Origin of the sequence: Halalkalibacillus halophilus DSM 18494 (assembly GCF_000423105.1) — a bacterium.
Taxonomy (GTDB): domain Bacteria; phylum Bacillota; class Bacilli; order Bacillales; family Alkalibacillaceae; genus Halalkalibacillus; species Halalkalibacillus halophilus.
Window position 1 is genome coordinate 1 of record NZ_AUHI01000018.1, and the last position, 49,618, is coordinate 49,618.

Consider the following 49,618-nt stretch of genomic DNA (forward strand, 5'->3'; position numbering starts at 1 on the left):
ATGAAGCCCCCCTCGAGATGAGATTTCCCATTGCTTCAAGCAAGTAAGATCCCTCAGAGACGATGAGGTAGATAGGTTCGAGGTGGAAGCGTGGTGACACGTGGAGCTGACGAATACTAATCGATCGAGGACTTAACTTCGATCGAACGTGAAACGTTTCGACGCTTGGTTACAAACTCTTATCTAGTTTTGAAGGTACATTCCTTCTAAAAAAGCAACACGATCCGGTAGCAATGGCAGAGAGGCCACACCTGTTCCCATGCCGAACACAGTAGTTAAGCTCTCTAGCGCCGATGGTAGTTGGGGTTCTTCCCCTGTGAGAGTAGGACGCTGCCGGGCAAATTTTAATAGTACGAAGCCAAGAAGTAGTCCTTCTTGGCTTTTTTTTCATAAGTTGAAAAATAGGGAGAAAACCTCCCTAAGTAGTTTTAAATGATTTAATAACAATATAAAAAGAAAAAATAGTTCACTTCATATATAATAAGCTTACACATATAAATGTAATGATGTGTTTTAAATAGGGAGATGAAGAAAGATGGAGGTTATCACCCAATATCTTGGAGAAAACTTCGATGTAATGGTATTTAGAGTGCTTCTCGCTACTGTTTTATGTGGCTTGATCGGCTTTGAAAGAGAGCTTAAACAACACTCTGCAGGTTTTCGGACACATATATTAGTTGGCGTAGGGGCTTGTATTATGATGCTCCTCTCTATTTATGGGTTTGAACCTTATATAACACAATATGATACGATTCAATTTGACCCTGCACGTATCCCTTCGTATGTAATTAGTGGGATTGGTTTCTTAGGTGCTGGAACTATTATGGTGCATGGTATGACAATTCGTGGATTAACAACAGCGGCTTCTATTTGGACAGTCGCAGGCTTAGGACTTGTAGTTGGTGCGGGAATGTACCCGCTTGCTATTTTTGCAACTATAGTTGTTTTGTTAAGTCTCATTTTCCTAAATAGTTTTGAGAATTTCTTTCGGAAGAATAAATCAGATAGTTACTTTCAAATCATCATCTTAAAAGATGTACATTTAAGAGATGTGTTGGAAATATTTGATCAATTTGAATTAATGATACGTAAAATGGAAATCGAGAGTGAAAGTAGTGACTCCAGAAAGATTTTGATCGAATTAGAGAAGAATCAGGAGTTTGATAGAAATGAAATCATTGATCAAGTAAGTAAAATTGAGCATGTAAGATATGTGTACGAAAATAATAAATAGCTTTAGGGTTGATACCTCCACTTTTGTAGTGGGGGTTTTCTTTGTATTATTTTCCATTTTGCAGGCTATTTTTAACTTAAAAAGGGTATATTGATTACTGAAAAAACTTTAATCAAAATGTTTGCAACTAACAATATTATGGGTATAATAAAATTATAGTCAAAGATAGTCAAAGTCAAAACTAATCTTCTAAAACGCTGTTTAGAAAAGGGGGGATGGAGTTGCGAAATATTTCAGATGTGATTGAAGCTTATTTAAAAGAAGTAATTCAATCAAGTAATAGTGATGTGGTAGAACTGAAAAGAAGTGAAATTGCTGATCAGTTTGAGTGTGTGCCTTCGCAAATTAATTATGTAATCAACACACGCTTCACCTTGGAAAAGGGATATTTAGTAGAAAGTAAGCGTGGAGGAGGCGGCTACATTCGAATCATCCGACTTCGTCCCAAGTCAAAGCACGAACTTCTAAATGAAATGCATCTCATTTGTAATAAACCAATTACACAACAGGTTAGTTTTGATTTATTAGATCGTTTAAGGCAGGAAGATTTAATTTCGGATAGAGAATTGCATTTGATGACTAAATTAATGCACCGAGATTTACTTACTCTCCCAGTCCCTGATCGAGATATAATACGTTCGAGAATGTTTCAAGAGTTGATTACGACTATTAAAATGCATGATCGTTAGGAGGGATCTTATATGATGTGTCAAAAGTGTCAGGAGCATGAAGCTGCTGTTCATTATAAACAAGTTGTAAATGGTGAAAAGCAGGAAACACATTTATGTGAAGGTTGCGCACAAGAAGAAGGTTATATGAATTTCTCTGATAATGGCCTTTCTATTCATCAATTTTTAACGAGCATGTTTCCATTCGACCAATCAATTAGTCAAAAACAGCAAGTTAGACGTACGGAAGATGCCGTTTGTAATAAATGCGGTTTATCTTATCAAGCTTTTAGGCGAAAAGGTAAGTTCGGCTGTAGTAATTGCTATGAAACGTTTCATCCTTATTTAGATCCTATTTTGAAGCGTGTGCATAGTGGAAATACAACACATGTTGGTAAAATACCTAAAAAAATAGGTGGAAATTTGCATAAACAACGGGAACTGGATCAGCTCCGAAAGCAATTAGAACAGCTGGTGCAAAATGAGAATTTTGAGGAAGCAGCACCTGTCCGGGACCAAATTAATAAATTGAAGCAAGAATTAGAAGAAGAACGTGAGGGTGGTGATCAATAATGTCATTACAGGACTTTATTAACGAAGCAATCAGCCCTTGGATGAATACAGAAGGTTCCGACAGCGATATTGTTTTAAGTAGTCGAATTCGATTAGCAAGAAATTTTGATTATGCTGCATTTCCAACTAGCGGCGAACAAGAATCATTAATTAAAGTATTAGAGCATATGGAAAAAGAGTATAGTAATCAATCTTACAATCAATTTAAACAGTTTCATTTAGTGAAAATGGCAGAGTTAGAACCGGTTCAAAAGCGTGTGTTGGTAGAGAAACATCTCATTAGCCCACATTTAGCCGAAAACAATCATACGGGAGCAGCACTTATTTCTGAAAATGAGCAAGCCTCGATTATGATTAATGAAGAAGATCACTTGAGATTGCAACTTTACTATCCAGGTTTTGAGTTAACCAAGGCATTAGAAACAGCATCTCAAATTGATGATTGGCTAGAAGAGCGAACGCAGTATGCCTTTGATGAACAGAGAGGTTATCTCACGAGTTGCCCGACAAATGTGGGAACAGGACTTCGGGCATCGGTAATGATGCACTTGCCAGCACTAACCATGACGAATAAGATGAATCAAATTGTACCAGAAATTAATAAATTAGGCTTAGTGGTTAGAGGGATTTATGGTGAAGGTAGTGAAGCATTAGGCCAACTTTTCCAAGTATCTAATCAGATTACTCTAGGAAAGTCAGAAGAAGAGATCGTAGAGGACTTAAAAAGTGTCGTTCAACAATTGATAGAAAGCGAGCGACGTGCAAGGGAGTGGCTATTGCAACAATCGGGTATACAGTTGGAGGATCGAATCTTTAGATCTTATGGTGTGTTAGCCCATAGTAGAATTATTGAATCGAAGGAAGCTTCTAAATGTTTATCAGATGTCCGGCTAGGTATTGATCTAGGCTACATTAAGAATGTATCTAAAAATATTTTGAATGAATTAATGGTCTTAACACAGCCAGGATTTTTGCAACACTATGCACAAAAAGCATTGAATCCAAAAGAGCGCGATGCATTCCGAGCACACTTGATACGTGAACGTTTGCAATTAGAACAATATTAATATACCAAGGAGGTAATGGAAGATGATGTTTGGAAGATTTACAGAAAGAGCACAAAAAGTATTAGCATTATCACAAGAAGAGGCTCTACGTTTAGGGCATAACAATATAGGAACAGAGCATATCTTATTAGGTTTAATTAAAGAAGGGGACGGCATCGCTGCTAAATCATTAAAGGCTTTAAATGTGACAGCGGAGCAGATCCAATCAGAGGTGGAGCAATTGATTGGTACTGGTCAAAATTCCGCTCAAACGATTCACTATACACCTCGTGCGAAAAAAGTTATTGAGCTATCTATGGATGAAGCACGAAAGCTGAATCATTCTTACGTAGGAACAGAGCATATTTTACTTGGGTTGATTCGTGAAGGTGAAGGTGTGGCAGCGAGAGTCTTTAATAATTTAGGTGTGAGTTTAAATAAAGCGCGCCAGCAAGTGCTACAATTATTAGGTAGCAATGAATCTACTTCGAACCAAAAGCAACCAAAACAGGCAAGCAATGCGAATACGCCAACGTTAGACTCATTGGCGCGTGATTTAACGGCTGTTGCTAAAGAAGGCAATATAGACCCTGTGATTGGAAGAGGGAAAGAGATTGAACGTGTTATCCAAGTATTGAGTCGTCGTCGTAAAAATAACCCAGTATTAATCGGGGAACCGGGTGTCGGTAAAACGGCTATTGCTGAAGGGTTAGCGCAACAAATCGTCAATAATGAAATCCCAGAGATTTTACGTGATAAGCGTGTAATGACTTTGGATATGGGAACTGTAGTCGCTGGTACTAAATACCGCGGTGAATTTGAAGATCGTTTGAAAAAAGTAATGGAAGAGATTCGTCAAGCTCGCAACATTATTCTATTTATTGATGAATTGCATACATTAATCGGTGCTGGTGGAGCAGAAGGTGCAATTGATGCATCTAATATCTTAAAACCTGCATTAGCACGTGGTGACCTTCAATGTATCGGTGCCACCACCCTTGATGAGTACCGTAAGTATATTGAAAAAGATGCCGCTTTAGAGCGTCGTTTCCAACCGATCCAAGTAGATGAGCCGACTCCTGAAGAGGCGCAACAAATCTTAGAGGGATTAAGAGATCGTTATGAAGCGCACCACCGCGTTACCATTTCAGATGATGCAATTAGCAGTGCGGTACGTTTATCTGACCGTTATATTACCGACCGCTTTTTACCAGATAAAGCGATTGATTTAATTGATGAAGCTGCTTCTAGAGTTCGTTTAAGAAGCTACACGGCGCCACCAAACTTAAAAGAGGTGGAAGCAAAGCTTGAAGAAGTGAAGAAAGAAAAGGATGCCGCAGTACAGAGTCAAGAGTTTGAAAAAGCAGCATCTTTACGAGATAAAGAACAGAAGCTTAAAGATGAATTAGAAAAAACGAAAAATGAATGGAAACAAAAACAAGGTCAGGAAAGCTCTGAAGTAACTCTAGAAGATATTGCTCATGTTGTTTCTACATGGACTGGTGTCCCGGTATCTCGTCTAGCAAAAGATGAAACGGAGAAGCTTCTAAACCTTGAAGAAACATTACACGGAAGAGTAATCGGTCAGGATGAAGCAGTAAAAGCTGTTTCAAAAGCGATTCGCCGTGCTAGAGCTGGTCTTAAAGATCCAAAACGTCCAATCGGTTCGTTTATTTTCCTAGGACCAACAGGTGTTGGTAAAACAGAGCTTGCAAGAGCACTTGCTACTTCAATGTTTGGGGATGAAGACGCGATGATCCGTGTTGACATGTCAGAGTACATGGAGAAGCATGCAACATCTCGATTAGTCGGTTCACCTCCTGGGTATGTTGGATATGAAGAGGGCGGACAACTAACAGAAAAAGTTCGTCAAAAGCCTTATTCTGTTATCCTATTAGATGAAATTGAAAAAGCACACCCAGAAGTGTTTAATATCTTACTACAAGTGCTAGAAGACGGTAGACTAACGGACTCTAAAGGTCGCGTAGTCGATTTCCGTAATACAGTAGTAATTATGACTTCTAATGTTGGTGCACATGAATTACGCCGCCAAAAATATGTTGGCTTTAGTTTAGAAGATAATAAACAAGATCATGCACAAATGAAGTCTAAGGTAATGGAAGAATTGAAAAAAGCGTTCCGTCCGGAGTTCTTAAACCGTGTGGATGAAACCATTGTGTTCCATTCTCTTGAAAAAGAGCATATCGGAGAAATTGTGCAGCTAATGGTGAAGCAATTGCAAGACCGCTTAATAGAAAACGATATTCACTTCACTTTAACTGATGCTGCGATTAAGAAAATTGCTGATGAGGGAATGGATTTAGAATATGGTGCAAGACCTCTACGTCGTTCGATTCAGAAGAACGTAGAAGATTTCTTATCAGAAGAATTACTAAGAGGTCAGCTGGAAACTGGTCAGTCTGTAGAAATTGATGTAAATGATGACGGTGAATTTTATATCTCATCCAGACAACAATTGGAGACGACAGAGAAATAAAGGGATGAAACAGCCGGTCGACATTTTGTCCGGCTGTTTTATGCTTTTCTTGTACATAAGGGGGAAAATGTAGTGGCGAAGAAGGCTAAAGTGGTGTTTTTTTGTCAAGAATGTGGATATGAATCCGCAAAATGGATGGGCAAGTGTCCTGTTTGTAACCAATGGAATACGATGGTTGAAGAAAAAGTTCAGTCTCAAAAAACAGAAAGGCACGCGCTGGGAAGTGATCAACAACGTACGCGTAAGAAACCTCAGAAGATTCAATCCATCTCTTCCGATGAAGAAAAACGAATCACAACAAAAATGGAGGAGGTTAACCGTGTACTAGGTGGAGGAGTGGTACCAGGTTCTTTAGTTTTAATTGGAGGAGACCCAGGTATTGGTAAATCTACTTTATTGCTACAACTGTCCGCGCAAATTGCCATGAAGGATCTAAACGTCTTATATATTTCTGGGGAGGAATCTGAAAAGCAAACGAAGCTCCGTGCAGAGCGACTAGTGGTGGATCAAAGTGAACTATATATCATGGCGGAAACGAACTTAGAATATGTGATTGATGCAATTGAAGATACCAATCCTGCATTTGTCGTCATTGACTCGATCCAAACCGTCTACCACGATGCAGTGACTTCTGCTCCGGGTTCTGTTTCGCAAGTTCGTGAGTGTACGAGTGCATTGATGAAAGTTGCTAAAACGAAGGGTATTCCGATCTTCATCGTAGGGCATGTGACGAAGGAAGGGAATATTGCGGGACCAAGACTTCTAGAACATATGGTAGATACGGTGCTATATTTCGAAGGGGAACGTCATCATAGCTTTCGTATTTTAAGAAGTGTGAAAAATCGTTTTGGAAGTACACATGAGATGGGAATCTTCGAAATGAAAGAAGAAGGGTTAGTAGAGGTAAGTAATCCCTCTGAAATCTTCTTAGAAGAACGTTCACAAGGAGTTGCCGGTTCAACCGTAGTAGCTTCATTGGAAGGGACGCGACCGTTACTCGTGGAGATCCAAGCGCTAATTTCTCCAACACAATTTGGTCATTCCAGAAGAATGTCGACCGGGTTGGATCACAATAGGGTCCCTTTATTAATGGCGGTTTTAGAAAAACGAGCAGGGTTATTGCTACAAAATCAGGACGCCTATGTAAAAGTTGCTGGCGGGGTGAAGTTGGATGAACCAGCAATTGACTTAGCTGTTGCAATTAGTATCGCCTCAAGCTTTAAAGATCAGCCCACTCGACCAGATGATGTATTCATTGGGGAAGTCGGGTTAACCGGTGAAGTACGAAGAGTTGCCCGAATAGAACAACGTGTAAACGAAGCACAAAAGCTTGGGTTCAAACGAATTATTTTACCATCCAATAATCTAGGAACTCTTAAAGCTCCAGATGGCGTGGAATTAGTAGGAGTTAGTTCTGTTCAAGAAGCCTTGAAAGAGACACTGGAATAAAATGTTTCATACATGTATCAAATGTAATAATATTGACACATTCTATAGAAGCTGATAAAATAATTAGTTTATTTTGACGATTATAATTAAGCTGTGCTATAATTTAGTATTAATTATACAATTGCCAATTTATTTCATAGATTAAATAGGTTGGCAATTAATTATTAGGAGGTGCAAGTGTTGCTAAAACGTATTATACAGCTGTTTATATTAATTGCTGGTGGTGTAATTGGGTACCTTTACTTTCCCGACCTTGCCGCTTTAGCTGGTTTTGACAGTCCACAATGGTTAATTCCTTATTTTGGCTTATTGTTAGGTGCAATCATATTATTTCTTATTTCATTCTGGTTAGTGGATTATATTGTGGATTTTTTAAAGTTAATTGAGGAGAAACTTGTGAAGGCTCCGGTTGCTGATTTATTATTCGGAAGCCTCGGACTAATCTTTGGTTTGATTATCGCATTTTTAGTAAATATCTATTTGCAAGGCTTTGAGATCGTCTTACTTTCAGAAGTGCTACCAATTTTCACAACCTTTATCATGGGTTATCTAGGCTTTCAAGTTGGTTTTAAACGAAGAAATGAATTCGTTGGATTACTGACGATTAACCGAAAAAGTGAAAAAGAAGAATTAGAAGGAGTAAAGGCTTCAAGTGATGGTAATGTAAAGCCTAAGATCCTTGATACAAGTGTTATTATTGATGGAAGAATCGCTGATATATGCGAAACACAGTTTTTAGAAGGGTCGATCATCATCCCTCATTTTGTTTTAGAAGAGTTGCAGCATATTGCAGATTCATCGGATGTGTTAAAAAGAAACCGTGGGCGACGTGGGTTAGATATATTAAATCGACTGCAAAAAGAAGTCCCTGTGGATGTTCAAATGTACGAAGGGGACTTTGAAGAGATTCAAGAAGTAGATAGCAAGCTTGTGAAGCTAACGAAATTATTAGATGGTATTCTTGTTACGAACGACTTTAATCTAAATAAAGTCTCTGAATTTCAAAATGTGACGGTCTTGAATATTAATGATTTGGCTAACGCTGTGAAACCTGTAGTCTTACCGGGTGAAGAGATGTTTGTTCAAGTGATAAAAGTAGGTAAAGAGGATAAACAGGGTGTCGCTTACCTCGATGACGGGACGATGATTGTCGTAGAGGATGGTAAAGGTCACATCGGTGAACAAGTAGAAGTGATTGTAACAAGTGTCTTGCAAACTTCTGCAGGGAGAATGATTTTCGCTAAACCAAAGCATAACGGAAAACAGGCATCGACTGGTTCATAATAGGGAGTGACTAAGAGGGTTTAGCATATAAATGTTTTACCCTCTTCAGTCATGTTTTTAATGTATGGAAAATGGTTTGTAGTAAACGAGGTGTTATTTGGTGGAACCCGGTTATCAAGTAATTATGTTAGCAGCAGGGCAAGGGAAACGACTAAAGGCAGGTAGAAACAAACAACTAATTCAGCTAGACCAAAAACCACTGATTGCGCATACAGTAGCAGTTTTTGAGCAGGATGAGTGGTGCGAAGAAATTTGTTTGGTAGTCCAACCACAAGAAGAGGAAGTTTTTCGTAATTTATCTAAAAGTTACGGTTGGTCAAAAGTTTCACAATTTGTGCATGGAGGTCAAGAACGCCAGGATAGTGTTCGAAATGGTATAGAGGCATTAAAGGACGAACGGATTACGTTTATCCACGATGGTGCACGTCCGTTTGTTTCGAAACAGGAGCTACATGCGTTATATGAACAGACTAGAAATACAGAAGCGGCATTCTTAGCTGTACCTGTGACCGATACGATTAAAGAGGTGACCGAGCAACAAGTAAAAACATTAGATAGAAAGTATTTGTATGCAGCTCAAACTCCACAGGCTTTTACTTATTCCTTAGCAAAAAAGATCCATGATTTTGCACATGAAAACAAATTTGTTGCTACTGATGATGTTTCTATTGCTGAGGCACTTGGTATTCGTCCTACAGTAGTAAAAGGTAGTTACGACAACTTTAAAATTACTACCCCAGAAGATATACAAAAAGCAGAAAATATGCTACAAATAAATAAGTCAAAAACAGAAGGGAAGTCAGCTTCAACCATGCGAATTGGACAAGGTTTTGATGTACATGAATTGGTCGATGGGAGGCCATGTATCATCGGTGGAGTTGAGATTCCTTATGAAAAAGGTTTGCTAGGACATTCGGATGCCGATGTTTTATTGCATACGATTGCCGATGCCGCCCTTGGTGCCATTGGCGAAGGGGATATCGGGAAACACTTTCCAGACGATGACCCTGAATTTAAAGATGCAGACTCAAAAAAATTATTAAAGCATGTATGGAAAATAGTTGATCAAGCAGGATATAAATTAGGGAATGTGGATTGTACTGTAATCGCGCAAGCACCAAAAATGGCGCCTTACATAGAAGAGATTCGTGGCAAAGTAGCAGAGCTTTTAAACGCATCCATTGAACAAGTTAATGTGAAGGCAACAACTACAGAAAAATTAGGATTTACAGGTAGAAAAGAAGGGATTGCTGCGCAAGCGGTAATTTTGTTAACAGATAAGTAAAGCAGGAAGTGAAAGGGGTATAAAAATGACAGAAGAAGTACGTGTGCGTTATGCACCAAGTCCAACGGGGCACTTACACATTGGTAACGCTAGAACAGCATTATTTAATTACTTATTTGCACGTTCAACCGGAGGAAAATTCATCATCCGTATTGAAGATACTGACCAAAAAAGAAATGTAGAAGGTGGAGACATTGGCCAGTTAGAACATTTGAAGTGGTTAGGAATTGACTGGGATGAGAGTGTTGATGTTGGCGGAGAATTTGGACCATATCGTCAGATGGAACGCATTCATATTTATAAAGAGTATGTGGATGAATTATTAGAAAAAGATTTAGCATATAAATGTTATATGACTGAAGATGAACTAGAACAAGAGCGTGAGGAACAACGAGCGAATGGTCAGGTTCCGATGTATTCAGGTGCTCACCGTAACTTGACACAAGCGGATAGAGAGCGTTTTGAAGCGGAAGGTAGACAACCGAGCATAAGAATTCGAGTTCCGCAAAACGAAACGTACGCATTCCAAGACATTGTAAAGAAAAATATTTCATTCGACTCGAGTGACTTTGGTGACTGGGTAATTATGAAAAAAGATGGTACACCGACGTATAACTTCGCGTGTGCGGTGGATGATTATTTAATGAAAATCACTCACGTTCTACGCGGGGAAGACCATATTTCTAACACTCCAAAACAAATGATGGTGTATCGTGCCTTGGGTTGGGAAGTGCCAACTTTCGCTCACATGACACTCATTGTAAATGACGAGCGTAAGAAGCTAAGTAAGCGTGATGAGAGCATTATTCAATTTATCGAACAATATGCGCAGTTAGGCTATTTACCAGAAGCATTATTTAATTTCATTGGACTATTAGGTTGGTCTCCTGTTGGCGAAGAAGAGCTATTTACAAAAGAACAATTTATTGAAATTTACGACCCAGAGCGCTTATCTACATCGCCTGCTGTATTTGATACAGGCAAGTTAAAATGGATGAACAATCAATATATTAAAGAGAGTTCTTTAGAGCGTGTCATTGATTTATCACTACCGCACTTGATTGAAGCAGGTCGTGTGGAGCCAGGCATGGATGATACGAAGAAACAATGGGTAGAAGATTTAATCGCCCTTTACCATAACCAGTTAAGTTATGGCGCTGAAATTGTAGAATTAACAGAACTATTCTTTAAAAAAGATATTTCGTATGATGCAGAAAGCAAAGAAGTGCTAGATCAAGAGCATGTACCAGCGATGTTAGCTCATTTCAAGACGGAGCTAGAATCGTTAGATGAGTTGACTGCAGAAGAAGTAAAAGCAGCGATTAAGCGTACACAAAAAGAAACTGGCATTAAAGGTAAAAAATTATTTATGCCAATTCGGGTGGCGACAACTGGACAGACGCACGGTCCTGAACTCCCGGATGCGATTACGCTTTTAGGGAAAGATACAGTGGTTCATCGAGTAAATCAATTAACTGCTGAGTAAATCATTCGTCTTTTTCTACACCTTTCGTATATAATAACCATATAAATATGTAAAACGTTGATGAGGAAAGTAAATGACTTGTTTGAAATACAGAGAAAGCTATGAATGCTGAGAGTAGCTTTTGAAACGATCATTGAAATGCACCTCTGAGTCTTTGCTCGAACATAAGTAGAGTGAAGCGGTGAACTACCGTTATCAGTTTGAGGGAGAATAGTCATTGTACTATTCTAAACAGAGTGGAACCGCGCAATAGAAAGCGTCTCTGTCTACATGACGTAGACAGGGACGCTTTTTTAGTCACTAATAATTAAGTTGGTTTTTGGATCGAATTCTAACAAGTTTGGGTGGAGGCATTCGAGGAATCGCTTACCGGCGGACGCTTTCCGCGGGCGCGACCTCAGCTAACTTTGGCAAGAAAAGCACTTGCCAAAGTGGATCTTCGGTTCGCGCTATTTCCGCGAAGTACACGACGTGCAAGTGTCAACGTTGGTCACAGGACGTGACCGCTTTTAGTTGACCAGGAGTCGCCGCCTCACGCGATTCCTCGAATGCTACGAATGTGTGATTATACTCACATAAAGGAAAGTTAAAAACGCTTAGAAGATATTCTTTAAGTCATTTCCCCGTTTTACAAAATAGGATAAAGGCTGAAAGGGGAGGAGAAACATGAAAAAGTTTTTCAAAACATTAAAAGCAGATGTCGATGTTGTATTTGATCAAGATCCAGCTGCTAGAAATAGATTAGAAGTAATTTTAACGTATGCAGGTGTGCATGCTGTTTGGGCTCACCGATTTGCACACGGGCTGCATAAAAAAAAGTTGTTTTTCTTAGCCCGAGTCATTTCTCAGGTTAGTCGGTTTTTCACCGGAATTGAAATCCATCCGGGTGCTAAAATAGGCAGACGCTTTTTCATTGACCACGGAATGGGAGTCGTCATCGGTGAAACATGTGAAATTGGAGATAATGTTACTGTTTTCCAAGGTGTTACCCTCGGAGGTACTGGGAAAGAAGCAGGAAAGCGTCACCCAACCTTAAAAGATAATGTGCTAGTCGCAACTGGTGCAAAAGTTTTGGGATCGATCGTAATTGATGAGCATTCTAAAATCGGCGCAGGCTCGGTTGTATTAAAAGATGTTCCTAAGTACTCTACTGTGGTAGGTATTCCTGGGAATGTGGTGGTTCAAAATGGTGTGAAAGTGAAGAAGAACTTAGATCACCACGAGCTGCCTGATCCAGTTGCTGATAAATGCGACATGCTAGAACAAAAGATCGCTAATTTACAAAAAGAAATCAATGTACTGAAAGGAGAAAAACAAGATGTCGATTAAAATGTACAATACATTAACGAGACAAAAAGAAACGTTTAAACCAATAGAAGAAAACAAGGTGAAAATGTATGTTTGCGGACCAACCGTTTATAACTATATCCATGTTGGTAATGCCCGCCCGGCAATTGTTTTTGATACCGTCAGACGATACTTGGAGTACGCAGGTTATCAGGTGGATTATGTATTAAACTTTACTGATGTAGATGATAAATTAATTAAAGCAGCAAATGAATTGGGTGAAGCGGTTCCTGATATTGCAGAAAAATTTATACAAGCCTATAAAGACGATGTGGGCAAACTTCATGTGAAAGAAGCCGTACACCACCCGCGTGTAACAGAAACAATGGATGAAATCATAGCATTTATCAAAGGGTTAGTGGATAAAGGGTATGCGTATGAATCAGAGGGGGATGTCTATTTTAAGACACGTTCGTTTGATGATTACGGTAAGCTTTCGCACCAGTCTGTTAATGAACTTCAATCTGGCGCTAGGATTCAAGTTGGGGAGAAGAAACAAGATCCCTTAGACTTTGCTTTATGGAAAGATGCAAAAGACGGTGAAATTACATGGGATAGTCCTTGGGGAAGCGGACGTCCGGGTTGGCATATTGAGTGTTCTGCGATGGCAAAAAAATACCTCGGAGATACCATTGATATTCACGCTGGAGGCCAAGATTTATCCTTTCCACACCATGAAAATGAAATTGCACAGTCAGAATGCATGAATGAGCAAACATTTGCGAACTATTGGCTTCATAATGGCTATATTCAAATTGATAATGAGAAAATGTCGAAGTCACTTGGCAACTTTATTCTTGTCCATGATTTAGTGGAACAACATGATCCTAATGTCGTTAGGTTCTTTATGCTAAGTGTCCATTACCGAAACCCAATCAATTTTAATGATGAATTATTACGAAGTGCTAAAAATAGTTACGACCGAATTAAAACGGCCTACGAAAATTTAAAGCACCGTCGCCAAGTTAGTTTGGATTTAACAGATGAGATCGATGCTTGGAAAGATAAAGTGAATGCACACAGAGATCAATTCGAAGTAGAAATGAATGATGATTTTAATACAGCGAATGCTATTTCTGTATTATTTAATCTTTCTAAAGATGCCAATGTATATATACAAAATAAACAGACATCTACGGAAGTGATTGATGAGTTTATTAAAGCTTTTGATGATATTACAGAGGTATTAGGTTTTAAACTTGCAGAAGAGGCTTTACTCGACGAAGATATTGAAACGTTAATTCAAGAGCGAATTGATGCTAGAAAACAAAAGGATTTCGCTAGAGCGGATGAAATACGTGATCAATTAAAAGAAGAAGGAATCATACTTGAAGACACTGCCCAGGGAACGAGATGGAAAAGGTCATGAGTGATCCCCTCAAACCAAACCTAATGAAAAGTTTAACGTTAGCTTACATGGGTGATGTAATCTATGAGAAATATGTGCGTGAATACTTGATTCGAAAAGGAGAGGTGAAACCACAAGCTCTTCATTCACGTGCTATTTCCTTCGTTTCCGCCAAAGCACAGGCAAGTGTTCTAAACGGTTGGCTTGCAGATGACTTCTTAACGGAGCAAGAACAAGCAGTGGTTCGTAGAGGGAGAAATGCTAAATCAAGCGTTCCTAAAAATACCGATGTCGGCACCTATCGTTACAGTACTGCATTTGAGGCTCTAATGGGATATTTGTATTCTAAGGAAGACTTTGACCGTTTAGATGAATTAGTCATGCAAGCAATTATGCATGTAGAAGAAGGAGGTTCTTAAGGTGTCAGATGAATGGATTGTAGGTAAAAACCCGGTAATAGAAACATTGAAATCAGAGCGATCGATTAATAAAGTAATGGTTCTTGAATCAATGAAACCACAAGTACAACATCAAATTATTCAAGCAGCTAAAGCAAAAGGTGTAAATGTGCAAAAGGTACCCAAACAGAAACTGGATGCGATTGGTGAAAATCATCAAGGGGTGGTTGCTTCTGTTGCTGCCTATGCCTACGCAGAATTAGACGATTTGTTCCTCGTTGCTAAGGAAAGGCAAGAAGATCCTTTCTTTTTAATATTGGACGAGCTGGAAGACCCTCATAATCTAGGTTCGATTATGCGAACGGCTGATGCAGTTGATGCACATGGAATTATTATCCCTAAACGCCGTTCTGTTCAGTTGACACAGACGGTAGCAAAAGCGTCAACAGGAGCAATTGAATATATCCCGGTCGTGCGAGTGACTAATATAAATCAAACGATTGAAACATTAAAAGAAGCGGGTGTGTGGATTGTCGGCACGGACGCAAGTGGTTCTCAAGATTACCGCCAAGGAGACTACAACTTACCACTAGCGCTGGTGATTGGTAGTGAAGGAAAAGGGATGAACCGATTAGTTCAAAAGAATTGCGACTGGTTAGTATCCCTTCCGATGCAAGGTCATGTCACGTCTTTAAATGCTTCTGTTTCAGCAAGCATTTTGATGTATGAAGTCCATCGCCATCGCTTCCCTCTAGGAGAGTAAAATGATTGTATTAATTGTTGACGGATACAATATGATTGGGGACTGGCCACAGCTTCGGAAGCTTAGAGATCACGACTTAGAAAAGGCAAGAAAACTTTTAATTGATATGCTCGCAGAATTCCAGGCCTATACCGGTCATCGTGTGATGGTTGTGTTTGATGCTTACACTGTTAGGGATGTGGAGCGTCATTTTCAGGATGCGAAAGTTGAAGTTGTTTTCACAAAAGAAAAAGAGACAGCAGATGAGAAAATTGAAAAATTAATTAAAGAAATTAAAAACGTGAAGACAAAAGTCTATGTTGCTACCTCTGACTACGCAGAACAGTGGACCGTTTTTTCTCGCGGGGCGCTACGGATGTCTGCAAGAGAGCTATTAATTGAAATTGAAGCAATTGATCAGGACATACAAAAAGACCTAGATCTACAAGCAGAAGATAAACCTAAATCAAAAATTCCACTAAGTGATGATGTGTTGAAACAGTTCGAAAATTGGCGAAGGGGAAAATAATACTAATATTTAGTTGACTGAAAATTCACAACTCCTGTATAATAACCTTATATTGACAGGGCGCCTTAATTCAGGAGGAATAATTTGTGAACATCAGAGAAAAAAGTAAACCCCAAAGTGGTTATCACGAGTTAGAAGATGAAGCACTTATCATACTTGTTCAGGAAAATGATGTACAAGCTTTAGAATTCTTAATCTCAAAGTACCGTGGATTCGTGCGTTCCAAAGCACGTACATACTTTCTTATTGGTGCTGATCGGGAAGACATTATGCAAGAAGGGATGATCGGATTATATAAAGCAATCCGAGATTATCAGCCTGATAAACTTTCATCCTTTAAAGTGTTTGCTGAACTATGTGTGAAGCGCCAAATTATTACTGCTATTAAAACTGCTACAAGACAAAAGCATAGTCCATTGAATTCTTACGTATCGTTAGACAAGCCAGTTTATGAGGAAGATTCTGACCGAACATTAATAGATGTCATTGCAGAAGACGACTTGTCAGACCCAGAACAATTATTATTGAATCAAGAAAGATATGGGGATATGGAAGAAAAAATGGAAGAGTTACTAAGTGGGCTAGAACGGGAAGTTTTACAGCTCTATTTAGATGGCCGTACATACCAAGAGATTTCTGTCCTTCTAAATCGTCATGTAAAATCTATTGATAATGCACTGCAACGTGTCAAAAAGAAACTAGAAAAGCACCTTGCTGCCACTGAAATTGTCTTATAAGTATTTTTATTTAACACATTTGACATCAAAACACCAGCGTGGTAGATTAGTAAAAGTGATAAATTAGGATAAGAAGAGGGCAAAACATGCGGAAAAAGGTAGCATTAGCATGTGTATCCTGTAACCAAAGGAATTACACAACTGAAAAGCGTTCTGACTCAAATGAACGAGTTGAAATAAAGAAATATTGTAAGCAGTGTGGGCAACACACATTACACCGCGAAACGAAATAGCTGCTGGTTTAGGTGTTAGTAGGGGGGACAAACTGTGTTTAGGTTTTTAAAAGATGTAAATCGTGAAATGCGTAAAGTTACATGGCCAAAGAGTAATGAATTAACACGTTATACGATTATCGTAATCTTTACTGTTATATTCGTAACTGTTTTCTTCACAATTGTCGATTTAGGAATCACGCAAGTACTTGATTTACTATAAATCTAATTTTGATTAAAATGGTTAACCATGTGCTATAATAGAGAAAGTTAAAACGTTATTATTCTTAATGTTTTAATCCCACCGATCGGGTTAAACATTATTAACGTAAGCTTAAAAGCCTAAAAACCCGCTAGCCGGGTTTTTTATTTTAACAATAATTTTTAATTAATGATTAATAATTTGGGAGGGAAGGCTCAGAGCCACTGAAGATGGAAAAGAATTGGTATGCAGTTCACACGTACTCTGGTTATGAAAACAAAGTAAGATTGAACTTAGAAAAAAGAATTGAATCTATGGGCATGGAAGATAAAATCTTTCGTATTATTGTGCCAGAAGAAGAAGAAACGGAAGTTAAAGATGGTAAAAGAAAAACATCTATGAAGAAAGTCTTTCCAGGTTACGTATTAGCAGAGATGGTAATGACTGACGATTCGTGGTTCGTAGTTCGTAATACACCAGGGGTTACAGGATTTGTTGGTTCATCAGGTTCTGGTGCGAAACCCACTCCCTTATTGCCAGAAGAAGCAGACCGTGTGTTAAAACGAATGGGTGTGAAAGAATCTGCACCAGAGATTGATTTTGAGCTAAAAGAAAAGGTCAACGTGACAGAAGGTCCGTTTGCTAACTTCAGCGGAACTGTTGAGCACATTGACTTAGATAAGCAGAAGATCAAGGTGCATGTGAATATGTTTGGAAGAGAAACACCAGTAGAGCTAGAGTTCACTCAAATTGAAAAATTATAATTAGGTGCTTGCACTATAGCTCAATAAATGCTAAAATTTTTATGTTTCTAATGGCTATAAAGCTAAGAGATAAAATGGAGTGGGAGGGGCAAGAGTCCCCAATTACCACATCACGGACTTTAAGGAGGTGTGTCTCGTGGCTAAAAAAGTAGTAAAAGTAGTAAAACTTCAAATCCCTGCAGGTAAAGCGAATCCAGCTCCACCAGTAGGTCCAGCACTAGGTCAAGCTGGTATTAATATCATGGGATTCTGTAAGGAATTCAATGCTCAAACACAAGACGAAGCTGGTATGATTATTCCGGTTGAAATTTCGGTGTATGAAGACCGTTCATTTACATTCGTAACGAAAACTCCACCAGCAGCTGTTCTTCTTAAGAAAGCGGCAGGAATTGAGTCAGGTTCTGGTGAACCAAATCGTAATAAAGTTGCTACGGTTAAGCGTGATCAAGTACGTGAAATCGCAGAAACTAAAATGCCTGATTTAAATGCAGGTAGTGTTGATGCTGCTGTGCTTATGGTTGAAGGTACTGCACGTAGCATGGGAATTGTCGTAGAAGACTAATTTTACGATCGTAGGTTGCGAGAAGAAACATAGAATGATAATCCTTTAACAGTGTTAAAGGATTATACTATTGTTTAACACTATCGATTCTTCGATAGGATGGATTCTTTCTCACAACCTTTATTCGTGGGAGGTCAAACCGTTAAAACCACAATGAGGAGGAAGTTAACATGGCAAAAAGAGGTAAAAAATATCAAGAAGCTTTGAAACTTGTTGATCGTACAAAAACGTACGCAGCAACTGAAGCGATTGATTTAGTGAAAAAGACATCAATTGCAAATTTTGATGAGTCTGTAGAAGCAGCTTTTCGTTTAGGTGTTGACCCTAAGAAAGCTGATCAACAAATTCGTGGAGCAATGGTGCTACCACACGGAACTGGTAAGACACAGCGTGTTCTAGTTATTGCTAAAGGCGATAAAGCTACTGAAGCTGAAAACGCTGGAGCTGATTATGTAGGTGAAGATTACATTAATAAAATTAACCAAGGTTGGTTTGAGTTTGATGTAGTTGTTGCTACACCTGACATGATGGCTGAAGTTGGTAAACTTGGACGTACATTAGGGCCAAAAGGTTTAATGCCAAACCCTAAAACTGGAACAGTAACTTTCGAAATCGAAAAAGCAGTACAAGAAATCAAAGCAGGTAAGGTAGAATACCGCGTTGATAAATCTGGTAATGTGCACGTTCCAATCGGAAAAGTTTCTTTCGACGAGCAAAAGCTTGTTGAAAACTTTGAAGCAATCACTGAAACATTAGTAAAAGCGAAGCCTCAGTCGTCTAAAGGTACTTATATGCGTACCGTAGCTGTCGCTTCTACAATGGGTCCTGGAATCCGTGTAGATGCTTCTAACTACATTCGCAAGTAATTCTTTGGTTGACTTTTAATCAGTATGTATATATAATGATTTTTGGTGAAAACAATACTAACTTATACCGTAGACAGTAGGAGCAGCAATGCTTAAATTTCCTGCCGAGGTGTGTGAACGGATATTTTGTACGTAACGGTACAAGAAGGACTATTCATGCCTCCATGTCTACATGGAGGCATTTTTATGTTTTATGACATGAAGTCACCAATCGGTATAGTTAATAGTTAATCAATATTTAGGGGGTGGAACGATGAGCTTAGTTCTTGACCACAAGAAACAGCAGGTCGAACAAATCGCTGAAAGCTTTCAAAATAGCAAAACTTCTGTACTAGTTGATTATCGTGGATTAAACGTTGAGCAAGTGAACGAACTACGTAAGCAGTTGCGTGAAGCAGGTGTAGAATACCGTGTTTACAAAAACACTATGACACGCCGTGCTATTGAAAAAGCTGGATACGAAGAATTAAATGACTTACTAGTAGGTCCAACAGCAATCGCTTTTTGTGAAGACGATGCAGTTGCTCCTGCGAAAGTAATTGGTCAGTTCGCGAAAGATAACGAAGCCTTGGAAATTAAAGGTGGAGTGATTGAAGGTAGTGTTGCTACTGTTGATCAGATCAAAGAACTTTCCGAGCTACCATCATACGAAGGTCTTATTTCTATGGTACTCAGCGTACTACAAGCACCAGTGCGAAACTTCGCATACGCAACAAAAGCTGTTGCAGAACAAAAAGAAGAAGAGAGCGCTTAGGTAGCGTCCTAGTCGGATAAACAGAAATGAAAACAAATATGAGGAGGATCTTATCATGACTAAAGAACAAATTATTGATGCGATTAAAGAAATGTCAGTTTTAGATTTAAATGATTTAGTAAAAGCAATTGAAGAGGAATTCGGTGTTACAGCAGCAGCTCCAGTAGCGGCAGCAGGTGCTGGCGCAGCGGAAGCTGAAGAAGAACAAAGCGAATTCGACGTAGTACTTGAAGATGCAGGTGCTTCTAAGATTAAAGTTGTTAAAGCAGTTCGTGAAATCACTGGTTTAGGTCTTAAAGACGCTAAAGACTTAGTTGACAATGCTCCAGGAGCAATCAAAGAAGGCGTTACAAAAGAAGAAGCAGAAGAAATGAAAGAAAAGTTAGAAGAAGTTGGAGCGAAAATCGAATTAAAATAGTCGCGCTACCAATCTCCAAGATGAGCTCGCTGAGACAGAATTCAGCGAGCTTCATTTTTGCATAGAGCTAGAAATGTAGCTTTGTGGATCTATTTACTATTTATTTTTTAAACTGTTCTTATGTATGTGAAGCAACACAAGTTTTCCTTTCGTAAAGGTGGTCGAAAAAATGAGCGAGCACTATTATTCAAAATCCCCCAAGAGTAGCAGCAATCCAACTAAATTCCAAACAACTATTCAATCAATCTCACTTACTTTCCAAACGGATGATGGCGTTTTTTCAAAAAAACAAATCGATTACGGAACCAAAACCTTATTAGAGCAGTTTCAATTCCCAGAAACAGTTGGCGATATACTAGATGTCGGTTGTGGATATGGCCCAATAGGGATTACGGTTGCTAAAATGGCACCAGAGCGAAGAATTAACATGTTCGATGTAAATGAAAGAGCAGTAGACTTAGCGGAGAAGAACATTTCTCTAAACTATGTATCTAATGCAGAGGCTTCCGTTGAAGAAGGAATTCACTCTTTCCCGGATGATCGTTATGCAGTTGTTGTGACGAACCCGCCATTTCGAGCAGGAAAAAAAGTTGTACATGAAATTGTAGAAGAAAGCAAACGTGTGATGGTTAAACAAGGGGAGTTATGGCTCGTTGTACAGAAGAAGCAAGGTGCTCCATCTTTACAAGCAAAAATGGAAGACGTGTTTGGAAATGTAGAAGTGATGAAACGTGATAAAGGCTATTTTATTTTGAAATCACGAAAGATTGACTGACATGTTCGAGTGTGCTAACATTAATAAATGCCAATAAATCTATTTCTTTGTCAAGTTCTTTTTTATAAATTTAAAATCGAACTTAAGAATAAAAGATTTTATGGTGTATGTATATGACTTGAATGATAAGTTAATACTGGAATCAGCACTGGTACATAAATAGTATTAGAGGTGAATTGCTTGTTGCTATTGAATGTTATAAAAATCCAGTTAAAAGAATTACATTTATCAAAAAGATAAATGTGAATATAAATGCTTGTGAAACCTTGTTGAACAAGCAAGTTCGGCATGCCTTTTTTTGTCGAACCATTTTTTGTTTTTAAGTTTTATTAAATATGGTTGTTTGAGGGGTGAAGCAGTTGACAGGTCAACTAGTTCAATATGGTCGACACCGCCAGCGTAGAAGTTACGCTCGAATCAGTGAAGTACAAGAGCTTCCAAACTTAATTGAGATTCAAACTGCATCTTATCAATGGTTTTTAGATGAAGGTTTGAAAGAAATGTTCGCGGACATTTCGCCAGTAGAAGATTTCACTGGTAATCTCTCGTTAGAATTCGTAGATTATACGTTGGGTGAACCAAAATATCCAGTAGAAGAAGCAAAAGAAAGAGACGTAACGTATAATGCTCCACTTCGTGTAAAAGTGCGTTTACGCAATAAGGATACGGGTGAAGTGAAAGAGCAAGAAGTGTTTATGGGAGATTTCCCACTAATGACAAGCACAGGTACATTTATTATAAACGGTGCCGAGCGTGTTATTGTATCACAGCTTGTTCGTTCTCCAAGTGTTTACTTTAATGAAAAATACGATAAGAATGGTAAACGTGGCCACACAGCTACTGTAATTCCTAGTCGTGGTGCATGGTTAGAGTTCGAAACAGACGCAAAAGATGTTGTACATGTTCGAATTGACCGTACGCGTAAATTACCTATTACAGTTCTACTACGTGCTTTAGGATTTAGCTCGGATGATGAAATTATTGATCTATTAGGTGATAACGAGTATATCCGTAACACGTTAGAAAAGGACAATACGGAGGATAGCGATAAAGCGTTAGTAGAAATCTACGAACGTTTACGCCCTGGGGAACCACCAACAGCGGATAACGCAAGAAGCTTACTGTATTCTCGTTTCTTTGATCCGAAGCGTTACGATCTTGCTCGTGTTGGTCGTTACAAAATGAATAAAAAGCTTCACATTAAGAATCGTTTATTTAATCAGACATTAGCAGAAACCATTGCTGATGAAGAGACTGGTGAAGTTATTGCTCGTAAAGGTGATAAACTGAACCGCCGTTTATTAGATAAGTTGATTCCTCATTTAGATAAAGAAGACGAAGCAACTGGAGAAAAAATTCTAGAACCTCAAGATGGGGTATTAGATGATCCGGTGAAGGTTCAATCAGTTAAGATTATCGATCCAACTGACCCTGATGGAGAAAGAACTTTAAATATTATTAGTAATGGTAATGTAGATCATAGTATCAAGCATATTACGTATGCAGATATTATTTCTTCTATCAGCTATTTCTTTAATATTCTCCACACAGTAGGAAACACAGATGATATTGACCACTTAGGTAATCGTCGCCTGCGTTCTGTAGGTGAGTTGCTTCAAAACCAATTCCGTATCGGTCTATCCCGTATGGAACGTGTTATTCGTGAGCGTATGTCGATTCAAGATACAGAGTCGATTACACCACAACAATTAATTAATATTCGACCAGTAATTGCATCGATCAAAGAATTCTTTGGTAGCTCGCAATTATCACAGTTCATGTACCAGACGAACCCATTAGCTGAATTAACGCACAAGCGTCGACTTTCAGCATTAGGTCCCGGTGGTTTAACGCGTGAACGTGCAGGTATGGAAGTTCGTGACGTACACTATTCTCACTACGGGCGTATGTGTCCAATCGAAACTCCTGAGGGACCGAATATCGGACTAATTAACTCTTTATCTTCTTATGCAAAAGTTAATCCGTTTGGCTTCATCGAAACGCCGTATCGTAAAGTTGACCCAGACACTGGGCGCGTTACTGGTGAGTCAGAGTATTTAACGGCAGATGAAGAAGATCAATATATTGTTGCACAGGCAAATGCTCGTTTAGAAGAAGATGGGTCGTTTACAGATGAAGAAGTAATCGCTCGTTTCCGTGGGGAAAACACGGTCGTCTCTCGTGATCAAATTGATTACATGGATGTCTCTCCTAAACAGGTAGTATCTGCTGCGACAGCATGTATCCCATTCTTAGAAAACGATGACTCAAACCGTGCATTAATGGGTGCAAACATGCAGCGTCAGGCTGTACCTTTAATTGAACCAGAGGCTCCATTTGTAGGAACAGGTATGGAGTATGTTTCTGGTAAAGACTCTGGTGCTTCTATTGTGTGTCAGCACCCAGGTGTTGTAGAGAAAGTTGAAGCTAAAGAAGTTCATGTACGCAGAATTGAAACAGTGGATGGAAAAGAAGTGGAAGGCGACTTAGATCGTTATCCTTTCCAGAAGTTCATTCGTTCTAACCAAGGTTCTTGTTACAACCAAAAGCCGATCGTTTCTAAGGGAGATCGTCTTGAAAAAGGTGAAATCATCGCGGATGGTCCTTCTATGGACATGGGTGAATTAGCCTTAGGTCGAAATGCGTTAGTAGCATTTATGACTTGGGACGGTTATAACTATGAGGACGCTGTTATTATGAGTGAGCGCCTAGTTAAAGATGATGTATTTACTTCTATTCATATTGAAGAATTTGAATCAGAAGCACGTGATACGAAACTAGGACCAGAAGAAATCACACGTGATATCCCTAATGTTGGGGAAGACGCATTACGTGACTTAGATGAAAGTGGAGTCATTCGTGTCGGTGCAGAAGTTACTGATGGCGATATCTTAGTTGGTAAAGTAACTCCAAAAGGTATGACGGAACTTTCTGCAGAAGAACGTTTACTTCATGCGATTTTCGGAGAGAAAGCTCGTGAAGTACGAGATACCTCCTTACGTGTACCACATGGTGGTGGCGGAATCGTACATGATGTAAAAGTATTCAACCGTGAAGACGGAGATGAACTATCTCCTGGTGTGAATAAGCTAGTTCGCGTATATATCGTTCAGAAGCGTAAAATTTCTGAAGGTGACAAAATGGCTGGTCGTCACGGTAACAAAGGTGTTATTTCCAAAATTCTTCCAGAAGAAGATATGCCTTATTTACCAGACGGTACTCCAGTAGATGTCATGTTAAACCCATTAGGTGTTCCATCACGTATGAACATTGGTCAGGTATTAGAGTTGCACTTAGGTATGGCTGCCCGTGAAATGGGAATCCATGTTGCATCTCCAGTATTTGATGGTGCTAGTGAGGAAGACGTATGGGAAACCATTCAAGAAGCTGGCTTAGCAAGAGATGCAAAAACAGTTCTTTATGATGGTCGTAGTGGTGATGCTTTCGACAACCGTGTTTCTGTAGGTGTCATGTATATGATCAAGCTAGAGCACATGGTAGACGATAAGCTACACGCACGTTCTACTGGACCATACTCACTTGTTACACAGCAACCACTTGGTGGTAAAGCGCAATTCGGTGGACAGCGTTTTGGTGAAATGGAAGTTTGGGCACTAGAAGCATATGGTGCTGCTTACACACTTCAAGAGATCCTAACGGTTAAGTCGGATGACGTTGTTGGTAGAGTGAAGACGTATGAAGCAATTGTTAAAGGTGAGAACTTGCCAGAACCAGGTGTTCCGGAATCGTTCCGCGTATTAATCAAAGAACTTCAGAGTCTTGGTATGGATGTTAAAATGCTAACGCATGATGAAAAAGAAATTGACTTACGTGATTTAGAAGAAGACGAAAAATCTCAAGGTCAGTTAAATGTAAATATTGAAAAACCAGAACCAGAAGAAGCACCTGAATAAATTGCTTGTGAACGTAACTATTTAACTCGTTCAGAAAGTCTCTAAAATGTTAGGGCTTTCTGAACACCCTAATATAAATGCTGTATAAAATAAGGGAGGTTGGCTCCTTGATCGATGTAAATAGATTTGAGTACATGAAAATTGGATTGGCATCATCAGAGAAAATTCGTTCTTGGTCATATGGAGAGGTTAAAAAACCTGAAACGATTAATTATCGTACATTAAAGCCAGAAAAGGACGGTCTATTCTGTGAACGTATTTTTGGTCCGACAAAGGACTGGGAATGTCACTGTGGAAAATATAAGCGTGTACGTTACAAAGGTATCGTCTGTGACCGCTGTGGTGTGGAAGTAACAAAAGCAAAAGTTCGTCGTGAGCGTATGGGTCATATTGAATTAGCGGCTCCTGTGTCTCACATTTGGTATTTCAAAGGAATTCCAAGTCGTATGGGCCTTGTGCTTGACTTATCACCACGTGCTTTAGAAGAAGTAATTTACTTTGCTGCTTATATTGTTACAGAACCTGGAGATACACCGCTTGAGAAAAAACAACTACTTTCAGAAAAAGAATACCGAGCTTACTATGATAAGTACGGTAAAACGTTCCAAGCTCATATGGGCGCGGAAGCAATACGTAAACTATTGCAAGACGTTGATATGGAACGTGAAGTTGGAGAATTGAAAGAAGAGCTTAAAACTGCTCAAGGTCAACGAAGAACTCGTGCGATTAAACGTTTAGAGGTATTAGAATCATTCCGTAATTCTGGTAATGATGCTTCTTGGATGGTTTTAGATGTATTACCGATTATTCCTCCAGAACTTCGCCCAATGGTGCAGTTAGACGGTGGACGTTTCGCTACATCTGACTTAAACGATCTTTATCGTCGTGTTATTAACCGTAATAACCGTTTAAAACGTTTATTAGACCTAGGTGCACCAACAATTATTGTTCAAAACGAAAAGCGTATGCTACAAGAATCAGTTGACGCGTTGATTGACAACGGACGTCGTGGCCGCCCAGTTACCGGACCAGGAAACCGCCCGTTAAAATCACTCTCACATATGCTGAAAGGTAAGCAAGGGCGTTTCCGTCAAAACTTACTTGGTAAGCGTGTGGACTATTCTGGTCGTTCGGTTATCGTTGTTGGACCAAACTTGAAGATGTACCAATGTGGACTACCAAAAGAAATGGCGATTGAATTGTTCAAACCATTTGTGATGCGTGAATTAGTGGAACGTGGCTTAGCACACAACATTAAATCTGCAAAACGTAATATTGAACGTTTACGCCCGGAAATTTGGGATGTTTTAGAAGATGTTATTAGAGAGCACCCAGTATTATTGAACCGTGCACCGACACTTCACCGTTTAGGAATTCAGTCATTTGAACCGGTATTAGTTGAAGGTCGCGCAATACGCTTACACCCATTAGTGTGTACAGCATATAACGCTGACTTTGATGGAGACCAAATGGCCGTTCACGTTCCTTTATCACCTGAAGCACAAGCGGAAGCACGCGTGTTAATGCTAGCAGCTCAAAATATCTTAAACCCTAAAGATGGTAAGCCAGTTGTGACACCATCACAGGATATGGTATTAGGTAACTACTATTTAACATTAGAACGTAAAAATGCATTAGGTGAAGGGAAAGTTTTCTCCACTCCTGAAGATGCATTAGCGGCTTACGATAATGGCTATGTTCATTTACACAGTCGTGTTGGATTAATGGCTAAGTCTTTAAACAATCCTCGTTTTACAGAGGAACAAAATAAGAAAGTTATCGTAACTACGGTTGGTAAAATTATCTTTAACGAAATTTTACCTCGTTCATTCCCGTATATTAATGAACCGACTTCTAGTAACTTAGAAATCGAAACACCAGAGAAGTACTTTGTTGATCCTAATCTTGACTTGAAAGAGGAGTTTGCCTCTCGTGAGTTAATTGATCCGTTTAAGAAAGGGATCTTAGGAGATATCATTGCGGAAGTATTTAAATACTACAAGCTTTCTGAAACGTCTAAAATGCTAGACCGTATGAAAGACTTAGGTTTCAAATACTCTACGAAGGCCGGAATTACAATTGGTGTAGATGATATTGTGGTTCTTAGTGACAAACAAGATGTTCTTGATGAGTCTCAAGCTAAAGTAGATAAAGTAATGAAGCAATTCCGTAGAGGTTTAATTACGGAAGGTGAACGTTATGATCGTATTATTGCGATTTGGACGGAAGCGAAAGATGTTATTCAAAGTAAGTTGATGGACTCCTTAGAGACATTGAACCCAATTTACATGATGAGTGACTCTGGAGCTCGTGGTAACGCATCTAACTTTACGCAGCTTGCTGGTATGCGTGGACTGATGGCAAACCCATCTGGCCGTATCATTGAATTACCGATCAAGTCTAGTTTCCGTGAAGGACTAACAGTATTAGAGTACTTTATTTCTACACACGGTGCGCGTAAAGGTCTTGCCGATACAGCACTGAAAACAGCAGACTCAGGTTACTTGACCCGTCGTCTAGTTGATGTGGCACAAGATGTCATTATCCGTGAAGATGATTGTGGAACAGACCGTGGTATGGCTGTTGAAACATTGCGTGAAGGAAATGAAATTATCGTTCCGTTATATGACCGCTTAGTTGGTCGTACAGCATTCCGTGCAGTGAAGCACCCAGAAACGAGCGAGAAATTAATCGGACGTAATGAACTAATTACCGAAGATATTGCAAAAGAAATCGTCGAAGCTGGTGTAGAAACAGTCGTCATTCGTTCTGTATTTACTTGTAACACGCCTCATGGTGCTTGTAAGAAGTGTTATGGACGTAATATGGCTACTGGTGACCAAGTTGATGTTGGTGAAGCAGTTGGAATTATCGCTGCACAGTCAATCGGTGAACCTGGTACACAGTTAACAATGCGTACATTCCACACAGGTGGAGTTGCCGGAGACGATATTACCCAAGGTTTACCGCGTATCCAAGAGGTATTCGAAGCGCGTAACCCTAAAGGTCAGGCGGTAATTAGTGAAATTCACGGTACCGTAAAAGAAGTTAACGAAATGAAAGATAAGAAAGAAATCATCGTACAAGGTGAGGTAGAACCTCGCACTTACAATGCTCTTTACACGGCGAGAATGAGAGTTCAAGAAGGCGATCAAGTAGAACCAGGTGAAGCATTAACGGAAGGTTCGATTGACCCGAAAGAACTTATCAAAGCTCAAGGCCTACAAGGTGTTCAAGAGTACTTGTTAAGAGAAGTTCAAAAAGTTTATCGTATGCAAGGTGTTGAAATTAGTGATAAACACGTGGAAGTAATGGTTCGCCAAATGCTTCGTAAGGTACGTGTTGTTGAAGGTGGAGACACAGAGCTATTACCAGGATCATTACTTGAATTCCAACAGTTTAAAGAAGCAAACCATGCTGTTCTTAACAAAGGTGGAGCTCCAGCTGTTGCGAAACCAATTATTCTTGGTATTACGAAAGCATCTCTTGAAACAGATTCGTTCTTATCAGCAGCATCATTCCAGGAGACAACTCGTGTCCTAACTGATGCAGCTATCAAAGGTAAGTATGATGAATTACTAGGTCTTAAAGAGAATGTAATCATCGGTAAGCTTGTTCCTGCTGGTACCGGGTTACACCGTTACCGTCAGTTGCAGCCTGTCAAAGACGATGCACACTTACAAACAGAAGAAGCAGAAGAAACAGAAGAAACAGAACAAGAAGTAGCTACAGAAATATAATGTGATCAACAGGTTAGAAGCATCTTGGATTTTTTAGATAATCATTGACAACATTTTGTTGGGGTGATAGTATATTCAAGGTGCTTCATTTAACCTTGTTACTTTGGAGGAGCAATAAATGTCTTATGAAAAAGTAGCACAGGCTCAAAATCGTTTAATTATTGGAGCAAAACAAGTACTTAAGTCTATGAAAAATAGTGAAGTACAAGAAGTCGTTATTGCAGAAAATGCAGAGCGACGTATAACCGATGAAATTTTACAAATGGCTGAACAATATCAAGTTCCGGTTGTGTATGTTGAGTCGATGAAAGAGCTCGGTAAAGCAAGCGGTATTGAAGTTGGAGCGGCTACAGTAGCAATTAGACAGTAAACTTATACATGATGCGTTATGTATGAAGTTTGTTTTTTTGCTAAATTATGAACCACCTGGATGTGTGGTATTGCAAAAGAGAAATCGAAGGGAGGAAAAATCATGCCAACTATTAATCAGTTAGTACGCAAAGGACGTCAAACAAAAACTCGTAAGTCTGACTCTCCGGCACTAAATCATGGTTTCAATAGCTACAAGAAAAAGTATACAAATAACCCAGCTCCACAAAAGCGCGGTGTTTGTACACGTGTTGCTACAATGACTCCAAAGAAGCCGAACTCAGCACTTCGTAAATATGCACGTGTTCGTCTTTCTAACCAAATTGAAGTTACGGCTTATATCCCAGGTATTGGGCACAACCTACAAGAACACAGTGTTGTACTAATCCGTGGTGGTCGTGTTAAGGACTTACCGGGTGTACGTTATCACATTGTTCGTGGTGCGTTAGATACTGCTGGAGTTGACGGTCGTAGACAAGGTCGTTCGAAGTACGGAACGAAAAAACCTAAGCAATAAAATCGTTAATGCGTTTTAAGAACATCAATGAAGGGAGGATTACAAAATGCCACGTAAAGGTGCAGTACCAAAAAGAGATGTATTACCAGATCCACTTCATAACTCTAAACTTGTTACTCGTCTAATTAACCAAATTATGGTTGACGGTAAAAAAGGAACAGCTCAAAAGATTTTATATAAAGCTTTTGATTTAGTTGAAGAACGTAGTGGTCAAAATGCTATGGATACATTTGAAGAAGCAATGAAAAACGTTATGCCAGTACTTGAAGTACGTGCAAGACGTGTTGGTGGTTCAAACTACCAAGTACCAGTTGAGGTGCGTCCAGAACGTCGTCAAGCGCTAGGATTACGTTTCATCGTAAACTATTCTAGACTTCGCGGAGAAAAGACAATGGAAGAGCGTCTTGCAAATGAAGTGCTAGATGCTGCTAATAACACAGGTGCAGCTGTTAGACGCCGTGAAGAAATGCATAAAATGGCGGAAGCGAACAAAGCGTTTGCTCACTATCGTTGGTAATCAATCTAACTTAATCCTAATAGAAGGAAGGAGAAATTATTATGCCAAGAGAGTTCTCCTTAGACAAATATCGTAATATTGGTATCATGGCTCACATTGATGCTGGTAAAACAACAGCTACGGAGCGTATCTTGTTCTACACAGGACGTATTCACAAGCTGGGGGAAACTCACGAAGGGGCATCCCAAATGGACTGGATGGATCAGGAGCAAGAACGTGGTATTACAATCACTTCTGCTGCTACCACAGCCGAATGGAATGACCATCGTATTAATATTATTGATACTCCAGGGCACGTAGACTTCACTGTTGAGGTTGAACGTTCACTACGTGTACTTGATGGTTCTGTTGCGCTACTAGATGCGCAATCAGGTGTAGAGCCACAAACGGAAACTGTTTGGAGACAAGCAACTACTTACGGAGTACCTCGTGTTGTGTTTATCAACAAGATGGATAAAATGGGGGCTGACTTCCTATACTCTGTAGGTACTTTAGTAGATCGTCTTGGAGCAAATGCTCACCCAATTCAATTACCTATTGGTGCGGAAGACGACTTTGAAGGAATCATTGACCTAGTTGAAATGAAAGCATTCTTCTATGAAGATGACCTTGGTACTCGTACTACAGCAGGAGAGATTCCTGATGAGTATAAAGAACAAGCTGAGGAATATCATACACGTTTAGTTGAAGCTGTTGCTGAACTAGATGAAGAATTAATGGAGAAATACCTAGAAGGTGAAGAGTTTACAGTTTCTGAACTGAAAGCTGCGATCCGTAAAGGTACTTGTGATGTTGAATTTTACCCAGTAATGGTTGGTTCAGCTTTCAAAAACAAAGGTGTACAATTACTTCTAGATGCTGTAATTGATTACTTACCATCTCCATTAGATGTACCTGCAATCGAAGGTCACAAGCCTGGAACAGAAGAGCAAGTTACTCGTAAGTCTGATGACAACGAGCCATTCTCAGCTCTAGCATTCAAGGTAGCAACTGACCCATTCGTAGGTAAGTTAACATTCTTCCGTGTGTATTCAGGTACTCTTAAGAGTGGTTCCTACGTTAAAAACGCTACAAAAGATAAGCGTGAACGTGTAGGTCGTATCTTACAGATGCACGCAAACCACCGTGAAGAAGTATCTGAAGTATTCGCAGGTGACATCGCTGGTGGTGTAGGTCTTAAAGACACGGCTACTGGTGACACCATTTGTGATGAGAAGAACTTAGTAATTCTAGAATCAATGGACTTCCCTGATCCAGTTATCGCGGTTGCTATTGAGCCTAAATCAAAAGCTGACCAAGATAAAATGGCAATTGCATTAGGTAAACTAGCGGAGGAAGACCCAACATTTAAGACAGAATCAAATGAAGAAACAGGTCAAACAATCATTCATGGTATGGGTGAGTTACACTTAGATATCATCGTGGACCGTTTGAAACGTGAATTCAAAGTTGAAGCAAATGTTGGTGCTCCACAAGTTGCTTACCGTGAAACATTCCGTGCTAGCGCGGAAGTTGAAGGTAAGTTCGTACGTCAGTCAGGTGGTCGTGGACAATACGGTCACGTTTGGGTTAAATTTGAGCCAAACGAAGAAGGTGCTGGCTATGAGTTTATCGATAAAATCGTAGGTGGTGTTGTACCACGTGAATATATCGCTTCTGTTGGGCAAGGAATTAGAGAAACAATGGAAAACGGTGTACTTGCTGGTTACCCACTAATCGACTTAAAAGCAACATTATTCGATGGTTCTTACCACGATGTTGACTCGAACGAGACAGCATTTAAAGTAGCTGCATCTATGGCGCTTAAAGAAGCGAAAAACAAATGTAACCCTGTACTTCTAGAACCAATGATGAAAGTAGAAATCGTTGTACCTGAAGAATACATGGGAGACATCATGGGTGATGTTACATCTCGTCGTGGACGTGTAGAAGGAATGGGAACACGCGGAAATGCTTCTGTAGTTGATGCGTTCGTACCACTTTCTGAAATGTTCGGTTATGCGACTGCACTTCGTTCAAATACGCAAGGTCGTGGAACTTACACAATGCACTTCAGCCACTATGACGAAGTTCCAAAATCAATTTCTGAGGAAATTATCAAAAAAAATAGTGGAAGATAATTGATTTTTTTGAGAAAATCCCTTATAACAAGTATTGTAAGGAGTTGTCCTTTAGAAATTTTCTAAAGGACAACCAAACAATAAATAAAATTATGATTAATCTTAAGGAGGAAATATAAATGGGTAAAGAAAAATTTGACCGCTCAAAACCCCATGTTAACATTGGTACAATTGGCCACGTTGACCATGGTAAAACAACTTTAACTGCAGCAATCACTACAGTACTTCACAAACGTTCTGGTTCTGGTGAAGCACGCGCTTACGATACAATCGACGGTGCTCCAGAAGAAAAAGAACGTGGGATCACAATCTCAACTGCACACGTTGAGTACGAAACAGAAAGCCGTCACTATGCACACGTTGACTGTCCAGGTCACGCTGACTATGTTAAAAACATGATCACTGGTGCTGCACAAATGGACGGAGCGATCTTAGTTGTATCTGCAGCTGATGGTCCAATGCCACAAACTCGTGAGCACATCCTACTTTCACGTCAGGTTGGTGTTCCAGCAATCGTTGTATTCCTAAACAAATGTGACATGGTAGACGACGAAGAGCTATTAGAATTAGTAGAAATGGAAGTACGTGACCTATTAGGTGAGTACGACTTCCCTGGCGACGACATTCCAGTTGTTAAAGGTTCTGCTCTAATGGCAATCGAAGGTAACGAAGAGTACGAAGAAGCGATCATGGAACTAATGAACGCTGTTGATGAGTACATTCCTAACCCAGACCGCGATACTGACAAGCCATTCATGATGCCAGTTGAGGACGTATTCTCAATTACTGGTCGTGGTACTGTTGCTACAGGCCGTGTTGAACGTGGTAAAGTATCTGTTGGTGATGAAATTGAAATCGTTGGTCTTGCAGAAGCTGCAAGCAAAACAACAATCACAGGAGTTGAAATGTTCCGTAAGCTTCTAGACTACGCTGAAGCTGGTGACAACATTGGTGCGCTACTACGTGGTGTATCTCGTGAAGACATCAAGCGTGGGCAAGTTCTAGCTAAGCCTGGTTCAATCACTCCACACACAAACTTCAAAGCTGAAGTTTATGTACTATCAAAAGACGAAGGTGGACGTCATACTCCATTCTTCACTAACTACCGCCCTCAGTTCTACTTCCGTACAACGGACGTAACTGGTATTTGCCAACTACCAGAAGGTGTAGAAATGGTAATGCCTGGAGATAACGTTGAAATGGACGTTGATCTTATTTCATCAGTAGCGATTGAAGAAGGAACTAAATTCTCAATCCGTGAAGGTGGACGTACAGTAGGCGCTGGCGTTGTTGCTAAAATCGTTAAGTAATTCACTTTTGTGAATATATAAAACTACCGAGACACTGTCTCGGTAGTTTTTTTATGCAATGAAAAGTCAGGCGCTATATGAGATTTATGGAAATACAGTGATGTTCGTGGATATAGTTCACTTTTATGGCTATTACCTCGCTTGATTTGTGTGCTAAAGAAATAGAAATAGATATGCCGGCAAAAGGGGACGTCAATCAGGTAACCGCCAGCTTATGCCGGCATTTGAAGGCACTATTCTGGCGAAAGAACTTGTATGCCGGCAAGCGGATGCACTATTCAGGTGAGAATTTATCAATGCCGGCATAACAACCACCTCACAAGAAAAACTAAACAATATCCTATATAATAATACTGGACACATGCAAGCACTTGAAGACAAGCTAAATTATCTGCTTACTATACAATAAAAGTGAAGGGAGGGAGAGCCATGTGGATTGAATCGCTTCAAAAATCTATTGATTATATGGAAGAAAATTTATTGGAGAAGATTTCGATTGATGAAATCGCTGAGGTAAGTCATTTCTCATCATTCCATTTCCAAAGAACCTTCTCCATATTGACTGGGTGTACAGTGAGTGATTATCTGCGCCGTAGAAGGTTAACTCAAGCTGGCTATGAACTGCAACATACGGAGAAGAAAATTATTGATATAGCTTTAAAGTACAATTTTGAATCCCCAGAAGCATTTACTAAAGCTTTTCGTAGACAACATGGTAGTTCACCAACTCAAATTAGAAAGGGCATTGGCTCTCTTTCTACCTATAACCATCTGGTGATCCAGGTGAAATTGAAAGGGGCAGAACCTATGAATGTGAGAATTGAAGAATTAGACGCATTTCAAGTGTCTGGCGTAAAAAGAGAATTCAATATGGAAGAGGAAAATGGATCGATAGGTATTAGGGATTTCTGGGACGATTCGAATGCTGAGGGAACAACTGAAGAACTAAGAAAGTATAATAATGGCCCTGTAGGCGATGTTTTAGGAGTTTGCTTTGACAAATCAGAAGGTAAAATCGATTATTGGATCGCTGTTGCTCATAGTGGGGAACCATTACAACAATACGAATCTGTAACACTACCTCGTTCCAAATGGGCTGTGTTTGAAGTGAAGGGTGCAATGCCAGATGCGATGCCAAAAGCTTGGAACAGAATATATTCAGAGTGGTTTCCGACGAGTGGCTATGAACACGGTGGAGGTCCAGAGTTTGAAAGATATCTAAAGGGAGATCCTTATCAAGAAAACTATGAGTCTGAGATTTGGATTTCAGTAAAATAATATAAATGAAGAAATAGAAAGTCCTCAATTATACTAGAGGACTTCTTTTGTTGTACATAGTAAGCTTTAATTATTCTGAATATTACTCAGACCATTGAAATACACGTCCAACCTTTGTATACTAGTTGAAGTAACTGCAAAAAGATTATAATAAAAAGCTTGAAATTAAGAGCACTATTCTTTATAATTAGTAATGTTGCAGTTGAAACAAGGCGATGAAGTGGAAGGTTGCCGACACACCCGGCCCCTTTGCCATGGCAAGGTGTGGGGAAATTTCCGCGGAGAATGTCTGTTGAAAAGATAGGCGTAAAGGAGGGAAAGTAATGGCAAATGAAAAGATTCGCATTCGATTAAAAGCTTATGATCACAAGGTATTAGATCAATCAGCAGAAAAAATCGTAGACACGGCAAAAAGATCAGGTGCAGGAGTTTCTGGACCAATCCCATTGCCAACAGAGCGTTCGGTTTATACAATCTTACGTGCAGTACACAAGTACAAAGATGCTCGTGAACAGTTCGAGATGCGTACACATAAGCGTTTGATTGATATTTTAAACCCAACTCCACAAACAGTGGATGCGCTAATGCGTTTGGATTTACCATCTGGCGTAGATATCGAAATTAAATTATAAACAATATAGGAGGTGTAACGGATGGCGAAAGGAATCTTAGGACGTAAAATCGGAATGACGCAAGTATTTTCTGAAAGTGGCGAACAAGTACCAGTAACAGTTGTTCAAGCTGAAGGAAACGTTATTCTTCAAAAGAAGACAATGGAAAACGACGGATATGAAGCAGTTCAAATCGGTTTTGCTGATGAGAAGAAAAACCGTAGTAACAAAGCGGAAAAAGGTCACGCTGAGAAAGCTGAAACAGAACCTAAGCGCTTCATTCGCGAATTCCGTAACGCAAATCTTGACGATTATGAAGTAGGTCAAGAGTTGAGTGTGGATATTTTCGAACCTGGACAAATGGTTGATGTAACAGGAACTTCAAAAGGTAAAGGTTTCCAGGGTGCAATTAAGCGACACAACCAATCACGCGGACCAATGACTCACGGTTCTCACTTTCACCGTAAACCCGGTGCAATGGGTGTAATTGACCCAATGCGTGTGTTCAAAGGTAAGAAGATCCCTGGTCAAATGGGTGGAGAGCAAGTAACAATTCAAAACCTAGAAGTTGTTAAAGTTGATACGGAAAACAACTTAGTTCTTATTAAAGGGAACGTACCAGGTGCGAAAAAGTCTTACGTAAAAATCTCAGGTGCGGTTAAGGCGTAACCATTAACGAACGAAGGGAGGATATGTCATGCCTAAAGTAGCACTATTTAACCAAGCAGGCTCTCAAGTTGGAGATGTTGAACTTGCAGATGCAGTGTTTGGAATCGAGCCAAATGAAAAAGTAATGCATCAAGCTGTACTTTCACAGCAAGCATCATTACGTCAAGGTACTCATAAAGTAAAAGGACGCTCAGAAGTGAGTGGCGGTGGACGTAAGCCGTGGCGCCAAAAAGGTACAGGCCGCGCACGTCAAGGTTCAATCCGTTCTCCACAATGGGTTGGTGGTGGAGTAGTATTCGGTCCAACACCACGTAGTTATAGTATGAAGTTAAACAAGAAAGTGCGTAGCTTAGCACTTAAATCTGCATTAGCTTCTAAAGTAAAAGATGAAGAGATTGTAGTACTTGAAGGGTTAAACCTTGAAGCTCCAAAAACGAAAGAAATTACAGCGTTATTATCTGGTCTTAACGTAGTAGGTAAGGCACTAATAATTACTGCTGAAAACGACACTAATGTTGAGCGTTCAGCGAACAACATTCAAGGTGTTAAAGTTCTAACAGTTGACCAGGTCAACGTATTAGACTTAGTGAAGCATGACAAGCTGCTTATCACGAAAGAAGCGGCTGAAAAAGCAGGGGAGGTGCTTGCATAATGAGAGAACCAAGAGATATCATTAAGCGCCCAATTATAACAGAACACTCTGCAGATTTAATGGCTGAGCAGAAGTACACTTTTGAGGTATCTTCGCATGCAAACAAAACAGAAATTAAACATGCAGTTGAATTAATCTTTGATGTTAAAGTTGATAAGGTTAACACGTTAAACTTAAAAGGTAAGTTTAGAAGAATGGGTCGTTACGGCGGCTATCGTCCAGATCGCAAAAAAGCGATTGTTAAACTTGCCGAAGGTAGTAAAGAATTAGACTTCTTTGAAGGTGTCTAAAAATAAAGGTTATGAACTGATAATTAAAGGAGGGAAAAAAGATGGCGATAAAAAAGTATAAACCAATTACTAACGGACGTCGTTTTATGACTACATTAACTAATGAAGAAATTACGACATCCACTCCAGAAAAATCTCTACTTGCACCAGTTAAGAAAAAAGCTGGACGTAACAATCAAGGGAGATTGACTATGCGTCATCAAGGTGGTGGACACAAACGCCAGTATCGTATAATTGATTTCAAACGTGAAAAAGATGGTATACCAGGACGCGTTGCTACAATCGAATACGATCCAAACCGCTCTGCTAATATTGCATTAATCAATTATGCAGATGGTGAGAAGCGTTATATCCTAGCACCTAAAGGCCTAAAAGTAGGCAACGAAATTGTTTCAGGTGAAAAAGCTGATATTAGAACAGGTAATTCTTTACAACTTAATAATATTCCAGTAGGTACGGTTGTTCATAATGTTGAACTTAAACCAGGCCGTGGTGGACAATTAGTCCGTTCAGCTGGTGCACAAGCACAAGTACTTGGTCGTGAAGAGAAGTACGTATTAGTACGTTTAGCTTCTGGAGAAACACGCCGTATTTTAGGAACTTGTCGTGCAACAGTAGGGCAAGTTGGTAACACTGAGCACGAACTAGTAAAAGTCGGTAAAGCCGGTCGTAGTCGTTGGAAAGGTATTCGTCCAACTGTACGTGGTTCTGTTATGAACCCTAGTGATCACCCACACGGTGGTGGTGAAGGACGCGCACCAATCGGTATGCCTTCTCCAGTAACTCCATGGGGTCAACCAACGCTTGGTTACAAAACGCGTAAGCGTAACAAGCCTTCAGACAAGTACATTGTACGTCGTCGTAAGAAGAAGTAATGTTTGATTTGCAATTTGCATAAGCAAATTGCTCCAACTCGAAGGGAGGTTTATTCATGGGTCGTAGTTTGAAAAAAGGACCTTTCGCTGATGATCATTTGTTGAATAAAGTCGAAAAATTAAACTCTGATAATAAAAAAGAATTAATTAAGACATGGTCTCGTCGTTCAACGATTTTCCCACAGTTCGTAGGGCACACAATCGCAGTATATGATGGACGTAAACACGTACCAGTTTATGTAACTGAAGATATGGTAGGACATAAACTTGGTGAATTTGCACCATCAAGAACGTATAGAGGTCACGGTAGTGACGATAGAAAAACAAAACGATAGATGAGAGGAGGTTTGCATGATGCAACAAGCTAAAGCTGTAGCTAAAACGGTTCGTATCGCTCCTCGCAAGGCTCGTTTAGTTATCGATTTAATTCGAGGTAAAGAAGTAGGCGAAGCTTTCGCAATCTTAAAGCACACTAACCGTGCAGGCTCACCGATTGTAGAAAAAGTTCTTAATTCCGCTGTTGCGAATGCGGAACATAACTATGAATTAGACGTTGATAACTTAGTAGTTACGGAAGCATTTGTAAACGAAGGGGTAACATTAAAGAGATTTCGTCCACGTGCACAAGGCCGTGCGAGCGCGATTAATAAACGCACAAGCCACGTAACAGTAGTGGTATCAGAAAAGAAGGAGGGATAATTCGTGGGTCAAAAAATTAATCCAAAAGGTCTTCGCGTAGGAATCATTCGCGACTGGGAATCTAAATGGTACGCAGAGAATGATTACGCTGATCTTTTACATGAAGACATTAAAATTCGTGAATTCATTCAGGGACGCTTAAACGATTCGTCAGTTTCTAAAATTGACATCGAACGTGCAGCGAACCGTGTAAATATTTCTGTACACACAGCAAAACCAGGTATGGTTATTGGTAAAGGTGGTTCTGAAGTAGAAGCACTTCGTACACAATTAACACAATTAACTGGCAAGCGTGTTCACATTAATATTGTTGAGATTAAGAAGCCAGAATTAGATGCGACACTAGTTGCAGACAATATTGCTCGTCAATTAGAAAATCGTGTATCTTTCCGTCGTGTTCAGAAACAAGCAATCCAGCGCGCTATGCGTTCAGGTGCTAAAGGTGTTAAAACACAAGTTTCTGGTCGTCTTGGCGGAGCAGACATCGCACGTGTTGAACAATACAACGAAGGAACTGTACCACTTCACACACTTCGTGCAGACATTGATTATGGTACTGCAGAAGCAGACACAACTTACGGTAAGCTTGGTGTTAAAGTGTGGATCTATCGTGGAGAAGTCCTTCCAACAAAAACTGATGAATAAGGAAGGGGGAGAAGCAATATGTTAATGCCTAAACGCGTAAAGTATCGTAGACAACACCGTACTAGCCTTAAAGGTCGTGCGAAAGGTGGAACAGAAGTAGCATTTGGTGAATATGGATTACAAGCACATGAAGGTGCATGGATCACAAGTCGTCAAATCGAGGCTGCTCGTATTGCAATGACTCGTTATATGAAACGTGGCGGTAAAGTTTGGATTAAGATCTTTCCAGACAAGCCAAAAACTGCTAAGCCATTAGAAGTCCGTATGGGTTCCGGTAAAGGTGCTCCAGAAGGATGGGTAGCAGTAGTTAAACCAGGTAAGGTATTATTTGAAGTAGCTGGTGTAAGTGAAGAGGTAGCTCGTGAAGCACTTCGTCTAGCATCTCATAAATTACCTATTAGAACGAAGATCGTAAAACGTGAAGAAATTGGTGGTGATAGCAATGAAGGCTAATGAAATCAGAGAACTAACCACTGCCGAAATTGAACAAAAAGTAAAATCTCTTAAAGAAGAATTGTTTAACTTGCGCTTCCAACTTGCTACAGGACAGTTAGAAAACACTGTACGTATCCGTGAAGTACGCAAAGCAATTGCTCGTATGAAAACAGTTATTCGTGAAAGAGAGCTCGGCGTTAATAATCGATAAAGAGGAGGTCAACCTATAATGGCTGAACGTAATTCTCGTAAAGTATACAGCGGACGTGTTGTTTCTGACAAAATGGATAAAACAATCACTGTTTTAGTAGAAACGTATAAATTCCACCCGCTATATGGCAAACGTGTAAGATATTCTAAGAAATTCAAAGCACATGATGAAAACAATCAAGCAAAACAAGGTGACGTAGTAAGCATCATAGAAACTCGTCCACTATCTTCTACAAAACGTTTTCGTTTATTAGAAGTAACAGAAGAAGCAGTAATTATTTAATAAAAGTTCGCTCGGAATGATTCCGAAGGGAGGTTACAATCGTATGATTCAACAAGAGAGTCGTTTAAAAGTTGCTGACAACTCTGGTGCTCGTGAAGTACTAGCGATTAAAGTGCTAGGTGGATCTGGACGTAAAACCGCTAATATCGGTGATGTAATCGTTTGTTCAGTAAAACACGCAACACCAGGTGGCGTTGTCAAAAAAGGTGAAATAGTTAGAGCAGTAATCGTACGTTCAAAGAGTGGAGTACGTCGTAAAGATGGTTCTTACATTCGTTTTGATGAAAATGCGGCTGTCATCATCCGTGATGATAAAGGCCCACGTGGAACTCGTATCTTCGGACCAGTAGCAAGAGAGCTACGTGATAATAAATTTATGAAGATCGTTTCCTTAGCTCCAGAAGTATTATAAATGAGAATGCCTTGTTAAGGAGGTGCGCGAATTATGCATGTAAAGAAAGGCGATAAAGTAAAAGTAATTTCCGGTAAAGATAAAGGAAAAGAAGGTACTATTTTAGAATCATTTCCTAAGAAGGACCGTGTATTGGTAGAAGGTGTTAACTATATGAAAAAGCACACTTCCCCTTCACAGGATAACCCACAAGGTGGAATCTTAAATCAAGAGGCCCCTATTCATGTTTCTAATGTAATGCCTATGGATCCAAAAACTGACGAACCAACTCGTGTAGGGAATGAGGTTCGTGACGGAAAGAAAGTTCGCATAGCTAAGAAATCAGGTGAACCTTTAGATAAATAGTCTAGCGATGAAAGGAGGGCTACGTGATGAACCAATTGAAAAAGCAATATAAAGAAGAAGTAGTTCCAAGTTTAGTAAATAAATTTGAATATAGTTCTGTAATGCAAGCGCCAAAAGTAGAGAAGATCGTAATCAACATGGGTGTTGGTGACGCTGTTCAAAACTCAAAAGCTCTTGATAGTGCAGTTGAAGAATTAACATTAATTTCCGGTCAAAAACCAACAATCACTAAAGCGAAGAAATCCATCGCAGGTTTCCGTCTACGTGAAGGTATGCCAATCGGTGCGAAGGTAACATTACGCGGAGAGCGTATGTATGAATTCCTTCAAAAGCTAATTGCTGTATCACTCCCACGTGTTCGTGACTTCCGTGGTATTTCATCAAAAGCTTTTGATGGTCGTGGTAACTACACACTAGGTGTGAAAGAACAATTAATTTTCCCGGAAATTGATTACGATAAAGTAAGCAAAGTTCGTGGTATGGACATCGTAATTGTAACGACTGCTGATACAGATGAAGAGGCTCGTGAATTACTAGGCCAATTCGGAATGCCTTTCAAGCAGTAATCGTTTGAAATAATAAGGAGGGAAAATAGTGGCTAAAAAATCAATGGTTGCGAAACAACAACGCAAACAGAAGTATCAAGTACGTGAATATACTCGTTGTGAACGTTGTGGACGTCCACACTCTGTAATTCGCAAATTTAAGTTATGCCGTATTTGTTTCCGTGAATTAGCGTACGAAGGACAAATTCCAGGCGTCAAAAAAGCTAGCTGGTAATCCCGAAATGGGAAAGGAGGTAATGATCAAATGACAATGACAGATCCAATTGCAGATATGCTAACAAGAATTCGTAATGCAAACATGGTACGTCATGAACAGTTAGAAGTACCTGCTTCTAAACTGAAACAGGACATTGTTGATATTTTAAAACGTGAAGGTTTTATTCGCGATTACGAATATATTACAGACAGTAAACAAGGTGTTTTACGTCTATTCCTTAAATATAGTTCAAGTGAAGAACGTGTTATTTCTGGAATTAAAAGAATCAGTAAACCGGGCTTGCGCGTATATGCGAAATCAGATGAGATTCCACGTGTACTAAACGGACTTGGTGTAGCTGTAGTATCTACTTCCAAAGGTGTTTTAACGGATAAGGAAGCTCGAGAACAAGCAGTAGGCGGCGAAGTGCTAGCTTACATTTGGTAATAACTATCGTGAAGTCAGGAGGTGTAAAGGAATGTCTCGTGTAGGATTAAAAGTATTGGAAATTCCAAACGATGTTGAAATTAAAATCGACGGTACGCAGGTTACAGTTAAAGGACCAAAAGGTGAATTAACTCGATCTGTTCATGAAGATATGAAAATTAATGTTGAAGATAATGAATTAACAGTTGAACGTCCAAGTGAAAACAAAGAACACAAGTCATTACATGGTACTACGAGAAGTAACATCGGAAACATGGTGGAAGGTGTTACAAAAGGTTTTGAGAAAGCTCTTGAAATCCGTGGTGTTGGTTACCGTGCTTCCATGCAAGGTAACAAGTTAGTTGTTAACGCTGGATATTCTCACCCTGTTGAAATTGATCCATTAGATGGTGTTCAAGTGGAATGCCCTACAAACACTAAAGTGGTTGTAAAAGGAATCGACAAAGAGAAAGTCGGAGCAGTTGCGGCAAACATTCGTGCTATTCGTACACCAGAACCTTACAAAGGTAAAGGTATTCGTTACGAAGGTGAACATGTACGCCAAAAAGAAGGTAAGACTGCTAAATAACATCCGTTAAAAGACAGAAAGGAGTGACCTAAATGATTACGAAGCAAGATAAAAACGCTACTCGTAAAAAGCGTCACAGTCGCGTACGTCGTAATTTAACAGGTACATCTGAGCGTCCTCGCTTAAACGTGTACCGTTCAAATAAGCACATTTACGCACAATTAATCGACGATGTTGCTGCTAAAACATTAGCACAAGCGTCTACACAAGACCCTGAATTCAAAGCTGAATCTACAGGTAATGTAGAAGCTGCGAAACAAGTCGGCGAATTGATCGCAAAGCGTGCGGTAGATAATGGTTATAAATCAGTAGTATTTGATCGTGGAGGCTATTTATATCATGGTCGTATACAATCTCTAGCTGAAGCTGCTCGCGAAGCAGGCCTAGAATTTTAATAGACTGACAAAGGAGGGAAATACATGCGTACAAATATCGATCCGAGCAAACTAGATTTAGAAGAACGCGTAGTAACAGTAAATCGTGTATCTAAAGTTGTAAAAGGTGGTCGTCGTTTCCGTTTCACAGCACTAGTTGTTGTTGGAGATAAAAATGGTCACGTAGGTTTCGGTACTGGTAAAGCACAGGAAGTACCTGAAGCAATTCGCAAAGCTATTGAAGACGGTAAAAAGAACATGATTCGTGTACCAATCGTTGGTACGACAATTCCACACACAATTCATGGTGAATTCAGTGCTGGAAACATCTTGCTAAAACCTGCTTCTGAAGGTACTGGTGTAATCGCAGGTGGACCAGTACGTGCGGTATTAGAATTAGCTGGTGTTCATGACATCCTATCAAAATCATTAGGTTCAAACACACCAATCAACATGGTGCGTGCTACAATTCAAGGATTAAGAGAACTAAAGTCAGCAGAAGATGTTGCGAAACTTCGCGGCAAATCAGTTGAGGAACTGTTAGGATAAGGAGGGATATATTATGGCTAACAAATTAGAAGTTACCCTCACTCGTAGTGTGATTGGTCGTCAACAAGGCCAAAAGGACACGGTAAAAGCATTAGGACTAAGAAAGATCAGTCAAACTGTAGTTCATGAGGATAATGATGTGATTCGTGGAATGATTAAGAAAGTATCCCATTTAGTTGAAGTTAAAGAAGCGTAACGATTAACGTATAGAGGAGGTGCTCGCAATGAAACTTCATGAGTTAAAAAGCGCTGAAGGTTCTCGTAAGAAGCGTAATCGTGTAGGACGCGGTATGGCTACTGGTAATGGGAAGACTTCAGGCCGTGGACACAAAGGTCAAAAGGCACGTTCAGGTGGCAAAGTCCGCCCAGGTTTTGAAGGTGGCCAAATGCCTTTATACCAACGTCTTCCAAAGCGTGGTTTCACTAACATCAATCGTAAAGATTATACAGTAGTGAACCTTGAAACATTAGATCGTTTTGACGAAGGTACAGAGGTAACACCAGAATTACTACTAGAGACAGGCGTAATCAGCAAAGTGCAAGCAGGAGTTAAAGTACTAGGTAAAGGTAGCCTAGATAAAAAAATGACTGTAAAAGCGCATAAGTTCTCTGCTTCTGCTAAAGAAGCAATCGAAGCTGCAGGCGGTCAAACTGAGGTGATTTAATGTTCCGCACATTAGGTAATTTAATGCGCGTGGCTGACATTAGACGAAAGATCCTATTTACCCTTGCAATATTAGTCGTTTTTAGATTAGGAACGTTTATTCCTGTTCCATTCACTGATAGGGAAGCATTAACAATGATGGATGAAGTCAATGCGTTTGGTTTTATTGACACATTCGGAGGCGGAGCCTTAAGTAACTTCTCCGTATTTGCGATGGGTGTATTCCCATACATTACTGCAGCTATTATTATGCAGTTACTTCAGATGGACGTAGTTCCGAAATTTACGGAATGGCGTAAACAAGGGGAAGTCGGACGTCGTAAGCTTGCTCAGTTTACGCGTTATTTCACAGTGATTCTTGCATTCATTCAAGCAATTGGTATGTCAGTTGGTTTCAACTACATGACAGGCGCAGAATTGATTAGTGACCCTAACCTGATGACTTATTTGATCATTGCAATAACACTAACAGGTGGAACCACTTTCTTAATGTGGCTTGGTGAACAGATCACTGAATATGGAGTAGGAAACGGGATTTCAATCCTAATTTTTGCTGGTATTGTAGCTGCAATACCAAATGGCTTGAACCAGATTTATGAACAGTATATTTCTGGAGCTGGAGATCAGCTATTTCTTAACTTAGCGGTATTAGGGATTATCCTTGTTGTGGTAATTGCTGTGATCGTAGGAGTTATTTTCATCCAGCAAGCATTACGTAAAATCCCGATTCAATATGCAAAAAGAACGGTTAACCGTTCACCAGTTGGAGGACACTCCACGCACTTACCGTTAAAAGTAAATGCTGCAGGGGTTATCCCAATCATCTTTGCAATTTCCTTCATTATCGCACCTCAGACAATAGCAGGATTCTTTGAAGGGAACGAATTGGCGTCAACAATTCAGTGGATTTTTGATTATACAGAGCCAGTAGGTATGGTAATCTACTTCACTCTAATCATTGCATTCACGTATTTCTACACATTTGTTCAGGTTAATCCAGAACAAATGGCAGATAATCTACAAAAACAAGGTGGTTACGTTCCGGGAATTCGTCCTGGTAAGAATACAGAAACGTATTTAACACGCGTAATGTACCGATTAACGTTTGTAGGGGCATTATTCTTAGCTGCTGTATCACTATTCCCTATTATTTTAGGAAGCATTGCAGATTTACCGGCTGCTGTACAAATTGGTGGAACAAGTCTACTAATCGTAGTTGGTGTTGCTTTGAATACAATGAAACAGTTAGAGAGCCAGTTAGTGAAACGTCACTATCGCGGTTTTATTAAGTAATATAGCTCTTGATAAACGATTCTGAGAGCGAGGGGAAAATAATGAATCTAATTTTGATGGGATTGCCTGGTGCCGGTAAAGGTACTCAAGCAGAAAAAATCGTAGAAAAATATGATATCCCTCATATCTCAACTGGAGATATGTTCCGTTCTGCTATTAAGGAAGGAACACAATTGGGACAGGAAGCAAAATCATACATGGATCAAGGGGATCTAGTCCCTGACGAAGTAACAATTGGTATTGTGAAGGAACGTCTTAGTAAACCAGATTGTAGTAAAGGTTTCTTACTAGATGGATTCCCACGTACAGTTGCTCAAGCAGATGCACTAGAGAACCTGCTAGATGAATTGAATACGAAGCTTGATTATGTGTTACATGTTCAAGTTCCTGAAGAAAAATTAGTCGATCGTCTTACGGGACGTAGAATTTGTCCAGAATGTGGAGCAACGTATCATGTAGAATTCAACCCTCCTAAAGTAGAAGGTGTTTGCGATCATGATGGCGCGACTCTTATTCAACGAGAAGACGATCAACCTGAAACTGTCAAAAATCGTTTAAGCGTAAATATGGAACAAGCGAAACCGTTGTTAGATTTCTATAGTCAAAAAGGATATCTTGTTGAGGTTAATGGCGACCAAGATATTAATCTTGTCTTCGAACAAATTGATGAAAAAATCGGGGGATTAGCTAAATGATCATCCGTAAAACGCCAAGAGAGATAGAGATCATGCGTCATGCAGGGAAGATTGTTGCCTTAGCTCATGATAAAATGAAGGAGAGCGTCAAACCTGGAATTACAACAAATGAGTTGGACCAGATTGCAGAAAAATTCATACGTAGTATGGATGCGACTCCTTCTTTTAAAGGGTATAATGGATTCAGTGGTAGTATTTGTGTATCAGTCAATGAAGAACTTGTACATGGCATTCCAAGTGACCGCAAACTCAATGATGGAGATATAATTAGTATCGATATCGGTGCAAATTATAGTGGTTATCATGGAGACTCGGCCTGGACGTATGCTGTAGGTGAAATTGATGAAGAGACACAGAGATTACTTGATGTGACAGAAACTTCACTGTTTAAAGGTTTAGACGCTGTTAAACCGGGAAATCGATTAACAGATATCTCATACGCTATCCAGTCTTATGTAGATCCAACAGGGTTTACAATCGTACAGGAATATGGAGGGCATGGGATTGGTCAAAACCTTCATGAGGATCCGCATATTTCGAACTTTGGCCCCCCTAACAAGGGACCGCGTTTGAAAGAAGGAATGGTATTAGCAATTGAACCGATGATCAATGCAGGAGAACGCTTTGTTCGAACATTAGATGATAATTGGACGGTTGTTACCGAAGATGGTAAGTATTGTGCCCATTTTGAGCACACTGTTGTAGTGACAGCTGAAGGTTATGAAATTCTAACGAAAGCTTAAGTGAAGGTGATGACGATTGAACGATGGAGAATCGGGAAGTCCAAAGCTCGGACAATTAGTTAAAATTAAACAGGGTCGTGAAATGGATCAATTTGCGATCATTATTGACATCGTTGATGAGAAGTTCATTCTTCTAGCTGACGGTGAAAAGCGTAAATTTAACAGGCCGAAGCGCAAAAACCTTCATCATGTGAAGTTAATTGATTATGTTTCAGAAGAGGTTGAGTCTAGTCTCCAAGAAACTGGTCGAGTAACAAACGGAAAACTTCGCTTCGCAATATCAAAATTTGTCAACGAATGGCTGACAGATTGGAAGAAGGGAGATTCTCTCGATGGCGAAAGACGATGTAATTGAGATGGAAGGAACAGTCCTTGAGACTTTACCTAACGCTATGTTTAAAGTAGAGTTGGAAAATGGACATGAAATCCTTGCACACGTATCTGGCAAAATTCGCATGCACTTTATCCGTATTTTGCCGGGAGATAAAGTTACGGTAGAGATGTCACCTTATGATTTATCACGAGGACGCATCACATACCGCTATAAATAAGATTAGACTCCGATCTAAAAGGAGGTAGGCAAAAGTGAAAGTAAGAGCATCCGTAAAACCTATTTGTGAAAAATGTAAAGTTATCCGCCGTAAAGGTAGAGTAATGGTAATTTGCGAAAACCCTAAACACAAACAAAAACAAGGATAATTTTGAAGGAGGTGCAATGCACGCATGGCTCGTATTGCAGGTGTAGATATTCCGCGTGAAAAACGTGTCGTTATCGCATTAACTTATGTATATGGTGTTGGACACACAACTGCTGAAGATGTACTTTCAGATGCAGGAGTGGATGGGAACACGCGAGTTCGTGACTTGACGGAAGAAGAGTTAGCGAATATTCGTAAAGCAATGGATCAATACACAGTCGAAGGTGACCTTCGTCGTGAGCAATCTTTAAACATCAAGCGTTTAATCGAGATTGGTTCTTACCGTGGAATCCGCCACCGTCGTGGATTACCAAGTCGTGGTCAGAAGACAAAGAACAACTCTCGTACACGTAAAGGTCCACGTCGTACAGTGGCTAATAAGAAAAAATAAATGATTGAAGGAGGTATGCTAAGCCATGGCTCGTAAAGGTAAAACAACTACGCGTAGAAAGCGTCGAGTGAAAAAGAATATAGAATCTGGTGTTGCACACATTCGTTCAACATTTAACAATACGATTGTGACAATTACAGATGATAACGGAAATGCTATTGGTTGGAGTAGTGCAGGTGCTCTAGGATTTAGAGGATCTCGTAAATCAACTCCATTCGCAGCACAGATGGCAGCAGAAGTAGCGGCGAAAGCAGCACAAGAAAACGGCATGAAAACTATTGAAGTAAATGTTAAAGGTCCTGGTGCTGGCCGTGAAGCAGCTATTCGTTCATTACAAGCTGCAGGTCTAGAAATCACTGCAATCGTTGATGTTACACCAGTACCACACAATGGTTGCCGCCCACCAAAACGTCGTCGTGTTTAATAGAAGTATATAATTTGTCAGTCCGTCTATAATGGGATATGATAGCTTAAAATGATTTTGCACGGTTTTCCGGGTAATTCGTTCCGCGTTTCAGACGTGGGACCTCACCCGTTTAGGGAAATTCGGTGGCTAGTTAGTCATCGAACTTTCGACGTTTTGAAGGAGGGTTTTGTGAATGATTGAAATGGAAAAACCAAAAGTTGAAACAATCGAAGTTAGTAATGATGCTAAATTCGGTAAGTTTGTAATCGAACCATTAGAGCGTGGATATGGTACAACAATGGGGAACTCCTTACGTCGTATCTTATTATCTTCTCTTCCTGGTGCAGCAGTTACTTCAGTGCAAATTGAAGGAGCTTTACACGAGTTCTCTACGTTAGATTACGTAGTAGAAGACGTTACTACAATCATCCTGACACTTAAGCAGCTAGCGCTTAAGATCTATTCAGAAGATGAAAAAATGTTAGAGCTTGATGTACAAGGTGAAGGTAAAGTTACAGCGCGTGATATTCAACATGATAGTGATGTTGAAATCTTAAACCCTGATTTAGAGATTGCTACTATTACTGGGAAAGGGAAGCTCAGCATGCGAATCTTTGCAGAAAAGGGACGTGGTTATCGTCCAGCAGATGCAAACAAGCGTGATGATCAACCAATTGGTGTTATTCCAGTAGATTCAATCTTTACTCCAGTTCAGCGTGTCACTTACCAAGTAGAAAATACACGTGTTGGTCAAGTTACAAATTTCGATAAACTAACATTAGATGTTTGGACGGACGGAAGCATTCGCCCAGAAGAAGCTGTTTCTTTAGGTGCGAAAGTTTTCACTGAGCATTTAAATGTTTTTGTTGATCTAACAGACGAAGCACAACACGCAGAAATCATGGTCGAAAAAGAAGAAGATCAAAAAGAAAAAGTGTTAGAAATGACAATTGAAGAATTG

At 39.8% G+C, this 49,618-nt stretch carries 61 protein-coding genes, 2 rRNA genes, 1 pseudogene and 2 other annotated features; all 64 genes and pseudogenes read left to right on the top strand.

Annotated features, from left to right (window positions below; all coding sequences use genetic code 11):
* Positions 1-140, top strand: a 23S ribosomal RNA gene (locus G532_RS0110415); the annotation flags it as partial.
* Between the two features lie 83 nt (positions 141-223).
* Positions 224-339, top strand: a 5S ribosomal RNA gene (gene rrf, locus G532_RS0110420).
* A gap of 196 nt (positions 340-535) precedes the next feature.
* Complete coding sequence (locus G532_RS0110425; RefSeq protein WP_027964764.1) at positions 536-1,234, top strand: MgtC/SapB family protein; 699 nt, start codon at positions 536-538, stop codon at positions 1,232-1,234.
* 221 nt (positions 1,235-1,455) lie between these two features.
* The gene (locus tag G532_RS0110430; protein ID WP_027964765.1) at positions 1,456-1,923 is read left to right on the top strand and encodes a CtsR family transcriptional regulator; all 468 of its coding nucleotides are present in this window, start codon (positions 1,456-1,458) and stop codon (positions 1,921-1,923) included.
* Between the two features lie 12 nt (positions 1,924-1,935).
* Positions 1,936-2,475 (top strand): protein-arginine kinase activator protein McsA, encoded by a 540-nt coding sequence (gene mcsA / locus G532_RS0110435; RefSeq protein WP_027964766.1) that lies wholly within the window; start codon positions 1,936-1,938, stop codon positions 2,473-2,475.
* Positions 2,475-3,542: a protein-arginine kinase McsB gene (mcsB, locus tag G532_RS0110440; protein WP_027964767.1), complete on the top strand. Its 1,068-nt coding sequence runs from the start codon at positions 2,475-2,477 to the stop codon at positions 3,540-3,542. The genes mcsA and mcsB overlap by 1 nt, the downstream gene beginning before the upstream one ends.
* A 22-nt stretch (positions 3,543-3,564) precedes the next feature.
* Positions 3,565-6,018: an ATP-dependent protease ATP-binding subunit ClpC gene (gene clpC / locus G532_RS0110445; protein ID WP_027964768.1), complete on the top strand. Its 2,454-nt coding sequence runs from the start codon at positions 3,565-3,567 to the stop codon at positions 6,016-6,018.
* A gap of 135 nt (positions 6,019-6,153) precedes the next feature.
* On the top strand, positions 6,154-7,467 hold the full coding sequence (gene radA, locus G532_RS0110450) for a DNA repair protein RadA (RefSeq protein WP_051189147.1): 1,314 nt from the start codon (positions 6,154-6,156) through the stop codon (positions 7,465-7,467).
* Positions 7,468-7,647: 180 nt separating this feature from the next.
* Complete coding sequence (locus G532_RS0110455; RefSeq protein WP_027964770.1) at positions 7,648-8,751, top strand: PIN/TRAM domain-containing protein; 1,104 nt, start codon at positions 7,648-7,650, stop codon at positions 8,749-8,751.
* Positions 8,752-8,875: 124 nt separating this feature from the next.
* Positions 8,876-9,511 (top strand): annotated as a pseudogene (gene ispD, locus G532_RS16255) (2-C-methyl-D-erythritol 4-phosphate cytidylyltransferase); the annotation flags it as partial.
* A 51-nt stretch (positions 9,512-9,562) separates the two neighbouring features.
* The gene (gene ispF, locus G532_RS16260) at positions 9,563-10,036 is read left to right on the top strand and encodes a 2-C-methyl-D-erythritol 2,4-cyclodiphosphate synthase (RefSeq protein ID WP_245570139.1); all 474 of its coding nucleotides are present in this window, start codon (positions 9,563-9,565) and stop codon (positions 10,034-10,036) included.
* A gap of 25 nt (positions 10,037-10,061) precedes the next feature.
* Positions 10,062-11,522 carry a glutamate--tRNA ligase gene (gene gltX / locus G532_RS0110465; RefSeq protein ID WP_027964772.1) on the top strand — a complete coding sequence of 487 codons (1,461 nt, stop codon included), beginning with the start codon at positions 10,062-10,064 and terminating at the stop codon, positions 11,520-11,522.
* A 48-nt stretch (positions 11,523-11,570) separates the two neighbouring features.
* Positions 11,571-11,789: a binding site (T-box leader), on the top strand.
* Positions 11,790-12,188: 399 nt separating this feature from the next.
* Positions 12,189-12,851 (top strand): serine O-acetyltransferase, encoded by a 663-nt coding sequence (gene cysE / locus G532_RS0110470; RefSeq protein ID WP_027964773.1) that lies wholly within the window; start codon positions 12,189-12,191, stop codon positions 12,849-12,851.
* Complete coding sequence (gene cysS, locus G532_RS0110475; RefSeq protein WP_027964774.1) at positions 12,841-14,238, top strand: cysteine--tRNA ligase; 1,398 nt, start codon at positions 12,841-12,843, stop codon at positions 14,236-14,238. The genes cysE and cysS overlap by 11 nt, the downstream gene beginning before the upstream one ends.
* The gene (locus G532_RS0110480; RefSeq protein WP_027964775.1) at positions 14,235-14,636 is read left to right on the top strand and encodes a Mini-ribonuclease 3; all 402 of its coding nucleotides are present in this window, start codon (positions 14,235-14,237) and stop codon (positions 14,634-14,636) included. The genes cysS and G532_RS0110480 overlap by 4 nt, the downstream gene beginning before the upstream one ends.
* Before the next feature lies 1 nt (position 14,637).
* Positions 14,638-15,378: a 23S rRNA (guanosine(2251)-2'-O)-methyltransferase RlmB gene (rlmB, locus tag G532_RS0110485; RefSeq protein WP_027964776.1), complete on the top strand. Its 741-nt coding sequence runs from the start codon at positions 14,638-14,640 to the stop codon at positions 15,376-15,378.
* A gap of 1 nt (position 15,379) precedes the next feature.
* Positions 15,380-15,886 (top strand): NYN domain-containing protein, encoded by a 507-nt coding sequence (locus G532_RS0110490; protein ID WP_027964777.1) that lies wholly within the window; start codon positions 15,380-15,382, stop codon positions 15,884-15,886.
* A gap of 86 nt (positions 15,887-15,972) precedes the next feature.
* The gene (sigH, locus tag G532_RS0110495) at positions 15,973-16,623 is read left to right on the top strand and encodes an RNA polymerase sporulation sigma factor SigH (protein WP_027964778.1); all 651 of its coding nucleotides are present in this window, start codon (positions 15,973-15,975) and stop codon (positions 16,621-16,623) included.
* An 86-nt stretch (positions 16,624-16,709) separates the two neighbouring features.
* Positions 16,710-16,856 carry a 50S ribosomal protein L33 gene (rpmG, locus tag G532_RS15900; RefSeq protein ID WP_084500694.1) on the top strand — a complete coding sequence of 49 codons (147 nt, stop codon included), beginning with the start codon at positions 16,710-16,712 and terminating at the stop codon, positions 16,854-16,856.
* Positions 16,857-16,890: 34 nt separating this feature from the next.
* Entirely contained in the window at positions 16,891-17,058 is a 168-nt protein-coding gene (gene secE / locus G532_RS0110500) for a preprotein translocase subunit SecE (protein WP_027964779.1), read from the top strand.
* 209 nt (positions 17,059-17,267) lie between these two features.
* Complete coding sequence (gene nusG, locus G532_RS0110505; protein ID WP_027964780.1) at positions 17,268-17,801, top strand: transcription termination/antitermination protein NusG; 534 nt, start codon at positions 17,268-17,270, stop codon at positions 17,799-17,801.
* Positions 17,802-17,937: 136 nt separating this feature from the next.
* Positions 17,938-18,363 (top strand): 50S ribosomal protein L11, encoded by a 426-nt coding sequence (rplK, locus tag G532_RS0110510; protein WP_027964781.1) that lies wholly within the window; start codon positions 17,938-17,940, stop codon positions 18,361-18,363.
* Positions 18,364-18,533: 170 nt separating this feature from the next.
* Positions 18,534-19,229, top strand: coding sequence for a 50S ribosomal protein L1 (rplA, locus tag G532_RS0110515; protein WP_027964782.1), 696 nt, complete (start codon positions 18,534-18,536; stop codon positions 19,227-19,229).
* A gap of 49 nt (positions 19,230-19,278) precedes the next feature.
* Positions 19,279-19,424, top strand: a sequence feature (ribosomal protein L10 leader region).
* Between the two features lie 58 nt (positions 19,425-19,482).
* On the top strand, positions 19,483-19,983 hold the full coding sequence (gene rplJ, locus G532_RS0110520; RefSeq protein WP_027964783.1) for a 50S ribosomal protein L10: 501 nt from the start codon (positions 19,483-19,485) through the stop codon (positions 19,981-19,983).
* A 55-nt stretch (positions 19,984-20,038) separates the two neighbouring features.
* A complete protein-coding gene (gene rplL / locus G532_RS0110525) occupies positions 20,039-20,401 on the top strand; it encodes a 50S ribosomal protein L7/L12 (RefSeq protein WP_027964784.1) in 363 nt (120 codons plus the stop codon).
* 169 nt (positions 20,402-20,570) lie between these two features.
* Positions 20,571-21,176 carry a class I SAM-dependent methyltransferase gene (locus tag G532_RS0110530; RefSeq protein WP_027964785.1) on the top strand — a complete coding sequence of 202 codons (606 nt, stop codon included), beginning with the start codon at positions 20,571-20,573 and terminating at the stop codon, positions 21,174-21,176.
* 359 nt (positions 21,177-21,535) lie between these two features.
* Positions 21,536-25,090 carry a DNA-directed RNA polymerase subunit beta gene (gene rpoB, locus G532_RS0110535; RefSeq protein WP_027964786.1) on the top strand — a complete coding sequence of 1,185 codons (3,555 nt, stop codon included), beginning with the start codon at positions 21,536-21,538 and terminating at the stop codon, positions 25,088-25,090.
* 107 nt (positions 25,091-25,197) lie between these two features.
* Positions 25,198-28,830 (top strand): DNA-directed RNA polymerase subunit beta', encoded by a 3,633-nt coding sequence (rpoC, locus tag G532_RS0110540; RefSeq protein WP_027964787.1) that lies wholly within the window; start codon positions 25,198-25,200, stop codon positions 28,828-28,830.
* 118 nt (positions 28,831-28,948) lie between these two features.
* Positions 28,949-29,200 carry a ribosomal L7Ae/L30e/S12e/Gadd45 family protein gene (locus G532_RS0110545; RefSeq protein WP_027964788.1) on the top strand — a complete coding sequence of 84 codons (252 nt, stop codon included), beginning with the start codon at positions 28,949-28,951 and terminating at the stop codon, positions 29,198-29,200.
* Between the two features lie 102 nt (positions 29,201-29,302).
* Entirely contained in the window at positions 29,303-29,716 is a 414-nt protein-coding gene (gene rpsL, locus G532_RS0110550; RefSeq protein WP_027964789.1) for a 30S ribosomal protein S12, read from the top strand.
* Between the two features lie 46 nt (positions 29,717-29,762).
* A complete protein-coding gene (rpsG, locus tag G532_RS0110555) occupies positions 29,763-30,233 on the top strand; it encodes a 30S ribosomal protein S7 (protein WP_027964790.1) in 471 nt (156 codons plus the stop codon).
* 41 nt (positions 30,234-30,274) lie between these two features.
* Positions 30,275-32,353 (top strand): elongation factor G, encoded by a 2,079-nt coding sequence (gene fusA, locus G532_RS0110560; RefSeq protein WP_027964791.1) that lies wholly within the window; start codon positions 30,275-30,277, stop codon positions 32,351-32,353.
* Positions 32,354-32,472: 119 nt separating this feature from the next.
* Entirely contained in the window at positions 32,473-33,663 is a 1,191-nt protein-coding gene (gene tuf / locus G532_RS0110565; protein ID WP_027964792.1) for an elongation factor Tu, read from the top strand.
* A 429-nt stretch (positions 33,664-34,092) separates the two neighbouring features.
* Positions 34,093-34,941, top strand: a complete 849-nt coding sequence (locus tag G532_RS0110570) for an AraC family transcriptional regulator (protein ID WP_035512923.1) — start codon at positions 34,093-34,095, stop codon at positions 34,939-34,941.
* A gap of 323 nt (positions 34,942-35,264) precedes the next feature.
* A complete protein-coding gene (rpsJ, locus tag G532_RS0110575) occupies positions 35,265-35,573 on the top strand; it encodes a 30S ribosomal protein S10 (protein ID WP_027964794.1) in 309 nt (102 codons plus the stop codon).
* Positions 35,574-35,594: 21 nt separating this feature from the next.
* Positions 35,595-36,221 (top strand): 50S ribosomal protein L3, encoded by a 627-nt coding sequence (rplC, locus tag G532_RS0110580; RefSeq protein ID WP_027964795.1) that lies wholly within the window; start codon positions 35,595-35,597, stop codon positions 36,219-36,221.
* Positions 36,222-36,249: 28 nt separating this feature from the next.
* Positions 36,250-36,873 (top strand): 50S ribosomal protein L4, encoded by a 624-nt coding sequence (gene rplD, locus G532_RS0110585; RefSeq protein WP_027964796.1) that lies wholly within the window; start codon positions 36,250-36,252, stop codon positions 36,871-36,873.
* Complete coding sequence (gene rplW / locus G532_RS0110590; RefSeq protein WP_027964797.1) at positions 36,873-37,163, top strand: 50S ribosomal protein L23; 291 nt, start codon at positions 36,873-36,875, stop codon at positions 37,161-37,163. Before rplD ends, rplW begins: the two co-directional genes overlap by 1 nt.
* A gap of 41 nt (positions 37,164-37,204) precedes the next feature.
* Positions 37,205-38,038 (top strand): 50S ribosomal protein L2, encoded by an 834-nt coding sequence (gene rplB / locus G532_RS0110595; protein WP_027964798.1) that lies wholly within the window; start codon positions 37,205-37,207, stop codon positions 38,036-38,038.
* A gap of 56 nt (positions 38,039-38,094) precedes the next feature.
* Entirely contained in the window at positions 38,095-38,373 is a 279-nt protein-coding gene (gene rpsS / locus G532_RS0110600) for a 30S ribosomal protein S19 (protein ID WP_027964799.1), read from the top strand.
* A 19-nt stretch (positions 38,374-38,392) separates the two neighbouring features.
* Positions 38,393-38,737: a 50S ribosomal protein L22 gene (gene rplV, locus G532_RS0110605; protein WP_084500696.1), complete on the top strand. Its 345-nt coding sequence runs from the start codon at positions 38,393-38,395 to the stop codon at positions 38,735-38,737.
* Between the two features lie 3 nt (positions 38,738-38,740).
* Positions 38,741-39,382, top strand: coding sequence for a 30S ribosomal protein S3 (rpsC, locus tag G532_RS0110610; protein ID WP_027964801.1), 642 nt, complete (start codon positions 38,741-38,743; stop codon positions 39,380-39,382).
* Positions 39,383-39,400: 18 nt separating this feature from the next.
* Positions 39,401-39,835, top strand: coding sequence for a 50S ribosomal protein L16 (rplP, locus tag G532_RS0110615; RefSeq protein ID WP_027964802.1), 435 nt, complete (start codon positions 39,401-39,403; stop codon positions 39,833-39,835).
* Positions 39,825-40,028, top strand: a complete 204-nt coding sequence (gene rpmC, locus G532_RS0110620; protein ID WP_027964803.1) for a 50S ribosomal protein L29 — start codon at positions 39,825-39,827, stop codon at positions 40,026-40,028. The genes rplP and rpmC overlap by 11 nt, the downstream gene beginning before the upstream one ends.
* A gap of 18 nt (positions 40,029-40,046) precedes the next feature.
* On the top strand, positions 40,047-40,310 hold the full coding sequence (gene rpsQ / locus G532_RS0110625) for a 30S ribosomal protein S17 (RefSeq protein ID WP_027964804.1): 264 nt from the start codon (positions 40,047-40,049) through the stop codon (positions 40,308-40,310).
* A 43-nt stretch (positions 40,311-40,353) separates the two neighbouring features.
* A complete protein-coding gene (rplN, locus tag G532_RS0110630) occupies positions 40,354-40,722 on the top strand; it encodes a 50S ribosomal protein L14 (protein WP_027964805.1) in 369 nt (122 codons plus the stop codon).
* A 33-nt stretch (positions 40,723-40,755) separates the two neighbouring features.
* Positions 40,756-41,067, top strand: a complete 312-nt coding sequence (gene rplX / locus G532_RS0110635) for a 50S ribosomal protein L24 (protein ID WP_027964806.1) — start codon at positions 40,756-40,758, stop codon at positions 41,065-41,067.
* Between the two features lie 26 nt (positions 41,068-41,093).
* On the top strand, positions 41,094-41,633 hold the full coding sequence (rplE, locus tag G532_RS0110640) for a 50S ribosomal protein L5 (protein WP_027964807.1): 540 nt from the start codon (positions 41,094-41,096) through the stop codon (positions 41,631-41,633).
* 28 nt (positions 41,634-41,661) lie between these two features.
* Complete coding sequence (locus G532_RS0110645; protein ID WP_027964808.1) at positions 41,662-41,847, top strand: type Z 30S ribosomal protein S14; 186 nt, start codon at positions 41,662-41,664, stop codon at positions 41,845-41,847.
* Between the two features lie 30 nt (positions 41,848-41,877).
* Entirely contained in the window at positions 41,878-42,276 is a 399-nt protein-coding gene (rpsH, locus tag G532_RS0110650) for a 30S ribosomal protein S8 (RefSeq protein WP_027964809.1), read from the top strand.
* Between the two features lie 31 nt (positions 42,277-42,307).
* Positions 42,308-42,844, top strand: coding sequence for a 50S ribosomal protein L6 (gene rplF, locus G532_RS0110655; protein WP_027964810.1), 537 nt, complete (start codon positions 42,308-42,310; stop codon positions 42,842-42,844).
* A 32-nt stretch (positions 42,845-42,876) separates the two neighbouring features.
* Positions 42,877-43,239, top strand: coding sequence for a 50S ribosomal protein L18 (gene rplR / locus G532_RS0110660; protein ID WP_027964811.1), 363 nt, complete (start codon positions 42,877-42,879; stop codon positions 43,237-43,239).
* Positions 43,240-43,263: 24 nt separating this feature from the next.
* Positions 43,264-43,767, top strand: a complete 504-nt coding sequence (gene rpsE, locus G532_RS0110665) for a 30S ribosomal protein S5 (protein ID WP_027964812.1) — start codon at positions 43,264-43,266, stop codon at positions 43,765-43,767.
* Positions 43,768-43,780: 13 nt separating this feature from the next.
* Positions 43,781-43,963, top strand: coding sequence for a 50S ribosomal protein L30 (gene rpmD / locus G532_RS0110670; RefSeq protein WP_027964813.1), 183 nt, complete (start codon positions 43,781-43,783; stop codon positions 43,961-43,963).
* Between the two features lie 28 nt (positions 43,964-43,991).
* A complete protein-coding gene (gene rplO, locus G532_RS0110675) occupies positions 43,992-44,432 on the top strand; it encodes a 50S ribosomal protein L15 (RefSeq protein ID WP_027964814.1) in 441 nt (146 codons plus the stop codon).
* Positions 44,432-45,724, top strand: coding sequence for a preprotein translocase subunit SecY (gene secY / locus G532_RS0110680; RefSeq protein WP_027964815.1), 1,293 nt, complete (start codon positions 44,432-44,434; stop codon positions 45,722-45,724). The genes rplO and secY overlap by 1 nt, the downstream gene beginning before the upstream one ends.
* A gap of 41 nt (positions 45,725-45,765) precedes the next feature.
* Complete coding sequence (locus G532_RS0110685) at positions 45,766-46,419, top strand: adenylate kinase (protein WP_027964816.1); 654 nt, start codon at positions 45,766-45,768, stop codon at positions 46,417-46,419.
* Complete coding sequence (gene map, locus G532_RS0110690) at positions 46,416-47,162, top strand: type I methionyl aminopeptidase (RefSeq protein WP_027964817.1); 747 nt, start codon at positions 46,416-46,418, stop codon at positions 47,160-47,162. The genes G532_RS0110685 and map overlap by 4 nt, the downstream gene beginning before the upstream one ends.
* 16 nt (positions 47,163-47,178) lie before the next feature.
* Entirely contained in the window at positions 47,179-47,517 is a 339-nt protein-coding gene (locus G532_RS0110695; RefSeq protein ID WP_027964818.1) for a KOW domain-containing RNA-binding protein, read from the top strand.
* The gene (infA, locus tag G532_RS0110700; RefSeq protein WP_017185218.1) at positions 47,495-47,713 is read left to right on the top strand and encodes a translation initiation factor IF-1; all 219 of its coding nucleotides are present in this window, start codon (positions 47,495-47,497) and stop codon (positions 47,711-47,713) included. Before G532_RS0110695 ends, infA begins: the two co-directional genes overlap by 23 nt.
* A gap of 34 nt (positions 47,714-47,747) precedes the next feature.
* Positions 47,748-47,861, top strand: coding sequence for a 50S ribosomal protein L36 (gene rpmJ / locus G532_RS0110705; protein ID WP_027964819.1), 114 nt, complete (start codon positions 47,748-47,750; stop codon positions 47,859-47,861).
* A 24-nt stretch (positions 47,862-47,885) separates the two neighbouring features.
* Positions 47,886-48,251 (top strand): 30S ribosomal protein S13, encoded by a 366-nt coding sequence (gene rpsM, locus G532_RS0110710; protein WP_027964820.1) that lies wholly within the window; start codon positions 47,886-47,888, stop codon positions 48,249-48,251.
* Positions 48,252-48,276: 25 nt separating this feature from the next.
* Positions 48,277-48,675: a 30S ribosomal protein S11 gene (gene rpsK / locus G532_RS0110715; RefSeq protein ID WP_027964821.1), complete on the top strand. Its 399-nt coding sequence runs from the start codon at positions 48,277-48,279 to the stop codon at positions 48,673-48,675.
* A gap of 175 nt (positions 48,676-48,850) precedes the next feature.
* A partial coding sequence (locus G532_RS0110720) for a DNA-directed RNA polymerase subunit alpha (protein WP_027964822.1) occupies positions 48,851-49,618 on the top strand: 768 nt, incomplete at its 3' end.

Coding starts and splice junctions, on each gene's coding strand:
- G532_RS0110425 (WP_027964764.1), top strand. CDS start 536: ATGGAGGTTATCACCCAATATCTTGGAGAAAACTTCGATGTAATGGTA.
- mcsA (WP_027964766.1), top strand. CDS start 1,936: ATGATGTGTCAAAAGTGTCAGGAGCATGAAGCTGCTGTTCATTATAAA.
- mcsB (WP_027964767.1), top strand. CDS start 2,475: ATGTCATTACAGGACTTTATTAACGAAGCAATCAGCCCTTGGATGAAT.
- clpC (WP_027964768.1), top strand. CDS start 3,565: ATGATGTTTGGAAGATTTACAGAAAGAGCACAAAAAGTATTAGCATTA.
- radA (WP_051189147.1), top strand. CDS start 6,154: ATGGGCAAGTGTCCTGTTTGTAACCAATGGAATACGATGGTTGAAGAA.
- ispF (WP_245570139.1), top strand. CDS start 9,563: ATGCGAATTGGACAAGGTTTTGATGTACATGAATTGGTCGATGGGAGG.
- gltX (WP_027964772.1), top strand. CDS start 10,062: ATGACAGAAGAAGTACGTGTGCGTTATGCACCAAGTCCAACGGGGCAC.
- cysE (WP_027964773.1), top strand. CDS start 12,189: ATGAAAAAGTTTTTCAAAACATTAAAAGCAGATGTCGATGTTGTATTT.
- cysS (WP_027964774.1), top strand. CDS start 12,841: ATGTCGATTAAAATGTACAATACATTAACGAGACAAAAAGAAACGTTT.
- G532_RS0110480 (WP_027964775.1), top strand. CDS start 14,235: ATGAGTGATCCCCTCAAACCAAACCTAATGAAAAGTTTAACGTTAGCT.
- G532_RS0110490 (WP_027964777.1), top strand. CDS start 15,380: ATGATTGTATTAATTGTTGACGGATACAATATGATTGGGGACTGGCCA.
- rpmG (WP_084500694.1), top strand. CDS start 16,710: ATGCGGAAAAAGGTAGCATTAGCATGTGTATCCTGTAACCAAAGGAAT.
- nusG (WP_027964780.1), top strand. CDS start 17,268: ATGGAAAAGAATTGGTATGCAGTTCACACGTACTCTGGTTATGAAAAC.
- rplA (WP_027964782.1), top strand. CDS start 18,534: ATGGCAAAAAGAGGTAAAAAATATCAAGAAGCTTTGAAACTTGTTGAT.
- rplJ (WP_027964783.1), top strand. CDS start 19,483: ATGAGCTTAGTTCTTGACCACAAGAAACAGCAGGTCGAACAAATCGCT.
- rplL (WP_027964784.1), top strand. CDS start 20,039: ATGACTAAAGAACAAATTATTGATGCGATTAAAGAAATGTCAGTTTTA.
- G532_RS0110530 (WP_027964785.1), top strand. CDS start 20,571: ATGAGCGAGCACTATTATTCAAAATCCCCCAAGAGTAGCAGCAATCCA.
- G532_RS0110545 (WP_027964788.1), top strand. CDS start 28,949: ATGTCTTATGAAAAAGTAGCACAGGCTCAAAATCGTTTAATTATTGGA.
- rpsL (WP_027964789.1), top strand. CDS start 29,303: ATGCCAACTATTAATCAGTTAGTACGCAAAGGACGTCAAACAAAAACT.
- rpsG (WP_027964790.1), top strand. CDS start 29,763: ATGCCACGTAAAGGTGCAGTACCAAAAAGAGATGTATTACCAGATCCA.
- fusA (WP_027964791.1), top strand. CDS start 30,275: ATGCCAAGAGAGTTCTCCTTAGACAAATATCGTAATATTGGTATCATG.
- tuf (WP_027964792.1), top strand. CDS start 32,473: ATGGGTAAAGAAAAATTTGACCGCTCAAAACCCCATGTTAACATTGGT.
- G532_RS0110570 (WP_035512923.1), top strand. CDS start 34,093: ATGTGGATTGAATCGCTTCAAAAATCTATTGATTATATGGAAGAAAAT.
- rpsJ (WP_027964794.1), top strand. CDS start 35,265: ATGGCAAATGAAAAGATTCGCATTCGATTAAAAGCTTATGATCACAAG.
- rplC (WP_027964795.1), top strand. CDS start 35,595: ATGGCGAAAGGAATCTTAGGACGTAAAATCGGAATGACGCAAGTATTT.
- rplD (WP_027964796.1), top strand. CDS start 36,250: ATGCCTAAAGTAGCACTATTTAACCAAGCAGGCTCTCAAGTTGGAGAT.
- rplW (WP_027964797.1), top strand. CDS start 36,873: ATGAGAGAACCAAGAGATATCATTAAGCGCCCAATTATAACAGAACAC.
- rplB (WP_027964798.1), top strand. CDS start 37,205: ATGGCGATAAAAAAGTATAAACCAATTACTAACGGACGTCGTTTTATG.
- rpsS (WP_027964799.1), top strand. CDS start 38,095: ATGGGTCGTAGTTTGAAAAAAGGACCTTTCGCTGATGATCATTTGTTG.
- rplV (WP_084500696.1), top strand. CDS start 38,393: ATGCAACAAGCTAAAGCTGTAGCTAAAACGGTTCGTATCGCTCCTCGC.
- rplP (WP_027964802.1), top strand. CDS start 39,401: ATGTTAATGCCTAAACGCGTAAAGTATCGTAGACAACACCGTACTAGC.
- rpmC (WP_027964803.1), top strand. CDS start 39,825: ATGAAGGCTAATGAAATCAGAGAACTAACCACTGCCGAAATTGAACAA.
- rpsQ (WP_027964804.1), top strand. CDS start 40,047: ATGGCTGAACGTAATTCTCGTAAAGTATACAGCGGACGTGTTGTTTCT.
- rplN (WP_027964805.1), top strand. CDS start 40,354: ATGATTCAACAAGAGAGTCGTTTAAAAGTTGCTGACAACTCTGGTGCT.
- rplX (WP_027964806.1), top strand. CDS start 40,756: ATGCATGTAAAGAAAGGCGATAAAGTAAAAGTAATTTCCGGTAAAGAT.
- rplE (WP_027964807.1), top strand. CDS start 41,094: ATGAACCAATTGAAAAAGCAATATAAAGAAGAAGTAGTTCCAAGTTTA.
- rpsH (WP_027964809.1), top strand. CDS start 41,878: ATGACAATGACAGATCCAATTGCAGATATGCTAACAAGAATTCGTAAT.
- rplF (WP_027964810.1), top strand. CDS start 42,308: ATGTCTCGTGTAGGATTAAAAGTATTGGAAATTCCAAACGATGTTGAA.
- rplR (WP_027964811.1), top strand. CDS start 42,877: ATGATTACGAAGCAAGATAAAAACGCTACTCGTAAAAAGCGTCACAGT.
- rpsE (WP_027964812.1), top strand. CDS start 43,264: ATGCGTACAAATATCGATCCGAGCAAACTAGATTTAGAAGAACGCGTA.
- rpmD (WP_027964813.1), top strand. CDS start 43,781: ATGGCTAACAAATTAGAAGTTACCCTCACTCGTAGTGTGATTGGTCGT.
- rplO (WP_027964814.1), top strand. CDS start 43,992: ATGAAACTTCATGAGTTAAAAAGCGCTGAAGGTTCTCGTAAGAAGCGT.
- secY (WP_027964815.1), top strand. CDS start 44,432: ATGTTCCGCACATTAGGTAATTTAATGCGCGTGGCTGACATTAGACGA.
- G532_RS0110685 (WP_027964816.1), top strand. CDS start 45,766: ATGAATCTAATTTTGATGGGATTGCCTGGTGCCGGTAAAGGTACTCAA.
- map (WP_027964817.1), top strand. CDS start 46,416: ATGATCATCCGTAAAACGCCAAGAGAGATAGAGATCATGCGTCATGCA.
- infA (WP_017185218.1), top strand. CDS start 47,495: ATGGCGAAAGACGATGTAATTGAGATGGAAGGAACAGTCCTTGAGACT.
- rpsM (WP_027964820.1), top strand. CDS start 47,886: ATGGCTCGTATTGCAGGTGTAGATATTCCGCGTGAAAAACGTGTCGTT.
- rpsK (WP_027964821.1), top strand. CDS start 48,277: ATGGCTCGTAAAGGTAAAACAACTACGCGTAGAAAGCGTCGAGTGAAA.